Raw genomic sequence first — 57671 nt, 5'->3', positions numbered from 1 at the left:
TAGCCGAGCAGCTGCGCGACCGGGCGCGTGATCGACGCGTGCGGGTCGTGCCCGTAGAGCTGGACGACCTCGACGCCGTCCCGGTCGCCGGTGTTCCGCACGGTGACCGACGCGGTGAGCGCTCCGTCCGTGGACGCGGTCCCGTCCACCGTCAGGTCCTCGTACGCGAAGGACGTCCAGGTCAGGCCGTAGCCGAACGGTCGGACCGGCGTGGAGTCCGTCGCGGTGACGTCGGACGGTCCGCCGAGACGAGGGTGCAGGTACGAGTACGGCTGCGCGCCGGCGGACCGCGGCAGCGAGACGGGCAGGCGGCCGGACGGTGCCGCGGCACCGGTGAGCAGGTCGGCGATCGCGGTGCCGCCCTCCTCGCCGGGGAAGAACGCCTGGACGACCGCCGCGGGCTTCGGCTGGTCGCCGTCGAGTGCCCAGCCGATCGCGTACGGACGACCGGTCAGCAGCACGACGACGGTCGGCGTGCCGGTGGCGACGACGGCCTCGACGAGCTCGCGCTGCACGCCCGGCAGGTCGAGCGACTCGGAGTCGTTGCCCTCGCCGACCGTGCCACGACCGAACAGGCCGGCCTGGTCGCCGACGACGACGACCGCCACCGAGGACTCCCGCGCGACCGCCACCGCCTCGGCGAACCCGGCGCGGTCCTCACCCTCGACCTCGGCACCGCGGGCGTACCGGACCGTGTCGGACCCGAGCGCGTCCTGCATCGCCTCGAGCACGGTCGGGATCGCGAAACCGGCCTCCAGCCCGGTGTGCGTGGCCAGCACGTGGTTGGCGAAGGAGTAGCAGCCCTGCAGGGCCTCGGCGCGGTGGGCGTTCGGGCCGATCACCGCGACCGGGCCCTGCAGGTCGGCGCCCGGGGTCGGGGAGACGGGGGCTGCGGCGCCACCGTCGAGCGGCAGCACGCCGTCGTTCGAGAGCAGCACGAGCGACTCCGCCGCGAGCCGCCGCGCGAGCGCCCGGTGCTCCGGCGAGTCGAGGTCGACACCGGTGGGCGGTTCGTCCTCGAAGACGTCCGGGTCGAGCAGGCCGAGCCGCTCCTTCTGCCGGAGCACGCGCAGCACGGCGCGGTCGACGAGGGCCTCGTCGACGAGTCCGCTGCGCACCCGCTCGACCAGCGGCGCCAGGTAGGCGTCACCGGTCGGCAGCTCGACGTCGATGCCGGCGGCGAGCGCCGTCGCAGCGGCCTCGCCGCGGTCACGGGCGACGCCGTGCATGACCTCGAGGAACGCGACGGAGAAGTAGTCGGCCACGACCGTGCCGTCGAACCCGAGCCGGTCGCGCAGCAGGTCGGTGAGCAGCGCGGGGTCGGCGGCGACGGGGACGCCGTCGACCTCGGCGTACGAGTTCATGACGCTCCGCGCGCCGCCGTCGACGAGGGCCATCTCGAACGGCGGCAGGAACACGTCGGCGACCTCGCGCGGTCCGGCGTGGACCGGGGCGTGGTTGCGGCCGGCGCGCGAGGCCGAGTAGCCGAGGAAGTGCTTGAGCGTGGCGTCGACGCCGGCGCTCTGCACACCGCGGACGTACGCGGTACCGACGGTGCCGACGAGGTACGGGTCCTCGCCGATGCACTCGTCGACCCGTCCCCAGCGGGGGTCGCGGACGACGTCGAGCACGGGCGCGAGGCCCTGGTGGACGCCGAGCTCGCGCATCGAGCGGCCGATCACGGCGCCGACGTGCTCGACGAGCTCCGGGTCGAACGACGCACCCCACGCCAGCGGTGTCGGGAACGTCGCGGCCTTCCACGCCGCGAGCCCGGTCAGGCACTCCTCGTGCACGAGCGCCGGGATGCCGAGGCGGGTCTCGCGCTTCAGCCGACGCTGCTCCGCCCACAGCCAGGCGGCGCGCTCGTCGGGCTCGACGGGACGGGTGCCGTACACGCGGGTGTACTGGCCGAGGCCGTGCCGGGTGACGTCGGTGAGCGTCGTGCCCTGCTGGGCCGCGGCCATCTCGCCCTGCATCGGGGCGACGACGCCGTTCTGGTCGAGCCAGTAGCCGACCAGCTGCGCGGTCTTCTCCTCGAGGGTCATCGCGGCCAGCAGCGTGGTGACGCGGTCGGACACGGTCGCGTCCGTGACGTGCCCCGGGTCGGACGGGAGGCCCGTGGCGGCGTCGCCACGTCCCTCCCGTCCGTCACGGGTGGCGGCGGGCCGCGGTGCGGACGTGCCGCGTGCCGCCTGGCCGTCGGTGGTGCCGTCGGTGGTGACCGTGTGGTCGAGCGTGGTCACCCCTTCACCGCCCCGGTCAGACCGCCGACGATGCGCTTCTGGAAGATCGTGAAGAACACCAGCGCGGGGATCATCGACATCGACGTGAAGGCGAGCACCTTCGCCGTGTCGACGGAGTACTGCGACGAGAACGCCTGGACGCCGAGCGGCAGCGTGTAGGCGGCCTCGTTGTTGAGGATGAACAGCGGCAGGATGTAGCTGTTCCAGCTGCCGATGAACGCCAGGATGCCGACGGTCACCACACCGGGCAGGGACAGCGGGACGATCATCCGGAAGAAGAAGCCGAGGCGGCTGGCCCCGTCGATCGAGGCGGCCTCCTCGAGCTCGTCCGGGATCGCCCGCAGGAACGGCACCAGGATGATGACGGTCGTCGGCAGGGCGAAGGCGATCTGCGGCAGGATCACGCCCGCCAGGCTGTTCGTGAGACCGAGGTCCTTGACGAGCAGGTAGAGCGGTGTGATCGCGACCGTGATCGGGAACATCAGGCCCGCGGCGAACAGCGCGTACACCGCACCGCGACCCCGGAAGGAGTAGCGGGCGAGCACGAAGCTGACCATGAGCCCGAGCACGACGACGCCGAGCGTCGTGGTGACCGCGCTGATCGTCGAGTTGCCGAGCTGCTGCCAGAAGATCCCGCTCGACAGGACCGATCCGTAGTTGCCGAACTGGAACGGTGCCGGCAGACCGGCCGGGCTCGTCGTGATCTGCGAGTTCGTCCGGAACCCGCCCAGCACGATGTAGAGCACCGGGGCGAGGTTCGCGGCGACGAACAGGATCGCGACGACGTAGGTCAGTGGGCTCGCCTGGCCGAGTGCTGCGCCGGACTTCCGTGCCCGGGCACCGCGGCGGCCGGGGGCGACGAGGTTGGTGGTGGCGCTGGTGACGGCCATCAGTGCTTCCTCTCGGTGATGGCGCCGGCGGTGTCCCGACGGAGCACGAAGTGCTGGTAGACCAGGGCGACGGCGAGCGAGATCAGGAACATGACCACCGCGACGGCACTGCCGAAGCCGTAGTTGCCCGAGGTCCGGCCGTTCGCGACCATGTACGTCGCCATGGTCGAGGTCCCTGCGGTCGACGAGATGTACTGGCCCCAGATGATGTAGACGAGGTCGAACAGCTGGAGCGAGCCGATGATCGACAGGAACGCCCAGATGCGGATGGTGGGGCCGAGCAGCGGCAGGGTGATGCGGCGCTGGATCTGCCAGTAGCTCGCACCGTCGATCGCCGCGGCCTCGAAGAGCTCCTCGGGGATGCTCTGCAGACCGGCCAGGAACAGGATCACCGCGAAGCCGATGTACTTCCACGAGATGATCGCGAGGAGGCTCCAGATGGCGATGTCCGGGTTGGACAGCCAGTCCTGACGGAGTCCGCCGAGTCCGATGCCCTGCATCAGGTCGTTCACGGCGCCGTTGGACTGCAGCATGAGGCTCCAGCCGGTGCCGACGATGACCTCGGAGATCACGTAGGGCACGAAGACGAGCACGCGGACGAGCCCGCGGCCGCGCATCTTCTGGTTGAGCAGCAGGGCGAGGACGATGGCGATCGGGCCCTGGAGCACGAGCGACATCACGACGATGAAGCCGTTGTGCAGCAGGACCGACTGGAACGCCTTGTCCTGGAAGATGATCAGGTAGTTCTGCAGCCCGACGAAGTTCGTCGGCGGGCCGTAGCCCTGCCACTTGTAGAAGCCGTAGTACGCGGCGAGCGCCACCGGCAGGATGACGAACGTCACGAAGACGATGACCGCGGGTCCGGCGAGGACCGCGATCTCGACGCGCTTGCGCCAGTCGGCGACGCGCTGGGCGGTCCGCCGGGCGGGGAGCGGCGAACCGCTCCCCGCCGGGGACGTCCCGGGAGCCGTGCCCGACGCCTTCGCCGGGGTCGTGCCGAGGGAGGTGTCGAGCGCCATGATCAGCCCTTGGCCGCGGCCTGGTTGGTGGTCTCGACGATGTCCTTCGCGCTGCCCTTGCCGGCGAGCAGGTCGACGACGCTGGTGTTCAGCGCGTTGCCGACGTTCTGGCCGTACAGGGTGTCGAGGTACTGCGAGACGAACGGGGCCTCCTGGTAGGCGGCGAGGGCCGTCTTCAGGTAGGGCTCGGACACGACGGACTGCGCGTCCTTGTTGACGGGGATCGCGTTGAAGGCCTTGTAGTACGCCTCCTGGTTGTCCTTCTGCACGATGAAGTTGAGGAAGTCCGTGCAGGCCTTCTTCGGGGCCTGTGCCGAGCAGGAGTTGCCGTCGACACCACCCATCATCGACTTCGGGTCACCCTTGCCGCCGTCCACCGCGGGGAACGGGAACCACCCGAGGTCGCCGAGCGGCTTCGCGTCGGGGGTCAGCGAGGCGATCACGCCCGGGTCCCAGGCGCCCATGAGTTCCATCGCGGCCTTGTGGTTCGCCAGGAGTCCGGCCGAGCTGCCGGCGCCCTGCTGCGCGGCGGTGGTGAGGAAGCCCTGGTTGAAGGGCTTCGTCGCGGTGAAGTCCTCGAGCTGCTGGCCGGCCTTGGTCCAGCACGCGTCGTCGAACTCGAGCGTCTTCGCCGCGTCGTTCAGCGTCTTCTCGCTGCACTCGCGGAGCGCGAAGTTGTAGTACCAGTGCGCGGCGGGCCAGGCGTCCTTCGCGCCGACGGCCACCGGGTCGATGTCCTTGGCCTTGAGCTTGGCGATGTCCTCGTTCAGCTCGTCCATCGTGGTCGGGGTGCCGTCGATGCCGGCCTGCTCGAACAGGTCCTTCGAGTACCAGATGCCCTCGGGGAGCACGGCGCCCGGCATGGCGTAGGTCTTCCCGTCCTTCTCGTACCCGGCGAAGGTGCCCTTGCTGATCGACTGCTTCGCGTCGTCGCTGATCGAGTCGGAGATGTCCATGAGCTGACCGGCTGCGATCATCGCGTCCATCTTGCCGCCGCCGCGCTGCAGGAAGACGTCCGGGCCGTCACCGGAGTTGAGCGCGGTCTGGAGCTTGCCGTCCAGGTCCTCGTTCTGGATCGCCTGGGTCTTGATGGTGACGTTCGGGTACTTCTCCTCGAACGCCTTGACGGTGCTGTCCCAGTAGGCCTTGCCCGGACCGGTGGTCGAGTTGTGCCAGAAGGTCATCGTGACCTTGCCGCCGTCCTCCGACGGGTCGCTGCCGCCGGCGGAACAACCCGCCAGCGTGAGAGCGGTGGCCCCGACCAGCGCGATGGCTGCCGCGGCACGGATCTTCCTCGTCATCGTGGAACTCCTCGGTGTCGTCGTTGACGTTCGCGGCAGTCGATGCCGCTGCGGAGAGCGTGCCAGCTGCTCCACGGGCTTGTCAATCGTTATCGATAACGTTTTCTAACCGTGATGTGTCCACTGGCGGAACGCTGTGGCGGCGGTACGGTGAGCACATGCAGACCGCCGTCGATCACACGCCCGGACCGGGGCGGGTCACGATCGCGGACGTCGCGCGTGCCGCCGGCGTCTCGATCCCGACCGTGTCGAAGGTGGTCAACAACCGCGACGGCGTGGCGCCCGCGACCATGCTCCGCGTCCAGGAGGTGGTCGAGCGCCTGGGCTACGAGACGTCCCTCGTCGCGCGCAGCCTGCGGAGCTCCCGCACCAACGTCATCGGCATCCTGGTCCCCGAGTTCGAACCGTTCTCGACCGAGCTCCTGCGCGGCGTCTCGGCGGCGACCACGGGGACCGGCTACGAGCTGCTCGCCTACGCCGGACTCGAGGCCGGCACGGGGCAGCCCGGGTGGGAACGCCGCTCGCTCTCACGCCTGTCCGGAACGCTCATCGACGGCGCCATCGTCGTGACCCCCTCCGCCGCCCTGTCGGGAGCGTCCATCCCCGTCGTCGCGATCGACCCGCACACCGGGCCGGAGGGCCACGCGACCGTCGACACCGACAACGTCGCCGGGGCCCGGGACGCCGTGGACCACCTGCTCGAGCTCGGGCACACCCGCATCGCCCACGTGCAGGGGCGCAGTGACCTGGCGTCGTCGCAGCTCCGCGAGACCGGCTACCGGGACGCCCTCGCCGCCGCCGGCATCGCGGTCGACGAGCGACTCGTGCGCGCCGGTGACTACCAGGAGGAGCGCTCGGCAGCCGTTGCTCACGAGCTCCTCACGCTGCCCGACCGGCCGACGGCGGTGTTCGCCGCGAACGACTCGTCGGCCATCGGCGTGCTGCACGCCGCAGCGTCGCTCGGGCTGCGCGTGCCCGAGGATCTGTCGGTCGTCGGGTTCGACGACGTCCCGCAGGCGTCGACCACGACGCCGCCGCTCACCACCGTGGCTCAGCCGCTCGCCGAACTCGGCGCGAGCGCGGTCGCGATGCTCCTCGCCATGCTCCGCGGCGAGCCCACGAGCGACCACGTGCGCCTGCGCTCGACGCTGCGCGTCCGGAGCAGCACGGCGCCGGCGCACGCCTGAGGCGCGCGGCCGCTGCGCGGCGCTTCCCGTCAGTACGGCGAGCGGGCAATATCCGTCACACTCGGCGCTGCTGGCAGCCGATCGCACCCGCCCGACGCACGTCCGCGGCGTGTCGTACCCGCTCAGCCGTCACGACGGGTCGACGGACGGGAGGCGCGCGGCGACCTGGCACCGCGCCTCCCGTCCGCACGACGAGCGGGCCACATCCGTCACCCTCGGCGCTGCTGGCAACCGATCGCGCCCGCTCGACGTACGACCGCGGCATGTCGTACCCGCTCAGCCGTCCCGACGGGTCGACGGACGGGAGGCGCGCGACGACTTGGCACCGCGCCTCCCGTCCGGCGGTGCTCGCCTGCTGCGCGGTGGCGCGAGTCGTCCGCGAGAGCGACAGTGCGCCGCGGTCGGGAGACGGAATCATGTCGTTGCCGCGGCGCGGGCCGCGCCGCTCGCGCCCGCGGCGCCCGCGGCGCCAGCGGCACAACCGACGGCACGTCGCGCCACGGCGTTCCGTGGCGCGACGTGCTCCTGGTCATGCGTGAGCACGTCGCACCCGCCGACAGCGGCGCAGGCCGCGCCGCTCGCGCCCCTCGCGCCCGCGGCACCAGCGGCACACCCGACGGCACGTCGCGCCACGGCGTTCCGTGGCGCGACGTGCTCCTGGTCGTGCGCGAGCACGTCGCGCCCGCCGCTGCGCGCTGCGCCGACCGGTGCGGCGCCACCCGCGGCTCAGCGCTCAGCGCCGCAGCGTCTGCTTCGGGTACTCACCGAAGCGCTCGGCGTAGGACGCCGAGAACCGCCCGAGGTGCGCGAAGCCCCACCGGCGCGCGATGTCCCCGACGGCACCGGCCTGCGGCCCTGCCTCGAGGAGCTCCTCGTGCACGCGGTCGAGCCGCACGTGGCGCAGGTAGGTCAGTGGGGAGACGTCGAAGACCCGCCGGAAGGACTCCTGGACGGACCGCACGCTCAACCCCGCGGCCTCGGACAGGTCGACGATCGACACCGGTTCGGCGGCGTGCGCGTGGATGTACTCCACGGCGGCCCGGAGCCGGGCGTTCCGCGGCTGCTCCAGCACGTCGGGCAGGTCGTCGCTCTGCGGCGGGAACATGTCGAGGAAGACCTCGGCAGCGGTGACCTTGGCGTCCTGCCACGCGTCCGAGTCCGGTCCGCCGACGCGCAGCGCCCGGGACAACGCCGTCAGGGCACCCTGCCAGCGGTGCTCGATCGACTCGTCGGCACCGCGTCGTGGGTCGAACCGCATCGGCCGGTCCGCGATGTCCGACCGCGCCGCGGCGACACGTCGGACGAACTCGCGGTCGAAGTGCACCAGCCGCTGGTCGTAGTCCGCGGTGACGAAGCCGAACTCCTCGTCGGCGGGGAACATCACGGGGGTGTCGTGCAGCATGGGCCAGCGCTCACCGCGCATCTCGAGCTCACCCGTGCCGGTGCTGATCCACGTGACGACGTAGTCGACCGAGCCGACGGGCATCCAGCCCCGGATCTCGCCGTGCATCTGGGAGCGCCGGATGGTGACCTCGCTGTCCCCGATCGCGGTGTAGCGGTAGTCGAACCGTCCGTGGGACGGCACGGCGCTCCACCGCTCCCCCGCGTAGATGCCGCCGAGGTCGCGGACGGCGGTGTCCGGGCGCGTCCCGGACACCTCGAACCGCACCGGTGCGATGGTCTCCTCGGCGCCGAACGCCTCGATCAACGGGTCAGCCACGGCAGGTCCGTCGGCGTGGCTCTGTCCAGATGGCGCATGCTTCCTCGTTATCCGGATACGGTTCTGGGGTGGGTGCCGCGTAGTGTCGCGCACGACCGATGCGCACGGAGGGGGCGACCACGTGAGTGAGATCGACCTGACGGCGGCGATCACCCGGCTCGAAGCCGCGATGGGTGCCCTCCGCGGCCGACTGCGGGAACGCCTCTCCGTCTCCGGCTCGGACCTCACGGTCCTGCAGTTCGTCGCCCGCGCCGCTGCGGCCGACCGGACGGTCCGGGTGAAGGACCTCGTGTCGCACCTCGGCCTGACGGGCCCGGCGGTCACGGGGACGGTCGACCGGCTCGAACGCGCCGGGCACCTGTGCCGCGTGCCGAACCCGGAGGACGGCCGCAGCCGGTTCATCGAGCTCACGCCGGAGACGCAGCGCGCCTACGCCGCGGCGATGGACAGCACGAACGAGCACCTGCACGAGCTCCTGTCCTCCTTCTCCGAGCGCGAGACCACGCGGTACGTCCGCGTGATCGATCGTGTGATCGAGGCGCTCGAGTACGGCGCTCCGACCCCCTGACGGCAGGCTACGGGCGGCCGAGGACCCTGCTCGAACGTTTGTCCAACAAGCGCAGTTAGGTAACTTCCCGACCTATCTTGCCGGACGCGGAGCCGCTCTGCCCGTACCGTCACCACTGGGTACCCCCACACGGGGGTGGATCAGGGAAACGGGGAGGAACCATGGGTTCGTACCAGTCCGAGCCGGGCATCGACCCGGTGCGCATCGAGACGTTCCGCCGGATGCGCAAGCGGTGGAAGTACGGCGAGCTGCAGGACGTGAACGGCCTGTACGCCGACTTCTTCACCGACACCGCGCGCGACGCACGTCGCTGACGGCACGGCACCGTCCGGGCCGCGACGAGCGCGCACCGTCCGTCACGGGGCCGGCGACCGGTCCGCGGTCACCGAGGCTGCGGACGTCACCCCTTGACCGCTCCGCTGGTGAGCCCGGAGACGATCGAGCGGCGGAACACCAGCACGAGGATGACGATCGGGATCGTCGCGGCGACGCTCGCCGCGAAGATCTGCGCGAACGGCACGGTGAACTGGGTCCCGAACAGGGCGATGCCGACCGGGATGGTCCGGAACGAGTTCTCGCTGTTGAACGTGAGCGCCATGAGGAACTCGCTCCACGACGCCGTGAAGGTGAACACCCCGACGGTGAAGAGCCCGGGCTTCGCCATGGGCAGGATCACCGACAGCACGGTGCGCCAGGCGCCGGCGCCGTCGATCTCGGAGGCCTCCTCGATGGTCGAGGGGATCCCCTGCAGGTAGTTGCGCATGATCCAGATGGCGAAGGGCAGGTTGAACGCGACGTACGGCACGACCAGGCCCGGGTACGAGTTGAGCAGCCCGAGGTTCCGCTCGAGCAGATACAGCGGCGTCAGGACCGCGATCGCCGGGAAGACGGACAGCATGAGCAGCGAGGTCATGATCGCCGTGCGGCCCTTGATCCACCGCCCGGCGAGGGCGTAGCCGGCGAGGAACGACAGCGCGAGCACGATGACCGTCGTCGCCACCGACACCACGATGCTGTTCACCATGTACTGCCCGAGGGCGTTGTCGCGGAAGGCCACGACGAAGTTGTCGAACGTCAGCGACTGCGGCACGACGGTCGGCGGCGACTGGGCGATCTCCGACGACGGCTTGAGCGAGGTCGAGACGAGCCAGTAGAGCGGCAGCGCGGTGAGCACGGCGATGACGACACCGCTGACGTTGACGGTGTTGACCCACTTCCGCCAGCCCTTGCGGACACGTTGACGGGGCATCAGGCATCCCCTCCCTTCGCCTGGTTCCGGAACGCCCGCAGGAAGAGCAGGCACCCGACGGCCACGATGACCGCGGTGCTGGTCGCGATCGCTGCGCCCGGTCCGATGTTGATGTCCTGGAAGAGCACCTTGTAGCCCATGATCGCGAGCGACTGGGTCGTGGTGCCCGGTCCGCCGTTCGTCAGCACGAACGGCAGGTCGAAGACGCCGAACGCCTGCAGCACGCGGAACAGGACCGCGATCGTCAGGGTCGGAGCCAGCTGCGGGACGACGACGCGCCAGAACGTCTGCCACCCGTTCGCCCCGTCGAGCTCGGCGGCCTCGTAGAGGTCCTCCGAGATCTGGACGAGGCCCGCGAGCAGGATGATCGCCACGAACGGCGTGGTCTTCCAGATGTCCGCGACCATCAGACCCGTGATCGCGGGGACCGGTTCACCGAGGATCACCGGGGCGTCGCCGAACAGCCCGAAGAACCACGTCGCGACGCCGTACGTCGAGTCGTAGATGTACTTCCACAGCTGTGCGTTCACGATCGTCACGAGCGACCACGGCACGAGGAGCAGCGCGAGCATCCAGCCGCGGGTGACCCCGAGCCGTTCGAGCACCAGGGCGACGAGCATGCCGAGGACGAGCTCCACGGACACCGTGACGACCGTGTACAGCACCGTGAAGCCGAGCGCCCGGTACCAGTCGGCGCTCTGCAGCAGGGCCGCGTAGTTGCCGAGGCCGAAGCCCTGGATCGTGAAGCCGTCGTAGCCGATCTCGACGTCCGCGAAGCTCAGGACGATCGAGTACACCACCGGGAAGATCGTGACCGCGGCGACGACCAGGAGCGCCGGGGCGGCGAAGCCCCACGCACCCCGGGCACGGACGCGCTCCATCCGCGACCGAGCGCTCGTCGGGCGGTACCCGTCGGGCCTCCTCCCCGGAGTCCGTCCCCCCGCTGCGCCGGCCGGCGTCCGCGTCGCGGTACCGGCGCTCACAGCGCGTCCCCGGTCAGGGCGAGCGAGATCGCGGAGGCCATCGCGCGGGTGCCGCCGTCGACGGAGGCCTGCCCGCCGAGGATGCTGTTGCCGTTCTGGTACACGCCCTGCGAGACCTTCGGGTAGTACGCCGTCGAGGTCGGACGGGGAACAAGCGTGATGCCCGCGGCGGTGTCGTACGTCGGGCGGTTCTGCCGCTTCGCGTCGTCGCTGACCAGGCTCGCGCTGCGGGCCGGCAGGACACCGCCCTCGCGGGTGAGGAACTGCTGCGCCGTCTCGCTCGACATCCAGGCCGCGAAGGTCAGCGCCGCCGCGGGCTGCTGGGTGTGCGGGTTGATGTAGTTCCCCCACCCGCCGATCGTCGAGTGGTGCTCGTCCGTGCCGTCGAAGGTCGGGCGAGCGGCGAGACCGACCTTGCCCGCGACCGCGGAGTCCGGCCCGTTCGCGATGCCCCACGCGTACGACCAGTTGCGCAGGAACGCGGCGCGACCGCCCGCGAAGGCGTCGTTCGTGTCCTGCTCCTGGTACGTCAGGGTCGCGCGCGGTGCGGCGCCGTCGGTGATGAGCGACCGCATGAACTCGAAGGCGCGCTTCGTCTCCGAGCTCGTGGTCGCGGGCTTCGTCAGGTCGTCGTTGAGCAGCGAGCCGCCCGCGTCGGCGACGAACTCGGTGACGTTGCAGGTGAGGCCCTCGTACACGTCCCCCTGGAACGCCAGCCCGTAGTCGACGTCGCCCGCGTCGACGAGCTTCGCGGCGGTCTCCTTGACCTCCTCCCACGAGCGCGGGACCTGGAACCCGTGCTTGTCGAGCAGGTCCTGCCGGTACAGGAAGAACGACTCGTCGATGTAGAGCGGGAACATGTAGTAGGTCCCGTCGACGCTGGCGGCCAGCCGGAGTCCCTCGGGGAACTGCTCGAAGAAGTCCTCGCCGACGAGCTGGTTCACCGGGGTCGCGAGCTTGTTCTTCGCGAACTGCCCGGGCCACGCGACGTCGCCCAGGTACACGTCCGGTGTCGGGCTCCCCGCGGCGATCTGCGTCGTCAGGCTGGTGCGGTTCGTGTCGGTGTCGCTCGGGGCGCTGACGATCCGCACGCGGATGTTCGGGTGCTCCTTCTGGAACTCCGCGATCAACCGGCGACGGAGGTCACCGCCGTCCTTCGAGGCCACCTGCCCCGCCCACCAGCTGATCGTGACGTCGCCCTCGGGCGGGTCGGTGGGCCACTGCTCGACGGTGGTGCGCTCCGGCCGGGTGGAGCAGCCGGCGAGCAGCAGCACCCCCGTGCCCCCGAGCAGGAAGAGCCTGCGGTCGATTGCCATCCGTCCTCCTCGACGAAGGGTGCGCGAGCACCCGGCGATCACGTGGCACCACAGAACCAAGCGCGCCTGAGCGACCGCACAGGGAGCCTGAGTAGGCGACGGACGGGAGGCGCGGTGCGGGCCCGCCACGTGCCTCCCGTCCGAGGCGTGGCCGCGCGGGTCAGCGGGTGGGTGCGGGGGCCGTCGACTCGGCGGGGCGGAGCACGCAGGGCAGCAGGAAGTGCGGGAGCTCGACGGACGTGCCGTCGAGGCGGTCGATCAGCGCGTCGGCCGCGCGCACGCCGAGCTCGCGACCGGGCGCGATCATCGTCGACAGGCGGGGGTGGTGCTGGTCCCCCGCTGCGGCCGACGACGCGATGCTGAGCACCGAGACGTCATCAGGCACCCGTCGACCCGCGGCGTAGAGACCGACCAGCAGACCGGCGGACGAGTCGTCCTTCATCACGAGCACCGCGGTGACGTCCGGGTCCGCCTCGAGCAGGCGTCGGGCGGCGTCGCGACCGCCCTCGCTCCCGGGGCCGGCGTACACGATCGTTCCCGCACCGCCGCGCTCGGCGACCGAGCGGCGGAAGGTGTCCTCGACCCGCAGGTGCGGTGCGTACCCGGCCATCGGTGTGCCCTCGAGGCTCTCGAGCACGAGCCCGAAGCGCCGGTGGCCGAGACCCTGCAGGTGGTCGAGTCCGTCCTCGATGGTGGTCTCGAAGTCGATGTCCACGTACGGCAGCTCGTCCGCGTCGCGCGTCCGGCCGATCAGGGTGAAGGGCACCCCGAGCTCGGACAGCTTGACCACGCGCGGGTCGTCCATCCGCACCTCCATGAGGACGACGCCGTCGACGAGACCGCCGGAGACGAGGTCGTCGAGGTCGTCGCCGGCCGGGTCGACGGGCCAGAGCACCAGGTGGTACCCGCGCTCGGAGGCCCGCTCCGCGGCGTTCATGAAGAACTCGGACGTGGTCGGGCTGAAGCGGTTGCCCGTGGTCGGGAAGAGCAGGGCGATGATCCGCGTCCGCCGGCTGGCGAGCGCGCGCGCCACGACGTTGCCGCGGAACTTCAGCTCGCGCATCGCCGCGGTGACCTTCGCCGTCGTCGCCGGCGTGACGTACTTCGTGCCGTTCACCACGAACGACACCGTCGCGATGGAGACGCCGGCGCGGTCGGCGACCTGCTGCATCGTGGCCATCGGCCCCTCCTGATCGATCGGCACCGTCGGGTTCCGTGCACGTCCGGCGGCAGGCCGGCGACGGTGCCGTCCTGCTCCGCGTGCACTGCGGTGGTCACGAGCATAGACCCGCACCGGAACCAGAAAAGCGCTTTACAGGTGAAGCGCTTCTCTGTTAGCTTCTCGCCCCAGGACCACCGCGACGACGACGTCAGTGGAGTCGACGCACCGTGTCCTTCCCCGCATCCGCGAAGAGAAGAGCAGTGCAATGAAGCCTGGTTTCCGCTCCACGTCCCGCCGGGGCCGCGCCCTCGTCGGCGCCGCCGCGATCGTCGCGACGGTCCCCCTCGTCCTGGCCGGGTGCTCCGGCTCCGGCAACGCATCGTCGTCCGGCGGCGGCGGCAAGACCCTCACGATCGAGGACTACTACGACGCCAACTACGACCCCGTGTACCAGCAGTGCGCGAAGGACGTCGGCGTCGAGGTGAAGATCAACCACGTCGCCGGCGCCGGCCTCATCTCGAAGGTCCTGCAGCAGGCGTCGTCGCGCACCCTGCCCGACGTGCTCATGCTCGACAACCCCGACGTGCAGCAGATCGCCTCGTCCGGGGCGCTGTCCGACCTCGCCGACTACGGCCTCGACGCGGACGACGACGTCCCCGGCGTGAAGGGCGCGAACACGTTCGAGGGCAAGCTCTACGGGCTGCAGCCGAACACGAACTCCATCGCGCTGTACTACAACAAGAAGCTGCTCGACGAGGCAGGCGTCCAGCCGCCCAAGACGTGGGACGAGCTCAAGGAAGCCGCGAAGAAGCTCACGAACGGGTCGACGTACGGCTTCGCGATGAGCAACATCAACACCTACGAGGGCACCTGGCAGTTCCTGCCGTTCTTCTGGTCGAACGGCGGCGACGAGAAGGACATCGCGACGCCCGAGGCCGCCCAGGCGCTGCAGCTCGTGCAGGACCTGCAGGACGACGGCTCGATGTCGAAGAGCTCGATCAACTGGGCGCAGGCCGACGTCAACAACCAGTTCATCGCCGGCAAGGCCGCGATGATGATCAACGGTCCGTGGCAGCTACCGGCGCTCAAGAAGGCGAAGGACCTGGAGTTCGACAGCGTCCCGATCCCGACGCGCACCGGGTCCGAGACCGTCGCCCCGCTCGGCGGCGAGGCCTTCACCGTCCCGCAGACCGGGAACAAGGACACGATGCAGCTCGCCGGCAAGTTCGTCGGGTGCCTGAACAGCGACAAGATGCAGGCCGTCCTGGCCGGGGTCAGCGGCAACGTGCCCACCAACATCGAGGTCGGCAAGAAGTGGGCCGAGGACCACGCCGACGTGGCCTCGTTCGTCACCACCGTGCAGACCGCCCGGGCCCGGACGGCCGAGCTCGGACCGGACTGGCCCAAGGCCGCCACGAGGATCTACACCGCCGTGCAGCTCGCACTGACCGGCAAGGCCGACCCCGAGCAGGCGCTCGAGCAGGCGCAGTCGCAGAACCAGTAGCGGAGCCGGGGAGCCGGTCGCGAGACCGGCTCCCCGTTCCCTGACGGAAGGACCTGACATGAGCGCCTCCACGCAGATCCGGCCCCGGGCGACGACGCCCGCGGCCCCCGCCCGCCCCGGACAGCGCCGCGCGCGCCTCCGGTCGTCCATCACCCGCTGGCTCTTCGTCGTGCCGGCCGCGGTGTTCGTGGCCCTGTTCTTCGGCTACCCCGTGGTCAAGAACATCCTGATGTCGTTCCAGGACTACACGACGAAGACCTTCTTCACCGGCGAGGCCCCCTGGGTCGGCCTCGGCAACTACGTCGCGGTCTTCTCGAGCAGCGTCTTCACGACCAGCGTCGTCAACACCGCCCTGTTCACCGCGGGCTCGATCGTCCTGCAGTTCGTCCTCGGCCTCGGCCTCGCGCTGTTCTTCCGGCGGCACTTCCCGCTGTCGGGCTTCCTGCGCGGCCTGCTGCTCCTGCCGTGGCTGCTCCCCCTCATCGCGTCGAGCGCGGTGTGGAAGTGGCTGCTCGACCAGGACAGCGGTGCGCTGAACCAGCTGCTCGGCGTCGTCGGCATCGGCCCCGTGCCGTGGCTGGTCAGCCCGAGCCTGGCCCTCATCGCCGTCATCGGTGTGAACGTCTGGCTCGGCATCCCGTTCAACACGACGATCCTGTACAGCGGGCTGCAGTCCGTCCCGCCGGAGCTCTACGAAGCGGGCGCCCTCGACGGCGCCACCGGCGTGAAGGCGTTCTGGTACATCACCTGGCCGAGCATCCGGAGCGTCGTGAGCGTGGTGATCGTGCTCGGGGTCGTCTACACGCTGAAGGTCGTCGACATCATCCTCGGCCTGACCGGCGGCGGTCCCGCGAACTCGACGCAGACGCTCGCCACGAACGCCTACCACCAGTCGTTCATCAACTTCCAGTTCGGCATCGGAGCCGCGGTGAGCAACGTGCTCATCGTCGTCTCGTTCGTCTTCGCGATGGTCTACATCGCGATCTCCCGGAAGGCGGTCGACGAATGAGCGTCGGACTCGCGAACCAGACCGTCACCGTCACCCGCGCGATCACGACGAAGCGGAGCGCACGAGCGCCCCGCCCGCGCCGCACCGCGAAGGGGTTGCCGTTCACCATCCTCGGGATCGTGTTCCTCGCGATCATGGTCTTCCCCGTGTACTGGATGGTGAACACGAGCCTCCAGGCCACCTCGGGAGCCGCCACCGCGACCTGGTTCCCGTGGAACCCGACGTTCGCCGGCTACCGGGCGGCCTTCGCCCAGCAGGGGCAGAACTTCGTGTCGAGCATGATCATCGGTCTCGGCACCGTCGTGCTCACGCTGGCGATCGCGACCCCGGCGGCGTACGGCCTCGCCCGGTTCCGGATGCGCGGCACGAAGGTGTTCCTGCTCGTGCTGCTCATCACGCAGATGATCCCCGGCATCGTGATCGCCAACGCGCTGTACACGCTCTTCAACAACGTCGGGCTGCTCAACAGCTACGTCGGGCTGATCCTGGCCGACAGCGCCGTGCAGGTGCCCTTCGCGATCCTGCTCATGCGGGCGTTCATGGAGTCGATCCCGCCGAGCCTGGTCGAGGCCGCGCTCGTCGACGGGGCGAACGACCTGCGTGCCTTCGTGTCGATCGTGCTGCCGATCAGCCGCAACGCCATCGTCACCGCGGCACTCTTCACGTTCCTCGGCGCGTGGGGCGACTTCCTCATCGCGCTCACGCTCACCTCGACCGACGCGGTCCGACCGATCACGCTCGGCATCTACAACTACATCGGCTCGAACGTCACCGACTGGGGGCCCGTCATGGCGACGTCGGTCCTCGCGTCCCTGCCGGCGGCCGTGCTCCTCATCGTCGCCCAGCGCTACATCTCCGCCGGTGCACTCGGCGGGGCGGTCAAGTGACGACCGCCGCCGACGTGCTCCACGCCACCCCTCCAGGAAGGCCCACACCATGACCACCACCCCGCTGCGCATCACCGTCTGGGGCGAGAACGTCCACGAGCAGGTCGAGCAGCACGTCGCCGAGCGCTACCCCGACGGCATGCACGGCGCGATCGCCGACGGCATCCGCGAGAACCTGCCGGACGCCGTCGTCCGCACCGCGACCATGCAGGAGCCGGAGCACGGGCTGACCGATGCCGTGCTCGCCGAGACCGACGTCCTGACCTGGTGGGGGCACGCCGCCCACGCCGACGTCGACGACGCCGTGGTCGACCGCGTCCACAAGCACGTGCTGTCCGGCATGGGGCTCGTGGTCCTGCACTCCGGCCACTGGTCGAAGATCTTCGGCAAGCTCATGGGCACCACGTGCACCCTGCGCTGGCGGAGCGAGCACGACCAGGAGCTCGTCTGGACCGTGAACCCGCAGCACCCGATCACACGCGGTGTCCCGAACCCGATCGTCATCCCCGAGCAGGAGATGTACGGCGAGTACTTCGACGTGCCCACGCCCGACGAGCTGGTCTTCATCTCCGGGTTCACCGGCGGCGAGGTCTTCCGGAGCGGCATGACCTACCGCCGCGGCCTGGGGAGGATCTTCTACTTCTCCCCCGGTGACCAGGACTTCCCCGTGTACCACCACCCGGACGTCCGACGGGTGATCGCGAACGCGACCGAGTGGGCGCGACCGGAGCGCGAGCGCGAGCTGCCGACCCTGCGCCGCTACGACCTCGGCGAGTACTTCGACGGGCAGCACTACCGCGGCCCGTTCGACGACGCACCCGAGGACGAGCTCGCCGAGCCCACCGACCCCGCCGAGCCCGCCGAGCCCGCCGAGCCCGCCGAGGCCCGCGCATGACCGAGCACGCCCCGCTGCGGGTCGTGCAGGTCGGCGCCGGCGGCATGGGCCGCGCGTGGCTCGGGACGGTCGCCGCCGACCCGGACGTCGAGCTCGTCGGTGTCGTCGACCTCGACCTCGACGCCGCCCGAGCCGGGGCCGAGCTCGCCGGGTCCCCGACGATCCCGGTCGGTCGCGACCTGCCCGCACTCCTGGCGGAGACCGGCGCCGAGGCCGTCCTCGACATCACGGTGCCCGTCGCCCACCACCCGGTGACGATGGACGCCCTGCACGCGGGGCTCCCCGTCCTCGGCGAGAAGCCCGCGGCGCAGACCGTCGCCGAGGCGCTCTCCCTCGCCGCCGCCGCCGAGGCCACCGGGCAGCTGTTCATGGTGTCGCAGTCGCGCCGCTACAACGACCAGCTCGTGGCCTTCCGGCAGCACGTCCGCGCGCTCGGCGGCGTCGGCAGCCTGAACACCCGGTTCGCGAAGGCCCCGCACTTCGGCGGCTTCCGCGAGGAGATGGACGACGTCCTGCTCCTCGACATGGCGATCCACGCCTTCGACTCCGCCCGCTACGTGCTCGAGCGCGACCCGGTGTCGGTGTACTGCGAGTCGTGGAACCCGTCGTGGTCCTGGTACCGCGGTGACGCGGACGCCGCCGCGGTGTTCACCTTCGAGGACGACGTCCGCTACGTCTACGACGGCTCGTGGTGCGCGCCCGGTGACGAGACGTCGTGGAACGGTGACTGGCGCGCGTCGGGAGCGTCGGGGTCGGCGTCGTGGGACGGCGACCACGACCCGTCGAGCGTGATCGACGACGCACCCGGCACGCCGGCGGGTGCGCCGGGAGTCGGTACGGAGATCGCCGGGGCGCTCGCGTCCTTCGTGCGGGCCGTCCGGACCGGGGTCACCCCCGACGGCGAGGTGCACGGCAACGTCATGAGCCTGGTGATGGTGGACGCGGCGATCGCCTCCGCCCGCTCGGGTCAGCGCGTCGTGGTCGACGACGTGCTCGAGCAGGCGCACGCGACGGCGCTCGAGGTCGAGCGGGACGACGCCATCCGGGAGCGGCTCGCCGCGTGGGGGTCGGTGCGGCAGGCGCTCGCCTCCGCGCCGGACCGCACGCCCGCGGGCTGACGCAGGCACGCACGGACGGGAGGCGCGGTGCCGGCCGGCACCGCGCCTCCCGTCCGTCGCTGTTCGCGCCACCCCGCCGGACGGATCCGCGCGTCGCGGGCGGATCCGCGCGTACCAGGTCGTTCCTCCTGACCAGGTACGCGCGGTTCCGCTTCCCACTCCAGGCGTGATGGGGAGGAACGGGCACACGACACGCGGTCGGCTCGTCCGGCATCCGCGACCAGGACGCGAGTGCAGCTCAGGGCGATTACGGTTGCTCCGTGCGTGGACACCGGGCGTCGACCAGCGGGCAGCCGACCCCGGTCGTGCTCGTCACCGCCGACCCGCGTCGTCGTGCGGCACGGACCCCCTGGCGGCGGGTCCTCGTCGGGGTCGTCGTCGCCGCGCTGCTCGGCGGCGCCGTCGTCGCGACCGCGGGCACCCTCGTGTCGCAGCGCGTCGCCGAGTCCTTCGCCGTGCGGGACGCCACCGCCGACACGGCTGCGCTCGCCCGGGTGGTGGTGGAGCCCGCCCTCGTGGACGACGTCACCAGCGGCGACCCGGACGCCCGAGCCGTCGCCCGCGCACGACTCGACGACGCCCTGGCCGGCGAGTCCCGCGCCGGCTCGACGGTGCGTCTGAAGCTCTGGGGTGCGGACGGCACCGTGCTCTGGTCCGACGAACCCCGGCTGGTCGGCGAGCGCTTCCCGCTCTCCGACGAGGACCTCGCGGCGCTCCGGACCGACCGGTCCGACGCCGAGGTGTCCGACCTGGACGAGCCCGAGAACCGGTACGAACGCGGGCACGGACCGCTGCTCGAGGCGTACCAGGCGGTGCACACGCCCTCGGGCGACGCCCTGCTGTTCGAGGCGTACCGGCCGTACGACCAGGTCATCGCCCGCGCCGCCGACCTGCGTGCCGCGTTCGCCGCGCTGGCGTTCGGCACCGTCGGGGTCGTGCTCGTGCTGCTCGTGCCGCTGCTGCTCTGGCTGCTCGTGCGGATCCGCACGGGCCAGCGGCTCCGCGAGCGGTTGCTCGGGCGCGCGCTCGACGCCGAGGCGGCCGAGCGCCGACGCCTCGCGGGCGAACTGCACGACGGTCCCGTGCAGGACGTCGCCGGGCTCGCACTCTCCCTCGGTGCGGTGCCCGAGACCCGTGCCGCCGCCGAGACGCTCCGGCAGGCGGTGTCCGCCCTCCGGACCTCGATGGCGACGATCCGCCCGGCCGCTCCCGGTCGCGACGGCCTGGGTGCCGCGCTCGACGACGCATGCGCCCGTGCCCGGGCCGCGGGGGTGCTGACGGACGTCGACGTGCCGGAGCCGCTCGAGGCCTCCACGGCCGCGCGGACCGCGATCGTGCGCTTCGTGCGTGAGGCGGTCTGGAACGCCGTGAAGCACGCCGACGCGACCCGCATCCGGGTGTCGGTGCGGGCCGACCGCGGGGACCTGGTGGTGCGCGTGTCCGACGACGGGGTGGGGTTCGACCCGCGGCTCCTCGACGGGCCGGCTCCCGCCGGGCACCTCGGCACGACGCTCCTGCGCGAGGTCGCCGAGGACACCGGCGGCGCGCTGCTGCTGCGGACCGCAGCGGGGGCGGGGACCGCCTGGGAGCTGACGCTGCCCGCCAGGACGGAGTCGCTGCGGTGAGGGTCCTGCTCGTCGACGACCACGCCCTGGTCCGACAGGGCCTCCGCGCCGTGCTCGCGACCACGACCGACTGCGACGTGGTCGGCGAGGCAGGCACGGGTGAGGAGGCCACCGAGCGTGCCGCGTCCCTGCACCCGGACGTCGTCGTGATGGACCTCTCCATGCCGGGCGCGGGCGGGGTCGAGGCGACGCGGGTGATCCGCACCACGATGCCGACGGTCCGGGTGCTCGTCCTCACCACCTTCTCCGACGACGACCGCGTGCGCGCTGCCCTGGCCGCCGGGGCGACCGGGTACCTGCTCAAGGACGCGGCCCCGGAGGAGGTCGTCGCCGCGGTCCGCTCGACGGCGCGCGACGAGGCACCCGTCGACCCACGCGTCGCCCGTGCCCTGCTGCCGGGTGCGCCGGCTCCGGGGCGGGACCGCGGACCGGCCCTGCCGCCCCGCGAGCGCGACGTGCTCGACCGCATCGCACGTGGCCTGTCGAACCGCCAGATCGCGACCGAGCTCGGGATCGCCGAACGGACCGTGAAGGTGCACGTCGGATCGCTGTTCCGCCGCATCGGCGTCGCCGACCGGACGAGTGCGGCGCTCTGGGCCCGCGACCACGGCTGGTGACGACCCGGCCGTGCACACGCCGGCGGAGCGGGTACTAGTACCAAGGTCCGATGGTGCCGCCTCCGCGTCCCGACGACGATCGTCACGAGGGACGCGACCACCGCCGGCGCGTCGGACCAGCCCAGGAGGCACCCCATGACCACCCAGCGCACGCGACGCCGCACCACCGGCATCGCCACCGCGATCGCGCTCGGCGCCGTCGCCGCGGCGGCCCTCGTCGGGGTGTCCCCCGCGAACGCGTCCGGCAAGACGTCGACCGGCGGGGACTACGCCGTCACCATCAACGGCGCCACGACGAACCCCGCGGTCGGCAAGGACTTCAAGCTCAAGGACGTCGCCGTCACCGGCACCATCGCGGTCCGCGGCAAGCACAACGGCTTCGACATCCGCATCGCCGACCTCGGCGTGTACGACTACACGCTGACCGGGGCACCGGACACCCAGCGGATGGTGACGAAGCCGACCGTGGTGTTCGCCTCGAAGGTCCCGTCGCTCACCGCCGCGCAGCTCGCCGGCACGAAGCTCTCCTCGCTCGAGGTCCGCGACGACACGCTCGTGGCGATCTTCGGCACCGGCGCGGGCAAGTTCAAGATCCAGGCGAAGGACGGCGCCCAGGGCGGGATCTTCCAGATGGAGACCGAGTTCGCCCAGCCCGTGACGTTCACGCACACGCTCGGAGCCGGGCTGTTCTACTTCATCAACCCCTACACGGGGAAGATCAACTTCGGCGACGGCGTCGCGGCGGTGTCCTCGGGCAGCGACGCGCACCAGATGCTGCTCGGCAAGGACAGCCCGCAGGTCGCGACGAAGACCTCGCAGACCGCGACGACCACGACCTGGACGGTCCAGCCCGGCGGACGCATGGGTGGTGTGCTCGGCGAGGACGCGGTCGAGCTGTCGCAGGGCGCGACGAACTGCACGAGCGACTGCCAGGCGCAGAACCAGGTCCGCGGCTCCCTGCCGGTCCCCCCGGACCCGGTGGACCCGCAGCCGCTGCGCGTCGCCACGCGCTGACGGGACCACGCGACGGACTGGAGGCGCGGTGCCAGCTGGCACCGCGCCTCCCGTCCGTCGTTCCGTCCCGCCCGCCCGGCCCGGCCCAGCCCGGCCCGAGACTCGGGCTCAGCGACGGTCCTCGTGCCGCCGACCGCGAGGACCGTCGGTCAGGACGAGACTCGGAGCCCGCTGCGACGGACCACGCCGCCCACGCGGGTCAGCGCGGGATGACCGAGAACATGAAGCGCTTCCGGATCATGTACCAGACCAGCAGGATCAGGGCCGTGTGGGCCGCGAAGCCGATCCAGCCGTTGAACCAGTCCACGCCCGGGATCGACGCGATGGCCAGCGCGAAGAAGACCTGCCAGACGAACACGTAGAGACTCGCCTGCCCGATCGGGATCCACAGCCACCCGATGACGGCGCTGATGGGCTTCCAGAACACGGTGAGGATCGCGTACGAGACGATCGAGAAGAAGGCGATGTCGACCAGACGCCCCCACTGCAGGTCCACCCGCTGGTACGCCGTGTTGTACAGGTCGTTGTACATCGACGCGGGGAACGGTGCCGGGGTGAACCCGAACTGGTCGCCCGCCCACACGTAGACGAGGAACGCGGCGTACCCGGTGATCCCGATGCCGATCAGGACCTTGCCGAGTCGGCCGGTCAGCGCCCCGATCACCTGGCGCCGGTAGTAGCCGAGCACCAGGCCGTGCGTGAAGACCACCTGCCAGGTGAGCAGCGGGAACACCGACTCGAACTGCGAGTTCAGCGGGCGGAACTCGGGGTTCAGCGCCTGGAACGCGTACAGCCCCCAGCTGACGAGGAGCAGCGCCCACCAGAAGCCGCGCCGGATCACCCACAGGAAGACGGGGATGAACAGGCTCAGCACCACGAACAGGCCCATGATGTTGAACGGCCACGGCCCCATCTCGAGCAGCAGGAACTGCCGGATCGCGAACCAGGGCGGCGGGTAGGCCAGCAGCTGCATCGCGTTCGGGTACAGGTCGTACACCCGGCCCTCGGCGCCGACGCCCCCGGTGCCGGTCCCCCGGTCGGTGAAGGTGGTGATCGCATCGGTGTTCAGGAACGGCACGAAGCTCAGCGCGAAGACGACCACGATCACCGCCAGGGTGACGACGTACTGCTTCCGCGCCCGCTTCCACGCCCCGACGGCCGCCACCCACTCGCCGAACTTCTTGATCGCGAACGGGTACGTCATGCCGAGCACCATGCCGGACAGGAACACGAACATCTCGGCGCCGGTGATCGCACCGGTGGCGTGCAGCGTGATGTACGAGTAGGGCCCGCCGATCTCGATGTGCGTGATCACCACCGCGAGGATGATGAACCCGCGGAAGAGGTCGAGGCGCAGGTCGCGCCCGGGCTTGCCGTCGTCGGGGTACCGCCAGCTCGGCAGCAGCCGTCCGACGAGCCCGCTCAGCAGGAACGCCGCTGCGAGGCCGAAGGCGCACCAGACGATCCACGCCATCTGGTCGCCGCCGGTCTCGTACTGCTGGCTGATCGCCGCGGCACCCTCCTGCGTCGTCACGCGCTCCGTCACCGGTCCGAGGACGAAGTCCCCGGCCTGTTCGAGGTCCGTCCGGAAGGACCCGGCGATCCCGGGGTCGGCCGTGTCCCGCCAGTCGGCGACGCGGTTGCCGGCCTCGGGCTCGCGCCGGTTCGTCTCGAGGAACGTCACGCCCCGGACCTCGGGGTGGTCCTGCACGGCGGCGATCACCTGCCGCCACCACGCCTGCTTGACCGGGAGCTCGGCCGCACCGCGCAACGAGTGGTCGTACAGCGCGCCGGTGTCGAGCAGCATCGGCCGGTCCTCGCCCTGTGCGAAGCGCTCGGTGAACGTGCCCTCGGACTGCGTCTGCTCGTAGCCCCAGGTCTCGTCGAAGCGTGCCGCGACCTCGCCGTCCTGCGGGACCTCGTTGCGGGTCAGCGGGACGTCGCGACCGGCGGCCTCGGTCGCCTTGCCCTTGCCGAAGAAGAACATCGACAGCCCGACCCAGTCGACGCTCTCGGCGCCGGGCCAGTACGGGCCGTAGGGGTCGTCGGCGGCGGTGAGTCGGCCGTCGCCGTCGGTGTCCAGCTCGGCGACGTCGCTGCCCGACAGGGTCTGCAGCCGCCCGGCGGACTCGCCGAACGGGTAGCCCGCGCCGTACGACGGCGACCACACCATGGCAGCGTCGGAGTCACCCGCGTGCACGGCCGCGGCCAGCGTCCGGAACGCCGGGACGAACGCGGTCGGCTGCTGTCCCCAGCGAACCCACGTGCCGTTCATCTGGGGAGCGAAGCGCACGAGCAACTGGGTGTCGTACTGCCGGTGGACCTCCTCGAACAGCCGGTTCGCCGCGGCGGCGTCGGCCTTCGTGAGGGACCGCAGCGACCGCGACGGCTCCAGGCTCACCGCGAGCACCGCGCCCTGGGTCGCCGCCGCGCGGGTCGCCCGCAGGAACTCGTCCCGTGCGCTGCGGTCGAAGGGGTACTCGATCTCGACCCCGTAGACCGACGGCGTCGCGCCGAGCCGACCCTCGTACCCGTCGGGGGCGTCGCTCCCCCAGTCGAGGTCCGGGCCGAACCACACGCGCCCGTCGGAGGGCGTCTCGCCGGCACGACCCGGAGCCGACACGGCCGACGCGGGGAGCGCCCCGCCGAGCAGCAGCGTCCCGACGACGACGAGGAACGCGACGGCCTTCGCCAGCGCGCCCCTCACCGGTTGCACGCCAGGGTCCAGATGTTGTGGCCGCCGGTGTGCTCGTGCTCGAGGCGGTCGAGCGCGGCGATCGCCAGCGCGAGGCCGCGACCGCTCTCCTCGTCGGGGTCGGCCATGGTCACGGCGGACAGGTCGACGTCGGCGGGGCGCCCGTTGTCGGTGAGCACCGCGACGAGCTCACGGTCCGTGGCGCAGAGCTCCACCGTGTACCCGCGGCCGGCCTCGGCATCGGTGCGTCGCGTGTGCTCGACGATGTTGGCGGCGATCTCGGCGAGGGCGGTCTCGAGCGAGAAGCGGAGACGGGCGTCGTCGATCGCCATGGTGTCCCACCAGGCGCCGAAGCGGTCCTGCACGACGTCGAGCGACTCGGCGACGGCCGGGACGTCGAAGGTCAGGTCGTGGTCGGTCACAGTGGGCCTCCTGCCGTCGAGGACACGTGTTCGGACTGCGGCGTCCCCGCCTCCGGTCCGCGGTAGAGCACGGCGCGGACGACGATGCTGAAGATGAACAGGTCGAAGATCACCCACGCGGTGTTCACGAGCGGCGCGATGCCGTCCGCCTGGCCCGTGGCGTACCGGATCGCGATCATCACGAGGGCGGCGACGAGCGCACCCATCGCGTACAGCTGGGGCTTCACGAGGTCCCACCGCGGTCGCTGGTCGGACTCGTCCTTGACCTTCGGCGTGACCCGGAACCCCAGTGGCTTGCCACGGAACACGTTCTCGAACGCGCTCGTCACCGACTCGATCCAGACGGGGAACAGCGCGAGCGAGTACTGCTGCCCGCGCCACGTGGGTCTGCCGGCGGCCACCACCCAGAACAGCAGCTGGTTGAGCACGAGGAACGGGATGAGCCGCACGAAGAAGTCGACGCTGTAGGCCTGCACGGGCACGACACCGAACGACAGGCAGAGCACCGGGGCCGCGATGTACACGATCGCCGCGAAGCCCGAAAGGTAGCTCCACATGGTCGAGAAGTACATGAGGCGCTGCCCCCACGACAGGCCCTTCTGCACGAGGGGGTTCTCGCGGAAGAAGACCTGCATGGTGCCCTGCGCCCAGCGGAGTCGCTGCACGAGCATGGTGGGCAGGTCCTCCGGCGCGAGGCCCTTCGCCAGGATCTCGTCGTGGTACGCGGACCTCCATCCCAGGCCGTGCAGGCGCATCGCGGTCGCCATGTCCTCGGTCACGGAGATCGTGGCGAGCGGCATGATCGGCTGGGCCTCGTCGTCGCGGTTCACGTCGAGCGCCCGGGCGAGCACCGCGATGGACTCGATCGCGGCCACCGGCGAGGCGTCCCGTCGTCCGAGCACGTCGAGGGCAGCGTCGTCGAGGCCGGCGAAGGTGTCCGCCTCGGTCGACATCGCGGCGAGCTCCTGCAGGTCACGGCGGACCGACTCGAGGTCGGCGGCGGCGAACCGGTACGCGATCGCGTCGATGCCGCGCTGGAAGTCGTAGGTGACGTCGCCGAGCGGTTCGCCGCGGTCGATCTGGTCACGGGCACGGTCGACGACCTGCTCCGCACCGTCGAGCGCGTCGAGCACCCGCGGGTCGGTCTCGGTCTCGCGGGCTCGTGCGAGCAGCTTCCGCGACGTCTTGATGGTCCGCTCGACGGACTCCTCGACCTCGCGCACGTAGCGGGTCACGCCGAGCTGCATGAGTGCCTCGCGCCGCAGGATCGCGTTCGACCCGCAGAAGAACGCCGCGTTCCAGCCGTCCTTCGACTGCTGGATGGGCCCGTAGAACAGCGGCGCCTGGCTGCCGAGCAGGTCGGCCTCGGGCACGTTCTCGAACCACTGCGGCGTCTGGACCAGCGCCATGCGCTCGTCCTTGAAGTAGCCGAGCGTCCGGTCGAGGATCGACGGCTCCGGGACCTGGTCGGCGTCGAGGATGAGCAGGAACTCGCCCTGCGTCGCGAGCAGCGCGTTGTTGAGGTTGCCGGCCTTCGCGTGCCGTGGCCGGTCGACCCAGTCGGCGCCGCGCGTGATCACGCCGATGCCGAGGGACTCGGCGGCGGCGCGCATCTCCGGGCGGTTGCCGTCGTCGAGGATCCACGTGGCGTGCGGGTGCGTGATCGCCTTCGCCGCACGGGCGGTGCGGACGACCAGCTCGACCGGCTCGTTGTACGTCGTGATGAAGACGTCGACGGTGACGTCCCCGGCGGGCTTCGTCGGCGGTTCCCCGCGTTCGCGGAGTCGCCAGGCGCCGAACGCGAACAGCAGCGAGTCGATCACGCTGTAGGTCTCCGCGAGGATCAGCGGCACCGCGATCCACCACGAGTGCCAGTTCACCGAGCCGATCCAGCGCCAGACGATGTAGTTGACGCCGGCGATCGACGCGAGGAGCGCGACGGTGCGCACGGTCGCGAGCCGCTTGGTCGGGGTACCGGTGGTGAGTCGGCGACGGTCCTGACGGCTGACGTCGAGCGCGGTCATCGGCGTCCTTCCTGCTGCAGCCGGCGAGCGCTGGGTGAGTGCGCCGTACCGCCCTGTCTACCGCAGGCAGGGCACCGCTGTCAGCCCGCCGCCCCGTCCGCGGGGTGAGATCGGCTCAGCCGGGCGCTGCGAGCCCCAGATCGTGCGCGAGGCGGACGATCACCTCGTCGAAGTACGCCGCCGGGTCGGTCACCGAGCCGACCGCGTGCCCGAACAGCTCGAACGACAGGACGCCGAACACCGTCGTCCAGGCGATCAGGGTCCGCAGGACGACCTCGGGCGAGGGGTCGTCGTGGAAGCCGCGCTCTCGTGTGTAGGCGACCGCGTCGGCGACGGCGCCCGGCGCTGCGGGCCGCGAGCCGATCGCGGGACCGGCACCGAGCCTCCAGTCCGGAGCCAGCTCGGACCCGGCGACCCCCGACCACGCGTCGGTGACGACGCGGACGAGCACGTGCGTCGTCCGCGAGGCGGGCTCGACCGTGTCCTGCGGTGCGACGTACCCGGGCACGGGTGAGCCGTACAGGAGCGCGAAGTCCCCGGGGTGCCCGATCGCCCACTGCCGGACGGCACGACACGCGGCGACCCAGCGGCCGACGTGGTCGGACCGGTCGACCGGCGCCTCTGCCGCCTCGACCGCGGCGCCGAGTTCGTCGTAGTCGAGCACGAGCAGCGCGGTGAGCAGGTCGTCGCGGCTCGGGAAGTACCGGTACACGGCGGAGGACACCAGGCCGACGTCACGAGCGACGGCGCGCAGGCTCAACTGCGCCGGTCCCTCCTCGGTGAGCCGGGCGCGCGCGGCCGCGAGGATGCTCGCGTGCACGGCCTCCCGTGCCAGGGACCGGGCGGTCCTCGCCTTCTCCACCATGCCGTCAAGCGTGCCACGGGAGAGCACTGCACACAAACGAGAGCACTGCTCTTGCAATGGAGCCCGTCCGGCTGCATGATGGCTTCCGAGAGCACTGCTCTCCCGGATGTCAGGAGGAACCATGCCCCGTCACCACGTCGTCGTCGGCGCCGGCCCCGTCGGTCGCCACACTGCGGCACTGCTGTCCGAGCGTGGCGACGAGGTCGTCGTCGTCACCCGCTCCGGACGCGACACCGGTCTGCCCGGGGTCCGCCACGTCGGGCTCGACGCCGCCGACGCGGACGCCCTGACGGCCGTCGCGGACGGCGCGGCAGCACTCCACAACTGCGCGAACCCCGGCGACTACACGCAGTGGGAGCGGGTGTGGCCGCCGCTGGCGTCCTCCCTCCTCAACGCCGCCGAGCGGACGGGTGCCGTGTACGCGATCACCGGGAACCTGTACCCGTACGGCCCGGTCGACGGACCGATGCGCGCGGACCTGCCCGACGCCGCGACCGACCACAAGGGCGTCCTGCGGGCCCGGATGTGGGCAGACGCGCTGGCGGCGCACGAGGCCGGACGCATCCGCACGGTCGAGGTCCGCGGCTCGGACTACGTCGGCCCGGCCACCGGCGTCAACGGGCACGTCACGCGGGTGCTCCCGACCGCGATGCGGGGGAAGCCCGTCACCGTGATCGGGCGCTCGGACCAGCCGCACTCGTACACCGACGTCGGCGACGTCGCGCGGCTCCTCGTCGCCGCGGCGGACGACGAGCGGTCGCACGGTCGGACCTGGATCGTCCCGACCAACGCACCGCGGACCCAGGAGCAGGTCCTCACCGAGATGCTCCGGACGGCCGGTCGGCCCGCCGTCCGCGTGCGGTCACTGCCGATCGGCCTGCTCCGCGGGATCGGCGCGGTGTCCCCGTTCATGCGGGAGGTCGCGCAGCTCGGCTACCAGTGGTCGGCCCCCTACGTGGTCGACGACACCGCGACCCGTGCGCACTTCGGGTTCGGCCCGACGCCCTGGGACGAGGTCTGCCGCCGCACGGTGGACGGGCTGACCGTCTGAGCCGACCGGACGGGAGGCACGACCCGCGACGGGCGGGCGGCTCGCGTCCGTCCCGGAGTCGGCCCGGCAGTGGGCAGGGCCGATGGGGTCCCGCGACGCGACTGCGCGACCCCGGAGGACGGGGTCGCGCAGCGGATTAGTGGCCGGTCAGTGGCCGGTCAGTGGCCGGTCAGTGACCGACCGATGGCTGGTCAGTGCCGGGGCTTGCGTGCCGGACGGTCGTCGTCGCGGCGGTCGTCACGGCGGGGACGGTCGTCCCGACGGGGCGCACGCGGTCCGCGGTCGTCGCGGTCGTACCGACGGGCACCGCCGCGGCGGTCCGGCGCGATCTCGATGAGCTTCCCGGTGATCCGGGTGTCCGCCAGTCGGTCGAGCACGCCCGGGTCCATGCTCTCGGGCAGCTCGACGATCGAGAAGTCGGGTCGGATCTGGATCGCGCCGAAGTCGTCGCGCCGCAGGCCGCCCTCGTTCGCCAGGGCGCCGACGATCTGGCGCGGCTCGACGCGGTGGCGACGCCCGACCTCGATCCGGTAGGCGGTCATCGGCTGCGAGCGGCGCGGCCCACGGTCCTCGCGGCCACCACGGTCGTCGTCACGGTCGCGGCGCTCACCACGGCGGCCGTCGCGGTCCACCTGGTTGCGGAGCTGGTCGTCGGCCGGGTCGAGCAGCAGCGGCGAGTCACCCTGCGCCACGACCGCGAGCGCGGCCGAGACGTCCTCGGCGGGCACGTCGTGGTTGCGGACGTAGTGCGCGATGACGTCACGGAACTTCTCGATGCGGTCCTGCTGCTCGAGCGCCGCGGTGATCGCGTCGTCGAACCGGCTGAGGCGCGTCTCGTTGACGTCCTCGACCGTGGGCAGCTGCATCTGCGTGAGCGGCTGCTTCGTGTGGCGCTCGATGGCCGACAGGAGCCGGCGCTCGCGCGGGGTGACGAAGCTGATCGAGTCGCCCTTGCGGCCCGCGCGACCGGTGCGGCCGATGCGGTGTACGTAGGACTCGATGTCGACGGGGATGTCGAAGTTCACGACGTGGGTGATGCGGTCGACGTCCAGGCCACGGGCGGCGACGTCCGTGGCGACCAGGATGTCGAGCTTGCCGGACTTCAGCTGGTTGACCGTGCGCTCGCGCTGCGCCTGGGCGACGTCACCGCTGATCGCCGCCGCGGCGTACCCGCGGGCGCGGAGCTTCTCGGCCAGGGTCTCGGTCTCGCTCTTCGTGCGGACGAAGATGATCATGCCCTCGAAGTCCTCGACCTCGAGGATGCGGGTGAGCGCGTCGACCTTCTGCGGGTACGACACCATCAGGTAGCGCTGCGTGATGTTCGCGGCGGTCTTCGTCTTGGTCTTGACGGTGATCTCGGACGGGTCGTTCAGGTACTGCTGCGAGATGCGACGGATCTGCGCGGGCATCGTTGCCGAGAACAGCGCGACCTGCTTGTCGTCCGGCGTCTCGGCCAGGATCGTCTCGACGTCCTCGGCGAAGCCCATCTTGAGCATCTCGTCGGCCTCGTCGAGCACGAGGTACTTCAGCTGGGACAGGTCGAGCGTGCCCTTGGCGATGTGGTCCATGATGCGACCGGGCGTGCCGACGACGACGTCGACGCCACGGCGCAGCGCGGACAGCTGCACGCCGTACGCCTGACCGCCGTAGACGGGCAGCACGTGCACGTGCTTCATGTGCGACGCGAACTGCTCGAACGCCTCGCACACCTGCAGCGCGAGCTCACGGGTCGGCGACAGCACGAGGGCCTGGGGCACCTTGCTGCCCGACTCCATGCGGGACAGGATCGGCAGCGCGAACGCCGCGGTCTTGCCGGTGCCGGTCTGCGCGAGGCCGACGACGTCGCGCCCCTCGAGCAGCGTCGGGATCGTCGCTTCCTGGATGGCGGAGGGGGTCTCGTAGCCGATGTCCTTGACGGCCTTGAGCACCGGATCGCTCAGGCCGAGGTCGGCGAAGGTCACCACGGGCCCCTCGTCGGCGGTCTCGGTGGCGATGGCGGTGTCCGTGCTCATGGGGAAACGGTACCTCGGACGGCGGACGCCCGCTGACGCGACCGGGCGAGCGGTGGCCGGACGGGAGGCGCGTGGCGGCGCCGCGACGCGCCTCCCGTCCGTCGCCATTTAGTTGCATTCCGGAACCACCGGAGGTATCGTTGCGCGGTCTGCAAAGTTACACAGTACGAAAAAGGAGTTCGATGACCGCCACCGCACCCGTCTCGGTGCAGCAGGGCCGCGACACCGCCGGCCCCGACGCGGCGACCGGCGCGCACGCGCCCGGCACCTCCGGCCAGCAGCCGCTCATGACGCACCGCCAGATCCTCCTGGTGATCTACGGCCTGATGGCGGGCATGTTCCTGTCGTCCCTCGGCCAGACGGTGTTCGGCACGGCGATCCGCACCATCGGCGACGACCTGCACGGCCTCGACCAGCAGGCATGGGTGACCACGGCCTACCTGATCACGTCGACGATCGCGACGCCGATCTACGGCAAGCTCTCCGACATCTTCGGCCGACGGCCGCTCTACATCTTCGGCATCGTCGTCTTCATCCTCGGCGCCGTGCTGTCCTCGATGTCCACCTCGATGCTCATGCTCGCGGCCTTCCGTGCCGTGCAGGGCATCGGCGCCGGCGCGCTCATGTCGCTGCCGCTCGCGATCATGGGTGACATCCTCGCGCCGCGTGAGCGTGCGAAGTACCAGGGGTACTTCCTCGCCGTGTTCGGCATCTCGTCCGTCATCGGACCGCTCATCGGCGGCCTGCTCGCCGGCTCCTCCGAGATCCTCTGGATCACCGGGTGGCGCTGGGTGCTCCTCATCAACGTGCCGATCGGCGTCGCCGCGCTCATCATGGTGATCGTCTTCCTGCACCTGCCGAAGGTGCACGGCAAGGGCGACAAGCCGAAGGTCGACTGGTGGGGCGCGACGGCCGTCATCGTCACGCTCGTGCCGCTGCTGCTCGTCGCCGAGCAGGGCCGCACCTGGGGCTGGGGCTCGCCCGCCGCGATCGCCAGCTACGTGATCGGTGCGCTCGGACTCGTCGCACTGCTGCTCGTCGAGTCGAAGATGGGCGACGCGGCGATCATCCCGCTGAAGCTCTTCCGCTCCGGCACGTTCTCGATGGCGACCGTCATCGGGTTCCTGGTCGGCTTCGCGATGTTCGGCGCCATGCTGACCATCCCGCTCTACCTGCAGATCGTCGTGGGCCTGACCCCGACCGAGTCGGGCTTCGCCACACTGCCGCTCGTCGGTGGGCTGATGATCGCGTCGATCACCTCGGGCCAGATCGTCGCCCGTGTCGGCCGCTACCGGGTCTTCCCGGTCATCGGCACGTTCCTGGTGTCGGCCGGCTACGTCGTCCTGACCTTCATGACGATCGACAAGCCGCTCTGGTTCCTGATGATCGGCATGTTCCTGATCGGCCTCGGGCTCGGCTCGGTCATGCAGTCGCTGACCCTGGCGTCGCAGGGCTCGGTCGAGGCCCGGGACATGGGCGTCGCGACCAGCTCGGCGACGTTCTTCCGGCAGATCGGCGGAACGCTCGGCACCGCGGTGCTGCTCTCGATCCTGTTCTCGGTCATGCCGAGCAACATCCTGACGGCGACCGCGAACCAGGCCGACCTCAAGCCGGCGCTGTCGGCCGCACTCGACCCCGCGGTGGCGAGCAAGCCGGCCAACCAGGGCGCGATCGACACGATCTGGGCCCCGATCACCACCCCGCTGCAGCAGACCGTCCAGGGGAAGCTCGACGACGCCTCGGCGCAGGCGAAGCAGGCGGCCGACCAGGCCGTCACGCAGCAGGTCACCGCGGCCGTGCAGAAGCAGGTCGCCGCCGGTGCCGTGCCCGCAGCCGCGGCGCAGGGCGTGATCGACCAGCAGGTCGCAGCGGCCACCCCGGCCGCAGAGTCCGCAGCCCTCGAGGCCGTGGCGGACGAGGCGCACGCCAGCGTCCAGGACGGCACGGTGTCGGTCGACTGGTCGAACGCCTCGCAGCGGTCGTACTGGGTGGACGAGCTCACGCCGGCCCTGGCGAAGCAGATCGACGACGGCGCCAGTTCGGACTCCGCGGCGACGAGCACGAACGACACCTCGTTCCTCACCGGCGCCGACAGCCGCCTCACGCGGCCGTTCATGGCGGGCTTCAACGCCTCGTCCGTGACGATCTACTGGGTCGGACTCGGCGTGATCCTGCTCGCCTTCGTGCTCACCTGGTTCTTCCGGGTGCCGCCGCTGCGCCAGCGCTCGGCGCTGCAGGAACAGCACGACGCCGCGAACGGATCCTCGTCAGACGGCTCCTCGTCCGACGGTTCCTCGTCCGATGTCGACCGCTCGGCGCCGTCGGCCGAGGCCGAGCTCGAGGCCCGCGCCGGGCTCGCAGCAGCCGAGGCCGGATCGTTCACCGGGCCGATGACCGGCTCCACGCCGACCCAGCGTCGGTGACCCCCGGCCGCCCGCACCCCGCCCGGGGTGCGGGCGGCCTCCCCGTGCCGGACCCGTCCGGCGCAGACGACCCGGGCCACCGCAGGACACGGTGGCCGCCCAGCACCACAGGAGTGCACGTGAGCACCACAGCAGCACCGGAGCCGGTCACCGCGCCGTGCACGTTGCGCGAGCGGAAGAAGCAGCAGACCCGGCAGGCGCTCCACGACGCCGCCCTGACGCTCGTCTCCGAGCACGGTCTCGACGGCGTCACCGTCGAGCAGATCTGCAGCGACGCCGACGTCTCCCCGCGGACCTTCTTCAACTACTTCACGTCGAAGGCGCACGCGGCGCTCGGTCTCGACACCGTCGAGGTGCCGGAGTGGGCGGCGACGCGCTTCGCCGAGGCGGACGGCCGACTCGTCGACGACCTGTGCGTCCTGATCGCCGCGACCGTCCCGCTCTCCCAGGACCGCCGCCGGATGAAGGAGCTCCTCGTGCTCCGACCCGAGATGGCACCGATGGTCATGCAGTGGATGGCCGAGTCGCGGCAGTCGCTCCTCGCCACGGTGTCGTCGCGCACCGACGAGCAGACCGCTCGCACGGCCGTCGGACTCGTGCTGTCCGCGCTGTCCGAGGTCGCGCACCGCGACACCGTCGGTGACAGCGACGAGCTCGCGGTGAAGCTCCGCACCGTCGTCGCCGAGATGGGCGCGATCGCCGCGTCCTGATCCGCGCCCGCGGTGCGACGCACGGTGCCGCACGGCGCTGCGGGGTTCCACAGGGTCCCTTCGGGAAGCCGCAACCGATCGTCCGCGAAGGTTCCTCGCCGCCTACGCTCGCGGCACCGGACGTACCCGACGACCGGTCCCGGCGCGGTCTCCCGACGCTCCGGGGATCCGCGAGGAGCACCATGCACCACGTCCCGAGCGCTCGGTCCGCAGCGCGCACCACCGCAGCGGCTGCCGCCGTGCTGGTCGCCGCCGCACTCGGCGTCCTGCCGGCCGCCACGGCCCGGGGCGCCACCCAGCCCGTGTCGGCGTCGACAGCGTCGTCGTCGCCGACACCGGTCACCCCGCCGACGACGGCGGACGTGCCGTCCTCGCCGACGACGGCGGACGTGCCGTCCTGGGCAGCGGCCACCAGCGAGTCCTCCCCCCAGGTGCTCCCGACCGTCCGGGCCGGCGAACCGTCCTCCGCCGACCTGCGCGCACGGGACGCCGACGGAGCCGCGTACTCGCTCACCACCGCGGAGGGCGCCACAGCCCACCCGGACGACGGGCTGACCTTCGCCCACGGTGTGCTCTCCGGCACCCCGACCCACGCGGGCACCGCCACCGTGCGGGTCACCGCGACGACCGCGGTCGGCTCCGCGGAGCACTGGGTGCGCTGGACCGTCCTGCCCGCTGCCGCCACCGGCGTCGGCGTGGTCGTCCGCACCGTCCCCGCCGCGTCGGACGGGACGTACACCTGGGTCGGTGCCGACGGCCGGGTCTACCCGGATCCGCTGGGCGTGGCGCTCGGCGGCTCCCTCACGCTCGAACCGTGGACGACCGACCGGTTCGGCAACACGGTGGCGGTCGCCGAGGACGCCGAGGTCCGTGCGAGCGACGACGCCGACCGGGTCGACCGCGCCGACGGGACCGTCACGGTGACCTTCACCGGTGCGGCGTCGCAGACCGTCCGGGTGTCGGTCGACGGCACCGCGACCACGTTCCCGGTGCGGGTGACCGGCGGACGGGCGGCGACCGCTCCCGAGGGAGACGCCACCACCGCAGCTCGGGTCGGGCAGGACCCGGACGGTGGTCCGTCGAGCGCCCGCTCCGTCGCGGACACCGCCGGCGAGCTCGCCTGGACCGGGGCCGATGCCGCCGTGCCGATCGGCTGGGCCGTGGCGCTCCTCACGCTCGGCACGGCCGTGGTCGGACTGCGCCGGGCGCGTCGGACGCGGCACCGCGCCTGAGCCGGGCGGCCGGCCCGAGACGCCGGCGTTTCGCCGTGCCGGACGGGTCCGAGACGCCGGCGTCACCGCGAGACGCCCCCGATCGCTCGAGACGCCGTCCTCTTCGGCGGCGTCTCGGCACGACGGCGGCGTCTCGGCACGACGGCGGCGTCTCGGCACGACACCGGCGTCTCGGCACGACGCCGGCGTCTCACGTCGACCACGGACAGGGAGCCGAAGGGGGCCCACCGGCGAGCACCGGAGTACGGTCAGCCCATGGACGGCACAGCCCCGACCCCGTACCTCCTGCTCCCCGGTACCGCCCGCACGGCGCTCGCCCGCTGGCAGCAGGTCTTCGGCGGCGACGTCCGCGTCACCTCGTACGAGGAGGCCGCTCGCGAGGACGGGCCGCCCGGCGCCGTGGCGCACGGCGAGCTCGTCGGCCCGGTCCGGCTCTTCGCCGCCGACACCGGCCCCGACGACACCGCGCTCGCGGTCTCCGGCCTGTTGTTCGCCCTGCTCGGGAGCGCCCGGCCCGAGGTGCTCCGGCGGTGGTTCGTGGACCTGGCCTCCGACGGCACGGTGGTCGACGACCTCCAGGAGCGGCCGTGGGGCGACTGGGACGTAACGGTGCGCGACGCGTTCGGGGTGACCTGGTTGATCGGGTTCGAACGGTCAGCGCTCGACGACCAGGACTGACCAGCCTCAGTCCGTCGGGTGCTCGTCGGACCCGAGCGGGAGCAACGGCGCCCAGAACGCGTCCGGGCCGTCCGTGACGACGGCGTCGGCCTCGAAGCGGAACCCGTACCCGCGCACGAAGTCGAGGGCTGCGACCCGCTCGTCCTCGGCGTCGTCGGACGCAGCGTCGGGGAGGTGCACGCCGTGCCCCATCCGGACGCCGGAGTCGCTGATGAGGGTGAGGTCCCACCGGCCCTCCTCCGCGCGCTCGATGCGGACGACGGCGGCCTGTGCAGCGGTGAAGTCAGCCATGCAGCGGATCCTACGGACGGCCGCCCGGGCGCGTTCAGGGTGCCGACGCCCGTACCCTGACCGCATGGACACCCCACAGCCGTCCGGCACGACGAAGCGCCGGATCACCCTCGACCTCGGTCGCCCCCTGCTGACCTGGGGAGCCCGACCGACGGTGACGATCGACGGCGTCGGTCACCCGGCCCAGTGGGGCACCGGCACGTGGGCGGTCGCCGACGACGGGTCGACCCGGATCGGCGTCTCCTGCTTCAACCGCCTGTGGCACTTCGGCACCGCCAGCGGCACGGTCGGCGATGCCGACGGCTTCGCCTACCGCAGCGGCGCACTGCCACTGGGCCGCGGTCGGCTGACCGCCCGTCGCACCGCGGGCTGAGCCCGGAGGCGCGGTGCCGGTGGGCGGTCCCGTTCACCGGCACCGCGCCTCCCGTCAGTCGTAGATCGCGATCCAGTCGACGCTCACGTGCCCCGAGGCGCCCGCCGGCACGCGCCCACCGGTGTCGGTCTCGGCCTGCAGCGTGACCCGCATCGGCTTCGTCGGCACGGCCTTCGTCGTCGACGCGACCAGCTTGCCGTCCCAGAAGAAGCGGACCACCTTGCTGTCCCACTCGGTGGTGGCGACGTGGTAGCTGCTCGTGTCGGTGGCCGCGAAGGTCTCACGCTCCGGCTGGAAGGTCATGGCGCCGTTCCGCAGGCTGCCCGGGACGGCCGACGCGGGTCGGGGCTTCGCGCCGAGGGCCGCTTCGGGCCAGTCGATCTCGCCCTCGTTCCACCGGTCGCTCGACGGCCACAGGATCACGACAAACTTGTACCCGGGGGTCTTCGTGGTCTTGTAGCGGATCGAGACGCGGCCGGTGCGGTGCGGCGCGTAGCCGTCGGGCATGACGGCCGCGGCGAGCGGCTGACCGCGGTCGGACCGCAGCCAGAAGTCGAGCGCACCGTTCTGCACGCTCAGCACCTTCGACGGTGTGTAGCGCCCCTGACCGCTCGTGTCGGAGAACCCGTCGTACAGGCCCATGCCCGGGTACTTCGCGGCGACCTTGCCGGCCGGCGCGGCCGTGGCGAAGTCCTGCCGGTAGGTCTGCTTCCAGGTCCGACCGTTCGACACGACGGTGCCCTTCGGGGCGGAGGTCGTCGTGATCGACGTCGGCGCGGCGGACGCGGAGGGGGGAGCCGAGACATCGGCGACCGCGCCGACTGCGAGCACGGCGACGGTGAGGGCTGCGACGATCGAGGACTGCAAGGGGCGCTCCTGCCTGTGGGCGCCGACGTGGGTGGCGTCGGCGGACCGTGGTGGTGGTGCTCGGTGTGCCCTGCTGTGTCGGCTCGGGAAGGGCTGCCGTCAGTGGAACGACGGGCGGCTGCCAGGCAACCCCCAGCGGCGTACCCCGTTCGCGCGAGCAGAACGGTCTGACTGCGCGCCGCTCCGCGGATGTCGGCGCGGACCCGCCGTCGCACGTACCCCGATCTGGGGGAAGCGCCGGCCGGTGGGAGGGCGCGGGACGGACGCCGGTGACCGCTCCAGTAGGGTGAGCGACATGTCAGTCGGGTTGCTCGCCGTGGTGGACGACATCCTCTCCGCGGCCCTCAAGGCCAGCGCGAAGACCGCGGGGGTCGTGATCGACGACGCGGCGGTCACTCCGCAGTACGTCCAGGGACTGCAACCGGCTCGCGAACTCCCCGTCGTCGGGCGCATCGCGCTCGGCAGCCTCTTCAACAAGTTCGTCATCATCATCCCGTTGGCGCTGCTGCTGTCGGCGTTCGCCCCGTGGGTGCTGCCCTGGCTGCTCGTCATCGGCGGCACGTACCTGTGCTTCGAGGGCGCCGAGAAGGTCACCGAGTGGTTCGGTGTGCACCACGAGGCCGCCGGCGACGCGCAGCCGACCACGGAGCCCAAGCTCGTCTTCGGCGCCGTGCGCACCGACCTCGTCCTCAGCACCGAGATCATGCTCATCGCCCTGTCGAGCCTGGACACCGGGCTCGACTTCTGGCCGAAGGTCGGTGCCCTCGCGCTGATCGGGCTCGGGATGACGGCCCTGGTCTACGGCGCCGTGGCGCTCCTGGTGAAGGTCGACGACATCGGCCTGCAGATGATGAAGAACGACTCCCGGCGGACCCGCCGTGCCGGTGCGCGGATCGTGCGCGCGATGCCGACGGTGTTCCGGGTCATCAGCATCGTCGGCACGGTCGCCATGCTCTGGGTCGGTGGGCACCTGGTGATCGCGAACCTGGCGGAGACGTTCTGGGCGGGCCCGGAGGAACTGCTGCACGTGGTCGAGCACGCGGTCGAGGCCGCCGGCCCGGTCGTCGCGTGGATCGTCGACACCGCGGTGTCGGCCGTGTTCGGGCTCGTGCTCGGCATGGTCGTGGTCGGCATCGTGCTCGGTGTCGGTCGCCTGCGGGGCCGCGCACACTGACCCGGCCGGGCTCCCCCGACGGCACGGTCCGCGCGGTCCTCCTGGCGCGCTGTGGACGTGGCCGGCAGGTCGTCACCGCGACCGGGCGGAGTGCTGCGGCGGCCCGGTCCGGCCGAGGGACGGTGGCCTCAGGCGTCGCCGACCGCGGTCTCCCACTGGTACCAGGCCTCGAGCTGCGCCTGCGCACTGCCGAGGGCACTGTGCGACCCGCGCACCGATCCGTCCTCGGACTCGAGCTCGTACTGCCGCTGGAGCGTGATGCGGGCCAGCACGCGGCCGTCGGCCCACGCCGTCCAGGAGGCGTCGCTGTCCTGACGCCAGGTGAGGTCGTTCCGGTGTGCCATGGTGCGGCTTCCGTTCGGTGCCGCAGGAGCCCGGGTGGCGGAACGACCCGTCGGACGCTACGCCGTCCGCCTGGACGGTGCTCAGCCGCACGGACGGCGCTCAGAGCTCGACGTCGCTGCCCATCGTCACCGTGCGCTGTGCCGGCAGCCCGAAGCGCGCTGCCGGATCGGCCGCGTTGTGCGCCAACCCGACGAAGAGCTTCTTCCGCCAGCGCGCCATGCCGCGGTTGCCGGCCTGCGGTCGGAGCGCACCGCGCGAGATGAAGTACGACGCCCCGGCGATCGCCTCCGGATCGACGTCGAGCACCTCGGCCAGGCACGCGGCGTGCAGTGCCCGCGGCAGGTCCTGGTCGTCGGAGAACCCGAACTTCACCGTGATGTGGTCGATGCCGTCGTCCTCGTACCCGAGGTCGTCGCGGAAGAACGCCTTGGCGTGCGGCACGTGCGGCACGTTCGCGGTGAGCACCGAGACGATGATCACGGTCCGGTGCACCACGTGGTTGTGCTCGACGTTCGCGCGGAGCGCCAGCGGGGTCGTCTCCTTGTTGGGGTGCGGGAAGATCGCGATGCCCTCGACCCGTGGGACGTGCTTCGTGTTGATGCGCTCGATGAACTCGGCGAGCGACCCCTCGCGTTCCTTGCGTTCCTCCTGTACGAGCTGCCGTCCCCGACGCCAGGTCGTCATCAGCGTGATCACCGCGAGAGCGATGAGCAGCGGGACCCAACCGCCGTGCACGATCTTCGACAGGTTGCCGGCCAGGAAGGTCAGCTCGAGCCCGCCGAAGACCACCGCGGCCAGCACGAGCTTCCACGTCGCCCAGTGCCAGAGCGGCTTGACGACCAGGAGCAGCAGCAGCGTGTCCACGACCAGCGCGCCGGTCACCGACACCCCGTACGCGGTGGCGAGGCTCGCCGACGACCGGAAGGCGAGCATGATCGCGAGGACACCGATGAAGAGCAGCAGGTTGACCGCCGGCAGGTAGATCTGGCCGCCTTCCTCCCGCGAGGTCTGCCGGATCGTCAGGGGCGGCAGCAGCCCGAGCTGGACGGCCTGGCGTGTGAGCGAGAAGGCGCCGGAGATGACCGCCTGGCTCGCGATCACCGTGGCCATCGTCGCGAGCACGACGACCGGGATCTGCAGGGCGTCCGGGAAGAGCAGGAAGAACGGGTCCTTCGCCGCCGAGGGGTCCTGCAGCACCAGCGACGCCTGGCCGAGGTAGTTGAGCACGAGCGCCGGGAACACCACGAAGAACCAGGCGCGGAGGATCGCCGGACGGCCGAAGTGGCCCATGTCCGCGTACAGCGCCTCGGCCCCGGTGATGACGAGCACGACGGCGCCCATCGCCACGAACGTGATGTACGGGTGGGCGACGAGGAAGGAGATCGCCCAGGTCGGCGAGAGCCCCTGCAGCACGCCGGGGTGCGCGACGATGTGCGGGACGCCGGCCGCGGCGATGACCACGAACCAGAGCAGCATCACCGGACCGAACAGGTTGCCGACCTTGCCGGTGCCGAACCGCTGCACGAGGAACAGCAGCACGAGGATGACGGCCGCGATCGGCACGATGAGGTGCTCGAGCGACGGCGCCGCGGTCGAGAGCCCCTCGACCGCGGAGAGCACGGACACGGCCGGGGTGATGACCGAGTCGCCGTAGAAGAGCGAGACACCGATGATGCCGATCACCAGGAAGACCGTCGCGCCCCCGCGCCGCTTCGCGTAGAGCCGGCGCGCCAGTGCGGCGAGCGCCATGACCCCGCCCTCGCCGTCGTTGTCGGCGCGCATGAGCACGAGCACGTACTTGATCGACACGACGATCGTGACGCTCCAGAACATGATCGAGATGACGCCGTAGACGTCCTCCTGGTTCGCCTTCACGATGCCGCCGTCGATGGTGAACACCGTGCGGAGGGCGTACAGCGGGCTGGTGCCGATGTCGCCGAACACGACGCCGAGGGCGGTGAGGGCGAGGGCTGCGATGCCCTTCGCCGGCCCGTGCGAGGGGTCGTCGACGGTGTCGCTCGTCGGCGCCGGGGAGCGGGTCTCGGTCACGCTCGTCACTTCCGTCCGGGCCGTCCGGGCGACGGCCGCGGATCATCATCGCACCGGCGGAGCGTCGAGGCACTCGGCTGGCGCCCAACCGTGCACGAGTGTGCGGAGACCGGCTGTCGTGCAGGAGTCGTACCCCGTCCCCTCGACGCGTACAGGAACCGCGTCCTACCGTTCGGGTCGATGCGAGCGCGGACGTCCCGTGCACGGAAGGAGTGCACCATGGACCTCGACGGGTTCCAACCGGCCCAGCTGATCGTCTTCGTGATCGCGGTCGTCCTGGTGTTCGGCGGCCTGATCGCCAGCCGCCGGCGTCGCTGACCCGGCGCTCACCCGGTCTGCCGGCACGCGCGTCCGACGCGGGCGACCGACGGACGGGAGGCGCGGGACCGACGGGTGCCCTGCCTCCCGTCCGGTGGGCGGCGGTGGTCGCTGGTGGGCGCCGCCTCAGGCCGCCAGGTCGAGCAGCACGTCGTGCGCCACGCGCGCTGCGCGTGCCGACGCGTCGTCGAGGTGCTCCCGGAACTCGTCGCCGTCCGGTGCGCACAGGTCGCTGATCCCACGGATCGACAGGAACGGCATGTCGTGCACGTGCGTGAACTGCGCGATGGCCGCGGACTCCATGTCCACCGCTGCGACCGCGGGGAAGACCTCGCGCAGCGCACGGGCGCGCCCCTCGGTGACGAAGACCTCGCTCGAGCCGATGGTCGCGGATCGGATGCGGTACGGCGTCCGAGCAGCGGCGGCGCGGGCGAGCATGCGGGAGTCGGGCGCGTACTGCGGCGGCATCCCGGGGACCTGCCCGAGCGCGTAGCCGAACGCCGTCGCGTCCGCGTTGATGTTCACGTAGTGCTCGCCGACGACGACGTCACCGATCTCGATGCCGCGCATGAGCCCGCCGGCGGTCCCGACGCTGAGCACCGGGACGGTGCCGAAGTCGTGGAAGCAGTGCGCGACGGCGGCCGTCGCGTTCGTGAACCCGATGCCGCTGCGGCGGAGGGCGACCACCGATCCGCCGACGTCGAGCAGGTGGTGCTCGTCGTGTCCGCCCACCGGCCCGTCGTCGATGACGACACCACCCAGCAGGGTGGCGACGGCGGAGAGTTCCTCGGTCATCGCGGCGATGACGACGGCGACGGGCGTTGCTTGCACCGACCGATCCTCGCACGGAGCGGCCCGGCTCCCGTGCACGACGGCGCTCACGCGGCAGAGGACGGCCCGGCCGGGCACCCCGCGGCGGGCAGTGCCACCTCGACGACGAGACCGCCCTCCGGACGTGCGGCGACGTCGAGCGTGCCACCGTGCGAGGTCACGATCGCCGCGACGATCGCCAGACCGAGACCGGCGCCGGCGTCGTCCTCGCGCCGCCGCGAGGCCACCCGTTGGAACGGCTCGGTGAGGGTCGGGACGACCGCGGCCGGCACGACGGCACCGGGGTTCTCGACCACGACGACCGACGCGCCCTGCCGGGTGCCCGTCCTGACGCGGACCCAGCCGTCCCGCCCCGGGCCGACGTTGTGGACGACGGCGTTCTGCAGGAGGTTCGTCACGAGCTGGAGCAGCAGGGACGTCGAGCCGGTCGTCCACGCCGTCGCCGTGACGGGCTCGACGTCGATGCCCCGCGCCTCGGCGAGGGGCAGGACGGTCTCGACGGCCTCGTCCGCCAGGAGCGACAGGTCCACCCGCTCGCGGTCCGGGAGCTCCCGGCCGGCTCGTGCGAGCACCAGCAGGGCCTCGGTCAGGTCGACCGCCCGCTCGTTCACGTTCCGCAACCGCTCGAGGACCCCGGCCGGGTCGCGGTCCGGCTCGCGGGCGGCGACCTCGAGCAGCGCGCGCGTCGTGGCCAGCGGCGTCCGCAGCTCGTGCGACGCGTTCGCCGCGAAGCGCTGCTGCTCCGCCACGTACGCCTCGAGCCGCCCGACCATGCCGTCGAACGCGTCGGCGAGGTCACGGAACTCGTCGCGTCGACCGGGGAGCGCGACGCGGTGCGCGAGCGACCCGGCCGCGACCTGTCGCGTGGTGTCGGTGATCCGCTGGAGCGGCGCCAGCACCCGGCCGGCGAGGAACCACCCGCCGACCAGCCCGACGACCACGAGTGCCACGGACACCGCGGCCGCTGCGGGGACGAACGCACGGACGAGGTCGGAACGGTCGGGGACGTAGCCGTCGGTCGTGGCCAGGTTCCCGACGGGCACGTACCGCAGGAGGAACACCCAGACCACGGCGAGGATCAGCGCTCCGGTGAGCACCACCACCCCCGCGTAGCTGAGGGCGAGTCGCACCCGCACGCTGGCGCCGCGGCGACGGTCGGTCACGAGCCGCCGTCCGTCACGCCGCCGGCACGCGGTCCGTCGGTGTCGATGCGGTAGCCGACGCCCGGCACGGTGGCGATCACCCACGGCTCCCCCAGACGCTTGCGGAGCGCCGACACCGTGATCCGGACGGCGTTCGTGAAGGGGTCCGCGTTCTCGTCCCAGGCGCGTTCGAGCAGCTGCTCGGCACTCACCACCCCGCCACCGGCGCGGACGAGGACCTCGAGCACGGCGAACTGCTTGCGGGTGAGGGCGACGTGGTGGCCGTCGCGGAAGACCTCGCGGCGGAACGGGTCGACCCGCAGCCCCGCCGCTTCGAGGACCGGTGGGCGGTGCTCGCCGCTCCGCCGTGCCAGCGCGCGGACGCGGAGCACGAGCTCCCGCAGTGCGAACGGCTTCGTCAGGTAGTCGTCAGCACCGACGGCGAAGCCGGAGACCTTGTCGTCGAGTCGGTCGGCCGCGGTCAGCATGAGCACCGGGACGCCGGCGTCGGTCGCGACCAGGTGTGCGGCGACCTCGTCGCCGGTCGGCCCGGGGACGTCCCGGTCGAGCACCGCGACGTCGTAGCGGTTCAGCGCGAGGAGCTCGAGCGCGGCGTCCCCGTCCTGCGCGACGTCGGCCGCGATGGCCTCGAGGCGGAAGCCGTCGCGGACGGCCTCGGCGAGCAGGGGTTCGTCCTCGAGGATCAGCACACGCACGGCACCGATGCTAGGCGGCGGTACGTGTCGGGAGCGTATGCGGAAACGCGTACGCTCCGACGACACGGTCCACGCTGCACTGGTCGACATGCAGCACCGTCCCGCTCCTCCCTCCGTCCCCGTCCCCGCACGACCGCGACGAACCGGGGCCGTCCTGGTCGTCGTCCTCCTCGCCCTCGTCGCGGCGGTCGCCGTCGTCCTCGTCGTGCTGTCCGCCGTCTCCGGCCGCCCCGGAGCGACCGGCGGCGCACCGGGGCACGGCCTCACCGGCGCCTCCGCCGGCACACACGACGACGGCACGGCCGGCGCCGCCACCGGATCCGCCGCCGGCGAGGTGCCGTCCGGCGCGTCGGTCTTCGACGACGACCTGCCCGCGGTCGCACGACTGCAGCCGGACCTGCTCGACGCGGTCCGTCGCGCTGCCCGGGACGCCGAGGGCGAGGGCGTGCGCTTCGTCGTGAACAGCGGCTGGCGCTCCCCCGCGCTCCAGGAACGACTCCTCGACGACGCCGTCGCCGAGTACGGCTCGCGGCAGGAGGCGGCGCGCTGGGTCTCGACGCCCGAGACGTCGCTCCACGTCCGCGGCGAGGCGATCGACATCGGGGACTGGGATGCGGCCACCTGGCTGCAGGACAACGGCGCTCGGTACGGGCTCTGCCAGGTCTACGACAACGAGGCGTGGCACTTCGAGCTCCGGCCGGACGCCCCCTCCGACGGGTGCCCCCGCAAGTACTGGGACCCGACCGGCGACCCGCGGATGCAGCAGTGACCGCGTCCGGGTCGCTCCTGACGGTCCACGACGACGCCATCCGCGCCAACACGACCTTCTTCGCCGCCCTGACGGGCGGACGGTTGATGGCGGTGCTCAAGGCCGACGGGTTCGGGCACGGGGCGGTCGCACGGTCCGTCCTGGAGGCCGGGGCCGGCTCCGTCGGTGTCACGAGCGTCGACGAGGCGCTCGCGGTCCGCGCCGAGGGCGTGACCGCACCGGTGCTGAGCTGGCTGAACCCACCGGACGCGGACTTCGCCGCGGCGGTCGGCGCCGACGTCGCGCTCGCCGTCGCCGACCCCGCCGTCCTGGTCGCCGTCGTGGTCGCGGCACGCGCCGTCGGTCGCGCGGCACGGGTGCACCTGCACGTCGACGTCGGCATGGCCCGCGAGGGGTGTGCGCCGGCCGACTGGGCAGCGCTGTGCTCGCTGGCGCGCGAGGCCGAGGGCACCGGCGCGGTCCGGGTCGTCGGCGTGATGGGGCACATGTCCTCGGCGGACCGCCCCGAGGACGACCAGAACGTCCGCGAACGCCTGCTCTTCGGCAACGCCGTCCGGACCGCCCGTCGCCGCGGGCTGACCCCGTCCACGGTGCACCTCGCGGCCACCGCTGCCACGCTGACCGGCGTCGGGGCCGGGTTCGACCTGCACCGGATCGGCGCCGGACTCTTCGGCATCGACCCCTCGGGCACGACCGACCGGCTGCGGCCGGCGCTGTCACTGACGACCGTGGTCGTGTCCTCGCGCTCGGCGCGGGCGGGCACCCGCATCGGGTACGGCGGGACGAGCACGACCGCGTCCGCGACGAACCTGGCGCTGCTGCCGCTCGGGTACGGCGACGGTCTCCCCCGCGCTGCCTCGGGCCGGGCCGAGGTCCTGGTCCGTGGGCGCCGGTGTCCGGTCGTCGGGCGCTTCTCGATGGACAGCGTCGTCGTCGACACCGGCACCGAACGCACGTCCCCGGGCGAACCGGTCACCGTGTTCGGCCCCGGGGACGGCGGCGAACCGACCGTCGCCGAGTGGGCGGCGTGGGCGGGGACGATCCCGCACGAGCTCGTCACGCGGATCGGCAGCCGGGTCGCCCGCGTGCACCGCACCAGCACCAGCACCAGCACCAGCACCAATCCGAGCACCGAGGAGCACCCGTGACCGACCGACCACACCACCGCGTCGCCGTGATCGGCGGCGGCGCGAACGACGAGCACGACGTGTCCCTGGCCTCCGCGGCGGCCGTCGTCGCCGCACTCCGCACCGGCGGCCACACCGCGGTCCCGCTGACCGTCGGCCGTGACGGCACGTGGCACGACGAGGGCGGGGCGCTCCTGTCCCCGGCCGATGCCGTCGCCCGGTTGACGTCCTGCGACGCGGCCTTCCCGCTGCTCCACGGCGAGCACGGCGAGGACGGCGCCGTCGCCGGGCTGCTCGACCTCGTCGGCGTGCCCGTCGTCGGCTCACCGGTCCGAGCCGGCGCCCTCGCGGCGGACAAGTGGGTGACGAAGACGGTCGCCGGCGCGGTCGGCATCGCCTGCGCGCCCGCCGTGCGCGTCGCGGCAGCGGTGTCGGCGACCGAGGCAGCGGCGGCCGTCCCGTCCGCACCCCCGCTCGTGGTGAAGCCGACGTCTGCCGGGTCGAGCAACGGCGTCACCCTGGTCCGGCGGCACGACGACCTGACGGCGGCGATCGAGCACGCACGCTCCGCCGGCGGCACCGTGCTCGTCGAGTCGTTCGTCGCCGGGCGTGAGGTCGACGTGGCGCTGTTCCGCGACCGGTCCGGCGTCCTGCGGTGCGGCGCGACACTGGAGATCGCCACCGACGGGCGCGGCGTCTTCGACCGGGAACAGAAGTACGACGGCAGCGCCCCGTTCCGGATCCCGGCCGGCCTGTCGGTCGCCGAGCACGCAGCGGTCACCGGTGCCGCCGCCGTGCTCTACGAGGTCCTGGGCTGCGCCGGGGTCGCCCGCTTCGACTTCTTCGTCACCGGTGACGGGGTGGTGCTCAACGAGGTGAACACGGCGCCGGGCTTCACCGAGCAGTCGCAGGTCCCGCGGATGTACGCGGCGGTGGGCCTCGGCTACGTCGAGCTCGTCGACGAGCTGCTCGCGGCAGCGCTCGGCTGACGAGGCGGGCGGGCGGCGACGTCGTCCTCCGCCCGCCGCCCGCGCTACCGGACCTCGAAGGCGTACGTCGAGTACCCGTACGGCGTCGCCCGGTCGACACCCTGCAACCGGATCTGCCGCCACGTACCGGACAGCGGGACCCGGTCGGTGCCACCGTCACCGTCGGTGACGGTGACGATGGTCGTCCACGCGCCCGTCGTCCCGTCCCGTCCCTCGATGCGGTAGGCGCGGCCGTACGCGTCCTCCCACCGGATCGTCGCCTCGTGCACCTCGTGCCGCGCACCGAGGTCGACGTCGAACCGGGCATCGTCCCGGTGCTCGCTCGCCCACCGCGTGCCCGGGTCCCCGTCCACCGCGTGGCGCGCCGGTGTGCCTGCCGACTCGTCGCCGGACGACGAGACCGCGGCGCGCCGGGCGAGGTCCGGCGTCGGCGTGCCCTCGGTGGAGAACACCCGGAACGACCACACCGAGACGCCGTACCGGGTCGTGCGCGAGTCGGCCACCAGGCGCACGAAGCGGGCCCGGATGCCGTCGAGGTCGTGCGTCTCCGTCCCGCCCCGTCCCTCGGCCGTCGTCGAGACCGTGCGCCACGGGTCGGATGCCCGGTCGCGGACCTCGACGTGGTCCGACGCCGCTGCAGCCGTCTCCCAGAGGACCTCGACGCGGTCGAGCGGCAGCACCGAGCCGAGGTCGACGGCGAGCCACTCGCCGTCGCGAGCCGTGCTCGACCACCGGGTCGTGTCGTCGTCGTCGACGGCGGCGTCGCCGGACAGGTCACCGCGCTCGTCGGACGAGGTCGTCACCGGCTTGCCGACGGCGACGTCGCGGGAGACCGCGGGCGACTCACCCTGGTCGAGGGTCGTGAGGACGGCCTGCCCGGTCGCCGCACCACGGACCGCGCGGACCGTCGCGGTGGCACCGCCGCGGTCCGGCAGGGTCGCCGTGCCCGAGGCGCTCACCGTCGCACCGTCGTCCGCGGTCCAGACGGGCTGGGCGTCACCGGTCAGCAGACCGCCGTAGCCGTCGGCGTCGAACCCGTACGCGGCGAGCCGGACGGAGGAGCCGGGCAGCACCGTGACGCTGCGCGGGGCGACCAGCAGGTCGCGCACGTCCACGTCGGCGGTGGCCGGTGTCCCGGTCACCTGCACGTCCCACACCGAGTAGCCGTACTGGGTGAGGCGGTCGGTCATGTGCAGCCGGACGAAGCGGGCGGTCGCGCCGACCGGCACGGTGTCCACCGACGCGTCCGCATTCGTGACGGTGCGGACGTTCCGCCAGGGGCCGTCGTCCGTGTCGGACACCTGCACGACGTACCGTGCCGCCGCGGCGTTCTCCCACGTGACCCGGACGGAGTCGACGTCCCGCGCGGACCCGAGGTCGAGCGTCAGGTCCACCGTGTCGACGCCGTGCGCGCTCTCCCAGCGGGTGGCGGGGTCCCCGTCGACGGCCTTCGCCGCGGTGTTGCCCCCGTCGGTCGAGCTCGCGGTCGCGGTGGTCCCCTCGACCACCGGGACCGAGGCGATCGACGACACGACGGCGCTGCCCTCGATCCCGCCGGCCTCGACCCCGCCGGCCTCGACGTCGCCCACCGTCGCGACGACGTAGCCTGCGCCGGGCGCGGTGGTGGTGAGGGTCCCGTCACCGGTGACCGTGCCGGGAGCGGTGGTGCTCCAGGCGACGTCGGCGGGCAGCGGAGCCGGGTCACCGTACTGGTCGTGGCCCTCGGCGGAGAACGTCACCGACTCGCCGACCACGGCACGGGCGGTGCCGGGCGTCACGGCGATGCCCGTGAGCACCGGTGCCGGGGCGACACGGACGTCGTACGCGTCGGAGACCGTGCCGACGGTCGCGGTCACGGACACCTGGTCCGCCGCGGCCCCCGCGTGCAGGGTGCCGTCCTGATCGATCGTCCCCGCACTCGTCGACCACCGCACGTCGTCGAGCGGCACGGTCGCGCCGTACTGGTCGTAGCCCGTCGCGGTGAACGCGGTCGTGCTGCCCGGGGCGAGCGTGCGCGGGTCGCCCGCCGTCCCGACGACGACCTTCGCCAGTCGGGCATCGAGGTGCGACGTGATCTGCGTCCGGGCGGGCACCGCGATCTGCCCGACGACCCGCTGCCCCGCGTACACGTCGTAGGTGTGCTGGACGTCGTCGACGTTGTCGATCACGTAGGAGTACGTGCCGTCGGCGGCGCGGAACACCTGGCTCAGCGGGTTCGACGTGTGGCGGTCGGTGACCTCGTGCCCGACGGTGCGGTTCGACATCGCCTGGTGGTAGACCATCCCGGCCATCGACTGTCCGGTCACGGTCGGGTCCTGCGCCTCCCAGAGCGCCGCGTGGACGTCGGCGTAGGTGTCCGGGTCGTACTGGGCGAGGAACCCGAGGACGACGTTGCCGAGTGCATCGCCCATCTCGCTGAAGACGGCGGCCGCGCGGGCGGTGTCGGCGCCCGGGCGGTGGTGGGTCAGGTCGACGCCGTACAGCCGGCCGATGGTGTCGGGGTCCGCCCGGTAGTCGGTGACGAGGAACGGCAGGAGCGGCGACGGCTCCGGCCAGTCCCCCGGCTGCCGGTCCGCCGTCGAGCCGTCGAGCTGCGCGGGCACGAGTGCCGCCGGCAGGGCCTCGGGTGTCCACCACCGGGACGGGAACACGACGGAGCCGTCGTCGTCGACCGAGACGTACAGCGTGTCCGTCGACCGGTCGTACAGGGGGTTCGTCGCGGTCTTCGCGGTCACGTAGCCCGGGTGGTTCCGTTCCACGGCCCGGATCGCGTCCTGCAGCTCACCGATCGCCGCCGGCCGGTCCCGCGTGATCGCGACGTCCCCGTAGGTACCGACGCCCCACCACTTCTTGGTGAGCATCTGCACGTGCCCGGCGTTGCCGTCCACGACGCCGTCCTGCCCGACGACCTCGCCCCGGGCTGCCATCATCTGCCGCATGATCGCCATCGAGAAGTCCGGGTCCCACCCGAAGTACGTGAACCACGGCGCGGTCGGCATCCACTGGATCCCGTAGATCCACGCGGGGTCGCCGGAGAAGTACGTGGCCTCGGCCTGCCCGGAGTCGAAGAGGATGCCGGCCTGTCCGGCGTCGTACGCCTCGGGGAACGCGCCGTCGCCGTCGTACGCCGCCGACGCCGGGTTGCCGTGGGCGTTCTGGTAGTAGTCGCGGACGGCGGCACGCTCGGTGACGTACTGCACCGCACCGGCTGCCTGCATGTCCTCGTCACCGAGCACCGACCCGAGCAGGAACAGCCCGGCCTCGGACTGGATCGCCTCGGACGACGACTCCTGGTTGTTGCCGCCCGGCGAGGACACACCGCCGGCGTTCGAGTGACCGGTCCACACACCGAAGGTGCGGAAGTGCGGGAAGCGCTCGTCGTCCCGGTCCCAGTTCGCGTACTGCTTCGCGACGAGGGTCGCCATCTCGCCGTACCGCTGTGCCCACTCGGGGTCGGCCCGTCCGAGCAGCGCGGTCGCGAGTGTGAAGTAGCCGTAGTGGAAGTGGTTGTCGTTGAACTGGGCGGACCCGTACGAGTCGCCGAACCCGATGAGGGCCTTCCACGTCGGGTACATCGCGAAGAAGTGCTCCCGCTCGCCCTCGCTGTACGTGTACCAGTCCGTGAGTGCGCGCTCGAGGGTCGCCCGCATCCGGTCGGCGTCCTCGGTGTCGCCGATCTGGTCCGCGACGCTCATGTACGCGCCGAGCTGCTGCAGGTCCTTGCCGCCCCAGTAGGTGTCGCCGCCGTAGGTCTCCTTCGCGGCGTAGTCCGACAGGTACTGCCGCATGACCTCCTCGCGGTACGGGTCGTCGCCCGTGCTCGCCGGCTCGGCGCCGATCGGGGTCAGTCCGCTGAAGGCGTACCGCAGCGTCCAGCCGTCGTGCCCGACGGTCGTCCTCATCGTGCCGCGCGGCGTCGCGTACGTGGCTCCGGTGAACGACAGGTCGTGCGTCGCCTCGGCGTACTGGTGCTGCAGCCAGCCCTGGACGGTGTCGTGGTCCGAGCCCTGCAGCACGTCGGTCTGCAGCGACCACCGCTGCTCGACCTGTCCCGCCGCGGGGTCGTACGAGTAGTCCATCCGGGTGTCCCGCGGGACGGCGAAGGCCGTGCGGTGCAGGTCGTCGAGCGTCAGCCCCTGCTCGGGCACCGCGCTGAGCACGAGGAAGGGGGTGCCCGCGGATGCCTCGAGCACGTTCCCGGAGCGGGTGAAGGTGGTGCCGGTGGGCGCGTGCACCCCGAACACGTGCCCGTCCTGCCGGATCTCGAAGCGGTCGGTCGTGATCGTCCCGGTGAGTCCGCGGCCGTCGGCGTCGGTGAGCGCGGCGCCGTCCTGCAGGGTGATGCGCGGGGTCATGCCGTGGAACTCGAACCACTCGTACGGCGACCCCTGCACGCTCGTCACGTCCATGTACTGACCGCCCGGTCCGGCCTGCGGCATCCGCCAGCTCACGTTCCAGTCGCCCCAGCGCAGGGCGTCGGCCCGATCGGCGGAGAACGCCGTGGTGAAGCGCTCCGCGATGCCGTCCGGGGCGTCCGTGAGCAGCACCTGGTCGACCAGGACGTGCGCCCACCCGGCACGGAGCGAGTCGACGACCCGGACCTGCGCCGTCCGTCCGCGGTACGCGCTGACGTCCCACGTCGTCCAGCGCAGCTCCTCGCTGTCCGCGCCGGTCGCCTCCTCGACCACCGCGCCGTCGACGAGCAGCTGCACTGCCTCGGCCCCGGGGTGTCGGCCCCCGCCGACCAGGAAGGCGAGGGCCGACCGGTCGACCGTGAACCCCGGCGAGGTGAGCGTGCCGGTCGCGCCGTCGCCGTCGCGGTCGGTGAACGAGTCGACGAACCCACCACCGAGCCAGCCGGACACGGCGCTCTGCCCCGACGCGGTCCCGGACGAGGTCCCGGCGAAGGCGTCACCGGTCGTGGTCCACCCGTCGGGCAGACCGTCCTCGAAGTCGGCGAGCACCCGGTCGGAGGCGTCCGGCGTCGGGTCGACCGTGCCGCCCACGGTGACCGGCGCGTCGAGCCGCATCGCGGTGCCGTCCGCGTTCCAGGACGTCGGGAGGGTCACCTTCGTCCCCTGCGCACTGTTCGACGACACGAACGGGTACGCCCACATGTCGCCCGAGTACCTGCTGACGAGCAGGTCGGTCCACCACTGGTTCGTGGGGACGGGCTTCCCCGCCTGCGACGGGTCGACGTACAGGTGCTGGTCGACGGTCTTCCGCACGTCGGCGACGGACGCGATCTCCGCCGGCGGCGTCGGCGCGTACGAGCCGGCCCCGACGCGCACGCCGTCGACCTGCGGGCCGGCAGCACCGGGAGCGGATGCCACGGCCCGGTCGACCGGCTGGTGTGTCGGGTCGGCGGCTCCGGTCCCTGCGGCAGGGTCCGGCAGGACCGTCGGGAGGGTGCTCGCCGACGCGAGGTCCGCGGCGGCGACGGGCGCGAGCGAGAGCCCGCCGAGCAGGAGCGTGACGACGACGGTGCGGACCAGGTGCACGGAGGGGTCCCTTCCGGGGGCGGAGGTTCGGCGGGGCGTGCGTCGGGTCGCAGGGACCCCTGTCGGCAGGCCCGCGCTGGACGTCAGGAGAAGTGAGGATCCGTTCTAGAGATGCGGTGGCGGCACGACCCCGCTGCGCGTCCGCCGGGCCCCGATCCGCACCGTCGTCGGCTCCCAGCAGGCCCGGGGCTACCGTCGGAACGGTGACGGACGAACGACGCCGCGAGGTCGGCGACAACGACGCCCCGGTCGAGGACGAGATCGAGGAGTCCTTCGACGCGGTGGTCGACGAGGGGGCCGAACGCCTGCAGCGGACCCTGCGGGTGGTGCTCGCGACCGGGTTCGCCGGCGGCCTGGAGATCGGGCTCGGCGTGATGGGGTACCTGGCCGTCCTGCACGAAACCGACAGCCACCTGCTCGCGGGCCTCGCCTTCAGCATCGGGCTCGTCGCGCTGTACCTGGCGCACAGCGAGCTCTTCACCGAGAACTTCCTCGTGCCGATCGTGGCGCTCGTCGCCCGGGAGGGCACGGTGTGGCAGCTCGTCCGGCTCTGGGCGGGGACGCTGGTCAGCAACCTCGCCGGCGGTTGGGTCGTGATGTGGCTCGTCGTCCAGGCGTTCCCGCAGTGGCACACGGTGCTCGAGGAGTCCGCCCGGCACTACGTCGACGCCCCCTTCGGACTGCAGACCGCGGTGCTCGCCGTGCTCGGTGGGAGCACGATCACCCTCGTGACCCGCATGCAGCAGGGCACCGACTCCGACCCGGCGAAGCTCGTCGCGGCGGTCGCCGGTGGCTTCCTGCTGGCCGGTCTGCAGCTCTTCCACTCGATCCTGGACTCGCTGCTGGTCTTCGGCGCCATCCAGGCGGGGGCGTCGATCACGTACGGCCAGTGGGCCGCCTGGTTCGGCTACGTGCTCGTGTTCAACGTGCTCGGCGGTGTCGTGCTGGTGACGTCGCTGCGCCTCATCCGGTCGGCGGACCTGCTGCGCGGTCGACGGCGCGACGCGCCGGACGCACCGGACCGTGCGACGGGCGAGCAGGAGCGGGGCACCGCGCGCTGACCGGACCGGGTGCCGGACGGGAGGCCCGTGGCGGCGTCGCCACGGGCCTCCCGTCCGGCACGGCGTCGGGTCAGCCGACCGGGGTCACCTCGTCCGCGTCGGCGGATGCCGTCACGGTGACCGCGTGCGGCCCGGGGTCCACCAGCAGGCGACGGCGTGCGTCGGTCGCCGACCCGGCGAGCAGCGCCGTCATCGAGCCGGTGCCGGCACCCGACGAGACCTCGACCGACGACTCGTCGAACCACAGGGTGAGCGCGACGCGGTCGCCCTCCGGTCGCACCGTCGACGCCACGTGCCGTCCGAACGACGCCGGGAGCCCCGGCACGGCGGGACGGTCGAGCCGGAGCGAGGCGTCGGCGGCGTCGTAGCGCAGGCCGAGCCGACGTCGGCCGTCGGCGTCGTCGAGCTCCAACCGGACCACACCGTCGGGTCCGCGCAGCGTGATCACGACCTCGACGCGGACGAGTCCCGGGAGCTCGTGGGTGCTCGCCGCGTCGTCGTCGTGACGGAGCACCGTGTCCACGGCACCGGTCGGGCCGACGATCCGCTGCACCAGCTCGAGGCGTCCGTCCCGCTCGGTCAGGCCGAGGGCCCGAGCAGCGGTCATCGCGCCGCGCCACGGCGTGGTCGGCAGGTCCTTCGCGTAGTCCCAGTTGTCCATCCACGCGACGAGCGTCCGGTCTCGGAGGCCCGTACCGGAGAAGGTCACGCCGGCGTACGAGTCGGGACCGTGGTCGAGCCAGCGGTACGTCGCGAGCTCCTCGGTGGACTGCTGCCGCCAGGACCCGTCCGGCGACCGGGTCTCGGCGGGGAGCGGCTCGTCCGGGACGAACCGCTCCCCGTCGAACTGCCCGAGCACGACGTGCGTACCGGATCCGCCCGCGACCCCGCCGGGGTTGAGGCTGACCAGCAGCACCCAGACCACGCGGTCGGGGTCGCCGTCGACGGTCAGGGGGAAGAGGTCCGGGCACTCCCAGACGCCACCGACCGGACCGGCGGGACCGTAGGTCGACACGAGGGTCCAGGTGCGCAGGTCGGTCGACCGGTGCACGAGCACCTGGCGGTCCTGGGCCTCGACGGCGACCATGATCCAGCAGGGTCCGTCCGTGCCCTCGTACCGGAACACCTTCGGGTCGCGGAAGTCGGCGGAGCCGCGGCGCAGCACCGGGTTCCCCGGGTACTTCAACCACCGGTACCCGCCGTCGGTGCTGGAGGCGAGGGCCTGCGACTGCTCGGTCTCGGCGGCCTGCGTCCAGATCGCGACCAGCGGCGGCTGCTCGGCCGATCCGAGCCCGCTCGTGTTCTCCGCGTCGAACACCACGGAGCCCGAGAAGACCTGCCCGTCCGCGTCGGCCTCGAGCGCCACCTCGTGCTCGGTCCACGTGAGCAGGTCGGTGCTCGACGCGTGCCCCCAGCCGACCGTGCCGTGGTCGATCCCGTCCGGGTTGTGCTGGAAGTAGAGGTGGTACCGGCCGTCGTGGACGACCAGGCCGTTCGGGTCGTTCATCCAGTTGCGGGCGGGCGTGAAGTGCTGCCGCGGGCGCCGGATCGTAGCGCCGTCGGCCGCTGGCTCGGTCCGGGTGCGCTCCGTCGCCGGCACGTCGGACTGCGTCGCCGTCTCCGTGCTCACTTGACCGACCCTGCGGTGAGGCCACGGACGAAGAAGCGCTGGAGCGACAGGAACACCACGAGGGGCACGATCAGCACGATGAACGAGCCGGCCGCGACCAGGTTCCAGCCCGACCCGTACTGTCCGAGCAGCCCGAGCAGGCCCTGCTGCAGCACGGGGTTCGTGTTGCCGATGAAGATGTACGCGACGAGGTAGTCGTTCCAGACCCAGAGGAACTGGAAGATCGCGAACGACGCCAGCGCCGGCACCGACATCGGGACCGCGAGCCGCCAGAAGATCTGGAAGTGCGACGCGCCGTCGACGCGGGCGGCCTCGATGAGCGCGACGGGGAGCGTCGACATGTAGTTCCGCAGGATGTAGATGCAGAGCGGGAGCGCGAACGCCGAGTGCACGATCCACGCCGCCGGGAAGGTGCCGGTGATCTGCAGCCCGGTCGCCTGCGTGATCGTCTTGTACAGCTGCAGGACCGGGATCAGCGAGATCTGCACGGGCACCACGAGCAGCCCGACGATGACCGCGAAGTAGAACTCCTTGAACCGGAACTGCAGGAACGTGAACGCGTAGGCCGCGAACGCGGAGATCATGAGCGGCAGGATCGTGGCCGGGACCGCGACGGCGACGCTGTTGAGGAACTCGGCCGCCAGGCTCTGCCCGGTCCCCGAGGTCGCCCCCGTCAGCGCGTTCGAGTAGTTGTCGAGGGTCCACTCCGTACCGAACAGGTTCCCGAAGACGGTCCACCACCCGGTGCTCTGGGCGGCGGTCGTCGTGCGGAAGCTCGTGACGAGCAGGCCGATCGCCGGCACCATCCAGAGCACGGCGATGACGCCCATGACGATGCTCAGCAGGACGCGGGGACGCTGCTCGGCGCTGGTCTTCGTGACCCGTTCGCGCTTCGTCGCGACGATCTCCGGGGCTCCGGCCACCGGGACGATCTCGGTCATCGGAGGGCCTCCTGTTCGCGGTAGGTCCGCACCTGGTACACGATGACGGGCACCACGGCGAGGATGAGGATGACGACCACGGCGGACGCCTTCCCGGGGTTGTTGAACGCGAAGAACTGCGAGTAGAACTCGACGCCGAGCACGTTCGTGTCGAACTGCCCGTTGGTCATCGCGAAGACGATGTCGAAGATCTTCATCACCGTGATGAGGACCGTGATGCCGACGGCGATGATGGTCGTGCGGATCTGGGGAGCGATCACACGGAAGAACGCCTGCCGCTCGCTGGCACCGTCGATGCGTGCCGCCTCGATCGTCTCCTCGGGCACGGCCTTGATCGCCGCGGAGAGCAGGACCATCGCGTAGCCGGCGTTCAGCCAGATCACGACCGCCATGAGCAGGAAGCTGTTCATGCGCAGGAAGTCGTTCTGCAGCCACGGGATCGGGTTCTGGTGCGTGATCGCGGTCCAGATGCCGTTGAGCAGGCCGACCTGGGGCTGTCCCGGTGCGTTGTACGCGTACACGAACGACCACATCGACGCGGCCGCGATGAAGCTCACCGACATCGGCAGGAAGATCAGGGACTTGAACGTCTTCTCGCGCTTCGGCCCGAGGCGGTCCGCCAGGGTCGCCACGAGCAGGCCGATCACGACCACCACCGCCGGGACGACGATGATCCAGAGCAGGTTGTTGAACAGGGTCGACAGGAACGACGGCGTCGAGAAGAGCGAGACGTAGTTGTCGAGGCCGCCGAAGGACGTCAGCCCGTACTGGTCCGTCTTCTGCAGGCTCTGGATGACCGTCTGCACCGTCGGGACGACCAGGAAGACGAGCAGGAGGAGCAGGACCGGCCCGATGAAGACGTAGGGCAGCAGTCGGCCGTGCCACTTGCCGTGCGTCTTCGAGACCAGGAAGTTCAGCCCGAGGTAGATCAGGAACGAGACGGCCAGTCCGCCGATGACGGAGACGAGGACGCTGAGGACTTGCTGCACGAGGGGTCACCTCACTTCGTTGTCGGGGTGTGTCGTCGCGGCGTGCAGGCGCCGACGGCCGTGGGGGGGGGGGGGGGGGGGGGGGGGGGGGGGGGGGGGGGGGGGGGGGGGGGGGGGGGGGGGGGGGGGGGGGGGGGGG

At 71.8% G+C, this 57671-nt stretch carries 47 protein-coding genes (1 of these 47 running past the window's edge); 22 read left to right on the top strand and 25 right to left on the bottom strand.

The window, feature by feature from the left end; all coding sequences use genetic code 11:
* The 4 genes from PIJ49_RS07330 to PIJ49_RS07315 all read right to left on the bottom strand — a co-directional run.
* On the bottom strand, positions 1-2078 hold the 5' portion of the coding sequence (locus PIJ49_RS07330; protein ID WP_271826233.1) for a beta-xylosidase/alpha-l-arabinosidase. It extends 316 nt beyond the left edge of the window; only the first 2078 of its 2394 coding nucleotides appear in the window; it begins with the start codon at positions 2076-2078; the stop codon falls past the left edge of the window.
* A 161-nt stretch (positions 2079-2239) separates the two neighbouring features.
* Positions 2240-3133, bottom strand: coding sequence for a carbohydrate ABC transporter permease (locus tag PIJ49_RS07325; RefSeq protein ID WP_066652437.1), 894 nt, complete (start codon positions 3131-3133; stop codon positions 2240-2242).
* Positions 3133-4152 carry a carbohydrate ABC transporter permease gene (locus PIJ49_RS07320; RefSeq protein ID WP_058728968.1) on the bottom strand — a complete coding sequence of 340 codons (1020 nt, stop codon included), beginning with the start codon at positions 4150-4152 and terminating at the stop codon, positions 3133-3135. The genes PIJ49_RS07325 and PIJ49_RS07320 overlap by 1 nt, the downstream gene beginning before the upstream one ends.
* A 2-nt stretch (positions 4153-4154) precedes the next feature.
* A complete protein-coding gene (locus tag PIJ49_RS07315; protein ID WP_271826203.1) occupies positions 4155-5453 on the bottom strand; it encodes an ABC transporter substrate-binding protein in 1299 nt (432 codons plus the stop codon).
* A gap of 158 nt (positions 5454-5611) precedes the next feature.
* Between PIJ49_RS07315 and PIJ49_RS07310 the strand changes: the two genes are divergently transcribed.
* Positions 5612-6640, top strand: coding sequence for a LacI family DNA-binding transcriptional regulator (locus PIJ49_RS07310; RefSeq protein WP_066652428.1), 1029 nt, complete (start codon positions 5612-5614; stop codon positions 6638-6640).
* 733 nt (positions 6641-7373) lie between these two features.
* Here PIJ49_RS07310 and PIJ49_RS07305 read toward each other — a convergent pair.
* The gene (locus PIJ49_RS07305; RefSeq protein ID WP_251160546.1) at positions 7374-8360 is read right to left on the bottom strand and encodes an AraC family transcriptional regulator; all 987 of its coding nucleotides are present in this window, start codon (positions 8358-8360) and stop codon (positions 7374-7376) included.
* A gap of 121 nt (positions 8361-8481) precedes the next feature.
* Between PIJ49_RS07305 and PIJ49_RS07300 the strand changes: the two genes are divergently transcribed.
* Positions 8482-8928 (top strand): MarR family winged helix-turn-helix transcriptional regulator, encoded by a 447-nt coding sequence (locus tag PIJ49_RS07300; RefSeq protein ID WP_209683845.1) that lies wholly within the window; start codon positions 8482-8484, stop codon positions 8926-8928.
* 161 nt (positions 8929-9089) lie between these two features.
* Positions 9090-9242, top strand: a complete 153-nt coding sequence (locus PIJ49_RS07295; protein ID WP_209683848.1) for a hypothetical protein — start codon at positions 9090-9092, stop codon at positions 9240-9242.
* A gap of 86 nt (positions 9243-9328) precedes the next feature.
* Here the strand turns inward: PIJ49_RS07295 and PIJ49_RS07290 are convergent, their stop codons facing one another.
* From PIJ49_RS07290 to PIJ49_RS07275, 4 genes are all read right to left on the bottom strand, one after another.
* Positions 9329-10177, bottom strand: a complete 849-nt coding sequence (locus PIJ49_RS07290) for a carbohydrate ABC transporter permease (protein WP_081984659.1) — start codon at positions 10175-10177, stop codon at positions 9329-9331.
* Positions 10177-11058, bottom strand: coding sequence for a carbohydrate ABC transporter permease (locus PIJ49_RS07285; protein WP_066652417.1), 882 nt, complete (start codon positions 11056-11058; stop codon positions 10177-10179). Before PIJ49_RS07285 ends, PIJ49_RS07290 begins: the two co-directional genes overlap by 1 nt.
* A 98-nt stretch (positions 11059-11156) precedes the next feature.
* Positions 11157-12476: an ABC transporter substrate-binding protein gene (locus tag PIJ49_RS07280; RefSeq protein WP_209683851.1), complete on the bottom strand. Its 1320-nt coding sequence runs from the start codon at positions 12474-12476 to the stop codon at positions 11157-11159.
* 160 nt (positions 12477-12636) lie between these two features.
* Positions 12637-13656 carry a LacI family DNA-binding transcriptional regulator gene (locus tag PIJ49_RS07275; RefSeq protein ID WP_245171591.1) on the bottom strand — a complete coding sequence of 340 codons (1020 nt, stop codon included), beginning with the start codon at positions 13654-13656 and terminating at the stop codon, positions 12637-12639.
* A gap of 247 nt (positions 13657-13903) precedes the next feature.
* Here PIJ49_RS07275 and PIJ49_RS07270 point away from each other — a divergent pair, with 247 nt between their 5' ends.
* The 8 genes from PIJ49_RS07270 (at position 13904) to PIJ49_RS07235 (ending at position 22307) form a co-directional block, all read left to right on the top strand.
* Complete coding sequence (locus tag PIJ49_RS07270; protein WP_066652409.1) at positions 13904-15142, top strand: sugar ABC transporter substrate-binding protein; 1239 nt, start codon at positions 13904-13906, stop codon at positions 15140-15142.
* 58 nt (positions 15143-15200) lie between these two features.
* Positions 15201-16151, top strand: a complete 951-nt coding sequence (locus PIJ49_RS07265) for a carbohydrate ABC transporter permease (protein ID WP_245171594.1) — start codon at positions 15201-15203, stop codon at positions 16149-16151.
* Positions 16148-17038 carry a carbohydrate ABC transporter permease gene (locus PIJ49_RS07260; protein ID WP_209683854.1) on the top strand — a complete coding sequence of 297 codons (891 nt, stop codon included), beginning with the start codon at positions 16148-16150 and terminating at the stop codon, positions 17036-17038. The genes PIJ49_RS07265 and PIJ49_RS07260 overlap by 4 nt, the downstream gene beginning before the upstream one ends.
* 49 nt (positions 17039-17087) lie before the next feature.
* Positions 17088-17933, top strand: a complete 846-nt coding sequence (locus tag PIJ49_RS07255; protein WP_245171596.1) for a ThuA domain-containing protein — start codon at positions 17088-17090, stop codon at positions 17931-17933.
* Positions 17930-19051 (top strand): Gfo/Idh/MocA family protein, encoded by a 1122-nt coding sequence (locus PIJ49_RS07250; RefSeq protein ID WP_209683856.1) that lies wholly within the window; start codon positions 17930-17932, stop codon positions 19049-19051. Before PIJ49_RS07255 ends, PIJ49_RS07250 begins: the two co-directional genes overlap by 4 nt.
* Positions 19052-19311: 260 nt before the next feature.
* Entirely contained in the window at positions 19312-20676 is a 1365-nt protein-coding gene (locus tag PIJ49_RS07245; protein WP_209683858.1) for a sensor histidine kinase, read from the top strand.
* The gene (locus PIJ49_RS07240) at positions 20673-21293 is read left to right on the top strand and encodes a response regulator (RefSeq protein ID WP_066652392.1); all 621 of its coding nucleotides are present in this window, start codon (positions 20673-20675) and stop codon (positions 21291-21293) included. Before PIJ49_RS07245 ends, PIJ49_RS07240 begins: the two co-directional genes overlap by 4 nt.
* 135 nt (positions 21294-21428) lie before the next feature.
* Positions 21429-22307 carry a hypothetical protein gene (locus PIJ49_RS07235; RefSeq protein WP_209683861.1) on the top strand — a complete coding sequence of 293 codons (879 nt, stop codon included), beginning with the start codon at positions 21429-21431 and terminating at the stop codon, positions 22305-22307.
* Positions 22308-22506: 199 nt separating this feature from the next.
* Here the strand turns inward: PIJ49_RS07235 and opgC are convergent, their stop codons facing one another.
* The 4 genes from opgC to PIJ49_RS07215 all read right to left on the bottom strand — a co-directional run bounded on the left by opgC (position 22507) and on the right by PIJ49_RS07215 (position 28313).
* Positions 22507-25023 (bottom strand): OpgC domain-containing protein, encoded by a 2517-nt coding sequence (opgC, locus tag PIJ49_RS07230; protein WP_209683864.1) that lies wholly within the window; start codon positions 25021-25023, stop codon positions 22507-22509.
* Positions 25011-25424 carry an ATP-binding protein gene (locus PIJ49_RS07225; protein ID WP_066652386.1) on the bottom strand — a complete coding sequence of 138 codons (414 nt, stop codon included), beginning with the start codon at positions 25422-25424 and terminating at the stop codon, positions 25011-25013. Before PIJ49_RS07225 ends, opgC begins: the two co-directional genes overlap by 13 nt.
* On the bottom strand, positions 25421-27448 hold the full coding sequence (locus tag PIJ49_RS07220) for a glycosyltransferase (RefSeq protein ID WP_066652384.1): 2028 nt from the start codon (positions 27446-27448) through the stop codon (positions 25421-25423). The genes PIJ49_RS07225 and PIJ49_RS07220 overlap by 4 nt, the downstream gene beginning before the upstream one ends.
* A 115-nt stretch (positions 27449-27563) precedes the next feature.
* Positions 27564-28313: a TetR/AcrR family transcriptional regulator gene (locus PIJ49_RS07215; protein WP_209683867.1), complete on the bottom strand. Its 750-nt coding sequence runs from the start codon at positions 28311-28313 to the stop codon at positions 27564-27566.
* Between the two features lie 121 nt (positions 28314-28434).
* Between PIJ49_RS07215 and PIJ49_RS07210 the strand changes: the two genes are divergently transcribed.
* Complete coding sequence (locus PIJ49_RS07210; RefSeq protein WP_271826202.1) at positions 28435-29364, top strand: NAD-dependent epimerase/dehydratase family protein; 930 nt, start codon at positions 28435-28437, stop codon at positions 29362-29364.
* A 191-nt stretch (positions 29365-29555) separates the two neighbouring features.
* Here PIJ49_RS07210 and PIJ49_RS07205 read toward each other — a convergent pair whose 3' ends face one another.
* Positions 29556-31376 carry a DEAD/DEAH box helicase gene (locus PIJ49_RS07205; protein WP_271826201.1) on the bottom strand — a complete coding sequence of 607 codons (1821 nt, stop codon included), beginning with the start codon at positions 31374-31376 and terminating at the stop codon, positions 29556-29558.
* 182 nt (positions 31377-31558) lie between these two features.
* Here PIJ49_RS07205 and PIJ49_RS07200 point away from each other — a divergent pair, with 182 nt between their 5' ends.
* From PIJ49_RS07200 to PIJ49_RS07185, 4 genes are all read left to right on the top strand, one after another.
* Entirely contained in the window at positions 31559-33799 is a 2241-nt protein-coding gene (locus tag PIJ49_RS07200; RefSeq protein ID WP_442874612.1) for an MDR family MFS transporter, read from the top strand.
* Between the two features lie 119 nt (positions 33800-33918).
* Positions 33919-34509, top strand: a complete 591-nt coding sequence (locus PIJ49_RS07195) for a TetR/AcrR family transcriptional regulator (protein ID WP_066652370.1) — start codon at positions 33919-33921, stop codon at positions 34507-34509.
* 182 nt (positions 34510-34691) lie between these two features.
* On the top strand, positions 34692-35741 hold the full coding sequence (locus PIJ49_RS07190) for a hypothetical protein (protein WP_271826200.1): 1050 nt from the start codon (positions 34692-34694) through the stop codon (positions 35739-35741).
* A gap of 255 nt (positions 35742-35996) precedes the next feature.
* Complete coding sequence (locus PIJ49_RS07185) at positions 35997-36419, top strand: VOC family protein (RefSeq protein WP_271826199.1); 423 nt, start codon at positions 35997-35999, stop codon at positions 36417-36419.
* 6 nt (positions 36420-36425) lie between these two features.
* Here the strand turns inward: PIJ49_RS07185 and PIJ49_RS07180 are convergent, their stop codons facing one another.
* Positions 36426-36710: a hypothetical protein gene (locus PIJ49_RS07180; RefSeq protein WP_251155310.1), complete on the bottom strand. Its 285-nt coding sequence runs from the start codon at positions 36708-36710 to the stop codon at positions 36426-36428.
* 64 nt (positions 36711-36774) lie between these two features.
* Between PIJ49_RS07180 and PIJ49_RS07175 the strand changes: the two genes are divergently transcribed.
* Positions 36775-37083: a hypothetical protein gene (locus PIJ49_RS07175; RefSeq protein ID WP_066652360.1), complete on the top strand. Its 309-nt coding sequence runs from the start codon at positions 36775-36777 to the stop codon at positions 37081-37083.
* 54 nt (positions 37084-37137) lie between these two features.
* Here PIJ49_RS07175 and PIJ49_RS07170 read toward each other — a convergent pair whose 3' ends face one another.
* On the bottom strand, positions 37138-37950 hold the full coding sequence (locus PIJ49_RS07170; protein ID WP_271826198.1) for a glycoside hydrolase family 16 protein: 813 nt from the start codon (positions 37948-37950) through the stop codon (positions 37138-37140).
* Between the two features lie 295 nt (positions 37951-38245).
* On the opposite strand from PIJ49_RS07170, the gene PIJ49_RS07165 reads away from it, so the two are divergent.
* Positions 38246-39124, top strand: coding sequence for a DUF808 domain-containing protein (locus PIJ49_RS07165; protein WP_271826197.1), 879 nt, complete (start codon positions 38246-38248; stop codon positions 39122-39124).
* Positions 39125-39252: 128 nt separating this feature from the next.
* Here PIJ49_RS07165 and PIJ49_RS07160 read toward each other — a convergent pair whose 3' ends face one another.
* The 5 genes from PIJ49_RS07160 to PIJ49_RS07140 form a co-directional block, all read right to left on the bottom strand.
* Positions 39253-39468 carry a hypothetical protein gene (locus tag PIJ49_RS07160; RefSeq protein WP_271826196.1) on the bottom strand — a complete coding sequence of 72 codons (216 nt, stop codon included), beginning with the start codon at positions 39466-39468 and terminating at the stop codon, positions 39253-39255.
* A 100-nt stretch (positions 39469-39568) separates the two neighbouring features.
* Positions 39569-41518, bottom strand: coding sequence for a potassium transporter Kup (locus tag PIJ49_RS07155; protein WP_251160559.1), 1950 nt, complete (start codon positions 41516-41518; stop codon positions 39569-39571).
* Between the two features lie 444 nt (positions 41519-41962).
* A complete protein-coding gene (gene mtnN / locus PIJ49_RS07150; protein WP_066652353.1) occupies positions 41963-42667 on the bottom strand; it encodes a 5'-methylthioadenosine/S-adenosylhomocysteine nucleosidase in 705 nt (234 codons plus the stop codon).
* Between the two features lie 47 nt (positions 42668-42714).
* Positions 42715-43830, bottom strand: a complete 1116-nt coding sequence (locus PIJ49_RS07145) for a sensor histidine kinase (protein WP_271826195.1) — start codon at positions 43828-43830, stop codon at positions 42715-42717.
* Positions 43827-44525: a response regulator transcription factor gene (locus tag PIJ49_RS07140; RefSeq protein WP_209683887.1), complete on the bottom strand. Its 699-nt coding sequence runs from the start codon at positions 44523-44525 to the stop codon at positions 43827-43829. Before PIJ49_RS07140 ends, PIJ49_RS07145 begins: the two co-directional genes overlap by 4 nt.
* 88 nt (positions 44526-44613) lie before the next feature.
* Between PIJ49_RS07140 and PIJ49_RS07135 the strand changes: the two genes are divergently transcribed.
* Genes PIJ49_RS07135 through PIJ49_RS07125 form a run of 3 tightly spaced genes read left to right on the top strand, consistent with a single transcriptional unit; the run spans position 44614 to position 47410 of the window.
* Positions 44614-45294, top strand: coding sequence for a M15 family metallopeptidase (locus tag PIJ49_RS07135; RefSeq protein WP_209683889.1), 681 nt, complete (start codon positions 44614-44616; stop codon positions 45292-45294).
* The gene (alr, locus tag PIJ49_RS07130; RefSeq protein ID WP_271826194.1) at positions 45291-46442 is read left to right on the top strand and encodes an alanine racemase; all 1152 of its coding nucleotides are present in this window, start codon (positions 45291-45293) and stop codon (positions 46440-46442) included. Before PIJ49_RS07135 ends, alr begins: the two co-directional genes overlap by 4 nt.
* Positions 46439-47410: a D-alanine--D-alanine ligase family protein gene (locus tag PIJ49_RS07125; RefSeq protein WP_271826193.1), complete on the top strand. Its 972-nt coding sequence runs from the start codon at positions 46439-46441 to the stop codon at positions 47408-47410. Before alr ends, PIJ49_RS07125 begins: the two co-directional genes overlap by 4 nt.
* Before the next feature lie 44 nt (positions 47411-47454).
* Here the strand turns inward: PIJ49_RS07125 and PIJ49_RS07120 are convergent, their stop codons facing one another.
* A complete protein-coding gene (locus tag PIJ49_RS07120; protein WP_271826192.1) occupies positions 47455-52911 on the bottom strand; it encodes a discoidin domain-containing protein in 5457 nt (1818 codons plus the stop codon).
* A gap of 203 nt (positions 52912-53114) precedes the next feature.
* Between PIJ49_RS07120 and PIJ49_RS07115 the strand changes: the two genes are divergently transcribed.
* On the top strand, positions 53115-53972 hold the full coding sequence (locus PIJ49_RS07115) for a formate/nitrite transporter family protein (RefSeq protein ID WP_066652338.1): 858 nt from the start codon (positions 53115-53117) through the stop codon (positions 53970-53972).
* Positions 53973-54042: 70 nt separating this feature from the next.
* Here the strand turns inward: PIJ49_RS07115 and PIJ49_RS07110 are convergent, their stop codons facing one another.
* Genes PIJ49_RS07110 through PIJ49_RS07100 form a run of 3 tightly spaced genes read right to left on the bottom strand, consistent with a single transcriptional unit; the run spans position 54043 to position 57532 of the window.
* A complete protein-coding gene (locus PIJ49_RS07110; protein WP_271826191.1) occupies positions 54043-55602 on the bottom strand; it encodes a glycoside hydrolase family 32 protein in 1560 nt (519 codons plus the stop codon).
* Positions 55599-56543 (bottom strand): carbohydrate ABC transporter permease, encoded by a 945-nt coding sequence (locus tag PIJ49_RS07105; protein WP_209683910.1) that lies wholly within the window; start codon positions 56541-56543, stop codon positions 55599-55601. Before PIJ49_RS07105 ends, PIJ49_RS07110 begins: the two co-directional genes overlap by 4 nt.
* The gene (locus PIJ49_RS07100; RefSeq protein ID WP_066652333.1) at positions 56540-57532 is read right to left on the bottom strand and encodes a carbohydrate ABC transporter permease; all 993 of its coding nucleotides are present in this window, start codon (positions 57530-57532) and stop codon (positions 56540-56542) included. Before PIJ49_RS07100 ends, PIJ49_RS07105 begins: the two co-directional genes overlap by 4 nt.
* Between the last annotated feature and the right edge of the window lie 139 nt (positions 57533-57671).

It is taken from the genome of Curtobacterium uvaldense (assembly GCF_028307415.1).
GTDB lineage: Bacteria > Actinomycetota > Actinomycetes > Actinomycetales > Microbacteriaceae > Curtobacterium.
This window is presented reverse-complemented; position numbering and strand designations above follow the sequence as displayed.

Coding starts and splice junctions, on each gene's coding strand:
- PIJ49_RS07310 (WP_066652428.1), top strand. CDS start 5,612: ATGCAGACCGCCGTCGATCACACGCCCGGACCGGGGCGGGTCACGATC.
- PIJ49_RS07260 (WP_209683854.1), top strand. CDS start 16,148: ATGAGCGTCGGACTCGCGAACCAGACCGTCACCGTCACCCGCGCGATC.
- PIJ49_RS07175 (WP_066652360.1), top strand. CDS start 36,775: ATGGACACCCCACAGCCGTCCGGCACGACGAAGCGCCGGATCACCCTC.
- PIJ49_RS07290 (WP_081984659.1), bottom strand. CDS start 10,177: ATGCCCCGTCAACGTGTCCGCAAGGGCTGGCGGAAGTGGGTCAACACC.
- PIJ49_RS07265 (WP_245171594.1), top strand. CDS start 15,201: ATGAGCGCCTCCACGCAGATCCGGCCCCGGGCGACGACGCCCGCGGCC.
- PIJ49_RS07285 (WP_066652417.1), bottom strand. CDS start 11,058: ATGGAGCGCGTCCGTGCCCGGGGTGCGTGGGGCTTCGCCGCCCCGGCG.
- PIJ49_RS07255 (WP_245171596.1), top strand. CDS start 17,088: ATGACCACCACCCCGCTGCGCATCACCGTCTGGGGCGAGAACGTCCAC.
- PIJ49_RS07215 (WP_209683867.1), bottom strand. CDS start 28,313: ATGGTGGAGAAGGCGAGGACCGCCCGGTCCCTGGCACGGGAGGCCGTG.
- PIJ49_RS07210 (WP_271826202.1), top strand. CDS start 28,435: ATGCCCCGTCACCACGTCGTCGTCGGCGCCGGCCCCGTCGGTCGCCAC.
- PIJ49_RS07190 (WP_271826200.1), top strand. CDS start 34,692: ATGCACCACGTCCCGAGCGCTCGGTCCGCAGCGCGCACCACCGCAGCG.
- PIJ49_RS07325 (WP_066652437.1), bottom strand. CDS start 3,133: ATGGCCGTCACCAGCGCCACCACCAACCTCGTCGCCCCCGGCCGCCGC.
- PIJ49_RS07135 (WP_209683889.1), top strand. CDS start 44,614: ATGCAGCACCGTCCCGCTCCTCCCTCCGTCCCCGTCCCCGCACGACCG.
- PIJ49_RS07295 (WP_209683848.1), top strand. CDS start 9,090: ATGGGTTCGTACCAGTCCGAGCCGGGCATCGACCCGGTGCGCATCGAG.
- PIJ49_RS07160 (WP_271826196.1), bottom strand. CDS start 39,468: ATGGCACACCGGAACGACCTCACCTGGCGTCAGGACAGCGACGCCTCC.
- PIJ49_RS07185 (WP_271826199.1), top strand. CDS start 35,997: ATGGACGGCACAGCCCCGACCCCGTACCTCCTGCTCCCCGGTACCGCC.
- PIJ49_RS07105 (WP_209683910.1), bottom strand. CDS start 56,543: ATGACCGAGATCGTCCCGGTGGCCGGAGCCCCGGAGATCGTCGCGACG.
- PIJ49_RS07270 (WP_066652409.1), top strand. CDS start 13,904: ATGAAGCCTGGTTTCCGCTCCACGTCCCGCCGGGGCCGCGCCCTCGTC.
- PIJ49_RS07320 (WP_058728968.1), bottom strand. CDS start 4,152: ATGGCGCTCGACACCTCCCTCGGCACGACCCCGGCGAAGGCGTCGGGC.
- PIJ49_RS07165 (WP_271826197.1), top strand. CDS start 38,246: ATGTCAGTCGGGTTGCTCGCCGTGGTGGACGACATCCTCTCCGCGGCC.
- PIJ49_RS07205 (WP_271826201.1), bottom strand. CDS start 31,376: ATGAGCACGGACACCGCCATCGCCACCGAGACCGCCGACGAGGGGCCC.
- PIJ49_RS07275 (WP_245171591.1), bottom strand. CDS start 13,656: ATGGCCACGATGCAGCAGGTCGCCGACCGCGCCGGCGTCTCCATCGCG.
- PIJ49_RS07280 (WP_209683851.1), bottom strand. CDS start 12,476: ATGGCAATCGACCGCAGGCTCTTCCTGCTCGGGGGCACGGGGGTGCTG.
- PIJ49_RS07250 (WP_209683856.1), top strand. CDS start 17,930: ATGACCGAGCACGCCCCGCTGCGGGTCGTGCAGGTCGGCGCCGGCGGC.
- PIJ49_RS07200 (WP_442874612.1), top strand. CDS start 31,559: ATGACCGCCACCGCACCCGTCTCGGTGCAGCAGGGCCGCGACACCGCC.
- PIJ49_RS07180 (WP_251155310.1), bottom strand. CDS start 36,710: ATGGCTGACTTCACCGCTGCACAGGCCGCCGTCGTCCGCATCGAGCGC.
- PIJ49_RS07220 (WP_066652384.1), bottom strand. CDS start 27,448: ATGACCGCGCTCGACGTCAGCCGTCAGGACCGTCGCCGACTCACCACC.
- PIJ49_RS07235 (WP_209683861.1), top strand. CDS start 21,429: ATGACCACCCAGCGCACGCGACGCCGCACCACCGGCATCGCCACCGCG.
- PIJ49_RS07315 (WP_271826203.1), bottom strand. CDS start 5,453: ATGACGAGGAAGATCCGTGCCGCGGCAGCCATCGCGCTGGTCGGGGCC.